The sequence below is a fragment of the Enterobacter sp. EGD-HP1 genome (assembly GCF_000733275.2).
In the GTDB taxonomy this organism is placed as follows: Bacteria; Pseudomonadota; Gammaproteobacteria; order Enterobacterales; family Enterobacteriaceae; genus Enterobacter.
Window position 1 is genome coordinate 227,092 of record NZ_AVOP01000001.1, and the last position, 56,347, is coordinate 283,438.

The following is a 56,347-nucleotide window of genomic DNA, read 5'->3' on the forward strand; positions in this document are numbered from 1 at the left end:
ATTTAAACCGCTCAGGTGTGCGTTAGTTCGTATTTTTTTACCGCCATTATGCGCTAACTTTATGATCTGGCAGACAACATGGGAGAGACAACATGTGGCAGGCTATCAGTCATCTTTTACGTGAGCAGCTGGGTGAAGGTGAAATTGAACTGCGTAACGAACTGCCAGGCGGTGAAATCCACGCCGCGTGGCATTTACGCTACGCAGGGCGCGATCTTTTCGTTAAGTGCGATGAGCGAGAGCTGCTCCCGATATTTACCGCCGAAGCCGATCAGCTGGAGCTGCTGTCGCGCAGTAAAACGGTGACGGTCCCGCAGGTTCTGGCCGTGGGGAGCGACCGCGACTACAGCTTCCTGGTGATGGACTATCTCCCTGCCCGGCCGCTGGATGCCCACAATGCGTTCATCCTCGGCCAACAGCTAGCGCGCCTGCATCAATGGAGCGACCAGCCGCAGTTTGGTCTCGACTTTGACAACGATCTCTCCACCACGCCGCAGCCCAATGCCTGGCAGCGTCGCTGGTCGACATTTTTTGCCGAGCAGCGCATTGGCTGGCAGCTTGAGCTGGCCGCCGAGAAAGGGCTGGAATTTGGCAATATTGATGCCATCGTCGAGCACGTTCAACAGCGTCTGGCATCCCACCAGCCTCAGGCGTCGCTGCTTCACGGCGATTTGTGGTCCAATAACTGCGCGCTGGGCCCCAACGGCCCGTACATCTTTGACCCGGCCTGCTACTGGGGTGACAGAGAGTGCGATCTTGCCATGCTGCCGCTTCATCCTGAGCAGCCGCCGCAGATATACGACGGATACCAGTCTGTTTCTCCCCTGCCGCCCGGTTTCCTCGACCGCCAGCCGGTGTATCAGCTTTATACGCTGATGAACCGTGCCATTCTTTTTGGCGGAGAACACCTTGTTAACGCGCAGCGGGCACTTGAGCGCATGCTTGCCGCCTGAGAAGAGAACGGGTGGCCTTGCCGCCACCCTAATCGTTTACAGAAAACCGAGCAGTGAGAAGAAGAAATATCCCGCCACAATGATGATGACGGGAAGGATATAGAGCGGGAAAATTTGCAGGAAAATGGTGTGACGCGGTACAACAATGCGGGATTCAATCTGCTCCCGACTCATTCCTTCCGGGCCTTTGGCCTGCTCCAGAATCAACTGATCCTCAACGCCTTCGCGTAAAAAGCGCGTCTGGCGACTCATTCTCGCGCCAGAGGCCTGCAGTGCCAGCGCGACAAAGATCAGGGCGTATATTACCCAAAAGCCGATATTCAGCTGTTGATGAAAATCCGGTGTGGGCGAGTTAAACCAGAAGACATTCAAAAATGGCGTATTAAAACGCATCATCTCAATCATGACATGAGCGAAATCAAGCATTACCGCATTGATACCCGGCTGTTTTTCGCTGTGATCGTACATAAATTTGAGTACAGAAATCAGCGTAGAAATGACGGCAGGAATAAAAATCACCCAGCCAGCAATACGTTTTAAGACCGCAATGCGTCCAGCTTGTTGATACGTCATCAGTTCCTCTTCATAAAGACGCGTTATTTGTGCCTAAGTCTACCTGCTGGCCATCAATTTCGCCCGATCTTTGAAAGCAATATGCTAAATTGCAGAGTGTGCTTAGCACGTATCGTCTGTCGAACACCCTGGAAAAGGAGACGTTGTGATGTCGACACCGCGCCAAATTCTTGCCGCAATTTTTGACATGGATGGATTACTGATCGATTCCGAACCGCTGTGGGATCGCGCCGAACTGGACGTTATGGCCAGTCTGGGCGTGGATATCAGCCGCCGTAATGAACTTCCCGATACGCTGGGCCTGCGCATCGATATGGTGGTTGACCTGTGGTTTGCCCAACAGCCGTGGGTAGGTCCCGATCGCGATGAGGTGACCGCACGCATTATCAGCCGCGCTATTTCTCTGGTGGAAGAAAGCAGGCCGCTGCTGCCCGGCGTACGGGAGGCCGTCGCGCTGTGTAAAGCCCAGGGGCTGAAGGTCGGACTGGCCTCGGCTTCGCCGCTGCATATGCTGGAAAAAGTGCTCACCATGTTTGAACTGCGCGACAGTTTCGACGCGCTGGCGTCCGCTGAAAAATTGCCTTACAGCAAACCGCACCCGCAGGTCTATCTGGACTGTGCCGCTAAGCTGGGTCTTGATCCACTTCACTGTGTGGCGCTGGAAGATTCCGTTAACGGTATGGTGGCGTCGAAGGCTGCGCGGATGCGCTCCATTGTGGTGCCCGCTGAAGAAGGCCGCCACGATCCCCGGTTTGCGCTTGCCGATGTGAAGCTTAATTCACTGGCAGAACTCACGGCGCATCATCTGCAGGGCGGCTAACGCTTCCCTGCGGTTTGTGACAAACAGTTACACCGTCACCTCTTCCGCCTACTGTATAAAAACCCTATACTGTATGAATTGACAGTTTCGTGGGTTTTATCATGACGGCGGAAGGCCACCTGCTTTTTTCAATTGCGTGCGCAGTATTTGCCAAAAACGCTGAACTCACTCCCGTGCTGGCGCAGGGGGACTGGTGGCATATTGTCCCTTCCGCCGTATTGACCTGTCTGCTGCCCGACATTGACCATCCCAAATCCTTCCTCGGGCAGCGCCTGAAGTGGGTGTCGAAACCCATCGCCCGCGCGTTCGGCCACCGGGGATTTACGCACAGCCTGCTGGCCGTGTTTGGCCTGCTGACGCTTTTCTATTTAAAGGTGCCCGAAAGCTGGATAGTCCCCGCCGATGCCATTCAGGGGATGGTGCTGGGCTATTTAAGCCATATTCTCGCCGATATGCTGACGCCTGCGGGCGTGCCGCTGCTGTGGCCCTGCCGCTGGCGTTTCCGTTTTCCCATCCTCGCACCGCAGAAAGGTAACCAGCTTGAGCGTGCACTGTGCATGGCGCTGTTTGCTTACGCGGTCTGGATGCCGCAAACCTTGCCCGAAAACAGTGCAGTCCGCTGGTCATCCCAGATGATTAATTCGCTGCAATTTCAGTTCAATCGCTTTATTCATCACCAGATTGAACAGTAAACCGACAAAATTATCTCATTTGTCATAACCCATTCCATTTGGATATAAGCGCTGCATCACACTTCTGCTAACCTTCCGCCAACAGGATCGGTAAAAACCGACCCAATAATAAATCAGGAGAACGGGGATGAATTTTCCACTCATCGCGAACGTCGTTGTGTTCGTTGTATTGCTATTGCTTCTCGCGCAGGCGCGCCACAAACGGTGGAGCCTGGCGAAAAAAGTGCTGGTTGGTCTGGCCATGGGTGTCGTATTTGGTCTGGCATTACAGGCGATTTATGGCTCCGAAAATCCAGTTCTGAAAGATTCGATTCAGTGGTTCAACATCGTCGGTAACGGCTATGTCCAGCTGCTGCAGATGATCGTTATGCCGCTGGTGTTCGCCTCTATTCTGAGCGCCGTTGCCCGCCTGCATAACGCAACCCAACTGGGAAAAATCAGTTTCCTGACCATTGGTACGCTGCTGTTCACCACGCTGATTGCCGCGCTGGTGGGTGTGCTGGTTACCAACCTGTTTGGCCTGACCGCAGAAGGTCTGGTTCAGGGTACGGCTGAAACGGCGCGTCTTACCGCGATTCAAACCAACTACGTGGGTAAAGTAGCTGACCTGACCGTGCCGCAGATGGTGCTCTCCTTCATTCCGAAGAACCCGTTTGCTGACCTGACCGGTGCGAGTCCAACCTCGATCATCAGCGTGGTTATTTTCGCCGCGTTCCTGGGCGTAGCGGCGCTGAAGCTGCTGAAAGACGACGCGCCAAAAGGCGAACGCGTGCTGACCGCGATTGACACCCTGCAAAGCTGGGTGATGAAGCTGGTACGTCTGGTGATGCAGCTCACCCCTTACGGCGTGCTGGCGCTGATGACCAAAGTGGTTGCCGGCTCTAACCTGCAGGACATCATTAAGCTGGGCAGCTTCGTTGTCGCCTCTTATCTCGGCCTGGGCATTATGTTCGTGGTACACGGCATCCTGCTGGGCGTGAACGGCGTCAGCCCGCTGAAATACTTCCGTAAAGTCTGGCCGGTACTGACCTTTGCCTTCACCAGCCGTTCCAGCGCCGCGTCTATTCCGCTGAACGTTGAAGCGCAAACCCGTCGCCTGGGCGTGCCTGAATCCATCGCCAGCTTCTCTGCCTCCTTTGGTGCCACCATTGGTCAGAACGGCTGCGCCGGCCTGTACCCGGCGATGCTGGCGGTGATGGTTGCCCCTACCGTTGGGATTAACCCGCTGGATCCGGTATGGATCGCCACGCTGGTTGGGATTGTTACCATAAGCTCCGCAGGCGTCGCTGGCGTTGGCGGTGGCGCAACCTTCGCCGCGCTGATTGTGCTGCCTGCGCTGGGCCTGCCCGTGACGCTGGTCGCCCTGCTGATCTCCGTTGAACCGCTGATCGACATGGGTCGTACCGCGCTGAACGTGAGCGGCTCTATGACCGCCGGTACGCTGACCAGCCAGTGGCTGAAGCAGACCGACAAAGCGATTCTGGAAAGTGAAGACGATGCCGAGCTGGCGCACCGTTAATCACGGTAGAAATAAAAAAACCGCCTGATGGCGGTTTTTTTATGGCTGTTATTCTTCAACCTCTTCATCCTGACGGATCTGCGTCGCCCACCGCTGCGCCGACTCCGGCACGGCAAACGTAGGCGAGCGGCGGAAATGTTCGCCGATCAGCACAAAGGCCACGTATTTTCCCCGCAGCTGCCATACATCGCGAAAACCCTCCACTTTCAGGGCATGGTCAGGCGGCGCGGGCTCAACGCGGGGCACATAGCTAATAACCTGGCGGTTTTGTTGACGAAGAGGTTTCATAAGCGACTGGTTCACTAAAGCAAATTCTTGAAGCAGGAAAATTCTATGATAGCCGATCCTGCTGCCTTCCGTCGCGCTCCGAGTGGGTGGGATGGCTCCTTTCGTTAATGACGGTATGTGAAAACTCTTAGTTCGCGAGCCATCTCACGACATTGTTCTATCCTTAATAGGGTTTTTAGCAATGGATAAAGGAGAAGCGTGCAATGTCGAACAAAGATAAAACTCATCAATCACCGATTCATGGCACTGAGGAATCTCAACCGGGTATGGACTCTCTCGCCCCCGCTGACGGCTCTCATCGCCCCTCCCCTGGCCCTTCCGCACCGGGCGAACAGCCTACCGCACCGGGAAGCGTCAAATCGCCGGACACAGGCAACGAGAAGCTGAAATCGCTTGAGCCGCACCGCAAAGGCGGCGAAGGTTTCGCGCTCACCACCAATCAGGGCGTGCGCATTGCTGACGATCAGAACTCCCTTCGCGCAGGCGCGCGCGGGCCAACCCTGCTGGAAGATTTTATCCTGCGGGAAAAAATCACCCATTTCGACCACGAACGGATACCGGAACGCATCGTCCACGCGCGCGGTTCCGCTGCGCACGGCTACTTCCAGCCTTACAAGAGTCTGAAAGCGCTCACCAAAGCGGACTTCCTCTCCGACCCGGATAAAATCACCCCGGTGTTTGTGCGTTTCTCCACCGTACAGGGCGGCGCGGGGTCGGCAGATACGGTTCGGGATATCCGCGGCTTTGCCACCAAGTTTTATACCGAAGAGGGTATTTTCGATCTGGTGGGCAATAACACTCCGGTGTTCTTCATTCAGGACGCGCATAAATTTCCTGACTTTGTCCATGCGGTAAAACCGGAGCCCCACTGGGCCATACCGCAGGGACAAAGTGCGCACGACACCTTCTGGGACTACGTCTCCCTGCAGCCTGAAACGCTACACAACGTGATGTGGGCGATGTCAGACCGCGGCATTCCGCGCAGCTATCGCACCATGGAGGGGTTTGGCATCCACACCTTCCGTCTGATCAACGCCGAGGGTAAAGCCACGTTTGTCCGTTTCCACTGGAAGCCGGTGGCGGGTAAAGCCTCGCTGGTATGGGACGAGGCGCAGAAGCTGACCGGACGCGATCCGGACTTCCATCGCCGCGAACTGTGGGAATCCATTGAAGCGGGCGACTTCCCGGAATACGAGCTGGGTCTGCAGCTCATACCGGAAGAAGACGAATTTAAGTACGATTTCGATCTTCTTGACCCGACGAAGCTGATCCCGGAAGAGCTGGTGCCGGTTCAGTTGGTGGGTAAAATGGTGCTCAACCGTAACCCGGATAACTTCTTTGCCGAAAACGAGCAGGTCGCGTTCCACCCGGGGCATATCGTGCCGGGACTGGACTTCACCAACGATCCGCTCTTGCAGGGACGTTTGTTCTCCTATACCGATACGCAGATCAGCCGTCTTGGCGGGCCGAACTTCCACGAAATTCCGATCAACCGCCCAACCTGTCCGTACCACAATTTCCAGCGCGACGGGATGCACCGTCAGGATATTGATACCAACCCGGCTAACTACGAGCCAAACTCCATCAACGATAACTGGCCGCGTGAAACGCCACCGGCGCCGAAACGCGGTGGATTCGAATCGTACCAGGAGCGTGTCGACGGCAACAAAATTCGCGAGCGCAGCCCGTCGTTCGGCGAGTACTACGCCCACCCTCGCCTGTTCTGGAACAGCCAGACGCCGATTGAGCAGCAGCACATTATCGGCGGCTTCAGCTTTGAGCTGAGCAAAGTGGTGCGTACCTACATCCGCGAGCGGGTGGTCGATCAGCTGGCGCGCATTGATATTCAGCTCGCCCAGAGCGTTGCGGATAACCTGGGTATTACGCTGACCGACGAGCAGCGCAACCTTGCCCCGCCGAAAGAGGTTAACGGCGTGAAGAAAGATCCGTCCCTGAGCCTGTATGCGGTGCCGGGTGGCTCGATTAAAGGCCGCGTGGTCGCCATCCTGCTGAACGACAACACCCGTGCCAGCGACGTGCTGGGGATTATGCAGGCGCTGAAAACCCAGGGCGTGCATGCGAAACTGCTTTATTCCCGCATGGGCGAAGTGACCGCCGATGATGGCTCCGTGCTGCCGGTGGCGGCGACCTTTGCAGGGGCGCCATCGCTGACGGTTGATGCGGTGATTGTGCCGTGCGGGGATATTGACAGCCTGCTGAACAACGGTGACGCGGTGTATTATCTGCTGGAAGCCTATAAGCACCTGAAACCGATCGCGCTGTCCGGCGACGCGCGACGGTTTAAGGCACAGCTGAAGGTGGCCGATCAGGGCGAGGACGGCATTGTCGAGGGCGACCACGTTGACGATGCCTTTATGACGAAGCTGTTTGATTTGCTCGCCGCGCACCGCGTCTGGTCGCGCAGCAGTAAGATTGACCAGATTCCGGCGTAAAAAAAGCCCGGTGGCGGCTTCGCCTTACCGGGCCTACAAGAGTTAGAAGGTCGTTCGTAGGCCGGGTAAGGCGAAGCCGCCACCCGGCAACTCTTACAGCTCCCTGAACGTCCCCAACCGATACCCACGCTCGGCAATCGCATACTTCAGCGACGCCGACGTCAGCACGTCCAGCTCCGCCAGGCGCGGCCAGCAGTAAGCGCTTTTCCGCACGGTGTTATCGACAAAAGCAGGATGCGCCATCACTTCTACCGACTTTTCACCCCGCGCGGCGGAATCATCAAGCACCTTCAGGAACAGCGCTTCGTCGATCTCATCGCCGTAGAATGCGCTGCTGAACCCCTCTGTTGTCGTCACGGCGCGCTCCGGTACCCCGCGCGCCTCACGATCCACGCGCATAGCCACGCCTTTGCGCTGCGCAAACTCAGCGACAATCGGAAAAATTGCCGGGATCATATGCACATGGTGATGGCTGTCGATATGCGTCGGCGCCTGACCAAACACATCGACGAAGCGGTTGAACTGACACGCCAGCTCGTGGGCAATCTCTTCAAGCGGCAGCGCGCCCTGCTCCGCCAGTTCCCAAATCCATTTGCCCAGCTGTCCGTCACGCGTCAGGCCCGGCATTGGCGAAAGCGGCATCCCGAGCGTCAGCACAAAATGCATGCCAACGCCCAGCTCCGGCACCTCGCGGCTCAGCTGCGCCGCGTGTTCAACCGCCTCACCATTCACCAGCGCCGTGGTAGAGGTCACAATCCCCCGGCGACAGGCTTCAATAATGCCGTAGTTCTGGCCTTTCGACAGGCCAAAATCATCAGCATTCACGATCAGCAGGTTTTCCATTGTGCGTCCTCTCAGTGGTGTTTGAACTTCAGCTTCTCGATTGTGGTGGCAAAGTTCGGCAACCATTTTTCATGCGCCAGGATCATCTCGCTGGCCAGCTGCTCCGCATCGCGGTCGGAATGCACCAGCGGGCTGAGGTTCAGCGCCAGAAGCACGTCATTGAGCTCGCCGCTCAGCGCCGCATTGCTTGCCGCCACTTCAAAGCCTTTGATGGTGTGGATCAGGCCCATAACCTTATCATCGAAGTGGGTGATGCGTGGATGCGGTTTAGCGCCCTCGCGTCCCAGGATGCAGGTCATCTCGACGGCCCAGTCCGCCGGGATATTGTCGATATGGCCGTGGTGCGGCACGTTAACGTAGTGTTCCGCCTGCTTGTCGTTGTAGATGGCGTTGATCACCTCGCACGCCGCATCGGAGTAGTAGGCCCCGCCGCGCTGCTCCAGCTCCTTCGGTTTGACGTTCAGGTTCGGATCTTTATACAAATCGAACAGCTGCTTCTCGACTTTCTGAACGATCTGCGCGCGCGCGCCGCCCTTATAGTACTCGCCCATTTCGATGGCCAGCATCTCTTTCTGCTTGAAGTAGTACAGCAGGTACGAGCAAGGCAGCAGGTTCAGCGAACGGATCAGCCCTTCGCTGAACGGCAGGTCAAAGATGTTTTTCACCGACGCCGCCGTCAGGCGACCGGAGGCCACGCCGTCGAGCAGTTCGGCGAAACGCGATTTTCCGTTCACGATCACGTCTTTAATGAACACCATGTGGTTCAGGCCGAACAGGTCGATAGAGAGATCGTCGCTGTCGCTCAGTTCCAGCACGTCGCGGATAAACATCTTCATACCGATCGGAATATTACAGACGCCGATAAAGCGTTTGAAACCGGTATGACGATAGACCGCCTCGGTCACCATCCCGGCCGGATTGGTGAAGTTAATCACCCACGCGTTCGGGCAGATTTCCTGTACGTCTTTGACGATGTCGAAAATCACCGGGATGGTACGCAGGCCTTTAAACAGACCGCCCGCGCCGTTGGTCTCCTGCCCGAGGTAGCCGTGGCTCAGCGGAATACGCTCGTCCAGCTCGCGCGCCTTCAGCTGGCCAACGCGCAGCTGGGTGGTCACGAAATCCGCATCTTTCAATGCCAGACGACGGTCCAGGGTTTTATGCACGGTCAGAGGCACGCCCGCTTTCTCCACCATGCGCTGGCACAGGTCGAAAATAATATTCAGCTTTTCCTGACCTTCCTCAACGTCCACCAGCCATAATTCGCTGACCGGTAATTCATGATAACGTTTCAGGAAACCTTCAAGTAATTCCGGGGTATAGCTGCTGCCGCCACCAATGGTTACGACTTTTAATTTCTTCTGCATAATATCTCCCTTAGCGTATCAGGTTAATCGCCTGCAAGGTATAGCGTACTCTTCCCGCTATTTGGGCAAGCCATTAAAGCAATATTTGTGGCGGATAATCCGCCGAAAGTTAATTAATTACCGTTAAATTCTTGCGGTAACTGTTCGGTGTAAATGACGTAAATTTCTTAAACGTTTTAATAAACAGGCTGGGACTGCTGTATCCTGACTCGTATGCAATATCGGTGACAGAATAGTTAGTAATTTCCAGCTGTTTTTTGGCAAAGTTAATGCGGATTTCATTAATAATTTGCACGGGTGTTTTACGATAATAGCGCTGCGTCGCGCGGGTCAGATATTCCTGGGATTTCCCCGACAGGGACACCATATTTTCCAGCGCATTTTCGCTGAACTGGCCTTTATCGTGCATCAGCTCAACGGTGCTGCGCAGCCACTGTGGAATATCATCCGTCACCTGCTGCTCTTCACGATGATGGCGCAGCCGGTTCATCACGTAGAAGGTCACCGTTTCAATAAACTCATCAAATTCATTGTCGCGGAAGTTAAGCGAGGCGATAACCGTTTCAATCCAGGTCATAAACTCGTTTTTGACCCGATAGACCTGGGAGGCCACAAAGCAGAACGGCACCAGAGGCAGATAGTGCTTCTCAAAGAAGCGTCTGCTGACGCCCACGTTCAGAATACGGGTGGCACCAAATTCGTAAAAGCTCTGGTGATAAGACCCCATCGGCAGGAAGACAAAATCCCCTCGCTCAAGCAGGACGCGCTTACCGTTGATCTCCTGGTAGTAGCGGCCGGTCAGAACAATCGTGAACTCGTAGTAGTCATGCTGGTGCAGACCGCTGGCGCTCTCCGTTTTGTTGTAGATAACCACGTGAAAATTTTTGCCGTTAAACAGCTGCTGTTCAAGTGCGGTTTTAATTTCCATCGTGCTGACCTCCTGCTACCCAAACTGACTTACTGCATCTTCTCGTGAAGCTCGATAAGCTCCGCCACCAGCTCACGCGCCAGCATCGAGGTCATCACGTGATCCTGCGCGTGGACCAGCACCAGGCTGACCTTCATCTTCCCTTCACCCTGATCGCTTTCAATCAGCTTTGTCTGTACCAGGTGCGCTTCGTTTAGGGCCGTGCGGGACTGTTCCATCATGGTTTTCGCGGCGGCGAAATCCCCCTGCTTGGCCTGCTTCAGCGCGGCATAGGCCAGGCTGCGGGCCTGCCCGGAGTTGATGATAAGCCCCATCACCACTTCTTCGAGATCGTTCTCGGCGGCTTCGTCTGCGACAATACTGTCCAAATCTAACATTTTTAAGCTCCTTGTGGCTGGCGCGGGCTTCCCCGCGCCGGTCAATCTTAGAATTTCAGTGAGAGGGCAATATCCTCTTCGCTCTCTTCTTCATCAATAATGGTGGCGGCTTTGTTGGCAATCGCCACGAACGGCATGTACAGCAGGGTGGCAATCCCGAGGTTGAATATCGCCAGCAGGAAGGCCGCGACGCTGCCGTTGGTGTTGAAGAAGGCGCCCAGACCCGCCGGCATGGTCCACGGTGCAATGTTGGTGACCGGTGGAATGATGCCCATGTAATACGCCGTCAGGGTAATGGCGGCCAGCAGCGGCTGAATCAGGATGAACGGAATGAACATTACCGGGTTCATGATGATTGGCAGACCGAACAGAATCGGTTCGTTAATCTGGAAGATGCCTGATGGCAGCGCCAGCTTCGCAACCTGACGGTAGTCAGCACGACGAGAGACAATAAAGACCGCGATGATCAGACCCAAGGTCGCCCCGGTACCGCCCAGGAAGATATAGGAGTCAAGCATCGGCTTCGCCCACACATGGAAGGTTTTACCCGCTGCCAGCGCCGCGTCAACGGAGCCGTACTGCTGGTAAAGCGCAACGTTTTCCAGTGCCCAGGGGGTCATAATCCCGCTGTCCAGCGCGGCCAGTGCCAGTGAACCATGCACGCCAAAGAACCACAGCAGAGAGGTGAAAATCACATACGCCCAACCGACCACGCCACCCATCGACGCCAGCGGCGTAGAGATAGAGTCCATGATGATCTGGTGGAAGTTTGTGCCCCAGTGGGAGAGCGCCCAGGCGATAATCCCCATGATGGAGAGAATAATAAAGCCTGGAATCAACGCGGAAAATGAACGAGATACGGAAGCCGGTACGCTATCCGGCAGGCGGATAACCCAGTTGCGACGGATAATAAAGGTGAACATTTCTGCCACCACCAGGCCGATAACAATACCGGAGATGATGTTGGCCCCACCCAGCCAGTTGGCGCCGACGGCATAGGCCTCACCCACGCTGTATGGCGTAACGGTCATGAAGGCGGCGACGGATAATAACCCGGCGGCCAGCGGATCTACTTTACGCTCTTCTGCCAGTGCCATTCCAATAAAGAAAGGCGCCATCAGCGACATAATCCCTAACGTACCGTTATAGACGTTGCCGCCAATGGCTTTAAAACCATTAAGGGTTTCAATTGTGGAAGCGTCTAACCTAATTCCTAATGAATAAAAGAAGGAACCTTCACCAAAGCTCAGAAAAACGTTGTTAATTAAAACGAACATGGCCCCGGCCAGCGTCAACGGCATTAATTTAATAAAGCCGTTTTTGATGGCGTTAACGTGAGGCTGCTTTCCTATTTTAACAGCAAAAGGAAGGAGTACCTTTTCAAGTGAAGCGATGACTTTACTCATAGGAAAATACCCTTAAATGCCGTAACGCATGTTACGGCGTATTGTGTGTGAAATAACTCTTTGACGGGAAAAATAAAAATTAATTAGCAGCTTTTTTAATGGCTGCCACAGCAGCTTTAAGAACACCTAAACCATCAATCTTGCCGTACAGCCCTGAGTCGATCACTTCGACCGGTTTATTGGGTAACAGTCGTTGAATTTCGGGCAACATATAGGCAATTTGCGGTCCCAGTAAAACAACATCGGCTGTCTGGCCTTTTTCACCCGCCAGCGTCTCTGGAAACGCTTCGATCACCACAGGGACTTCATACTTTTCAGCCTGCGCACGCATCTTTGATACCAGAAGCGACGTTGACATGCCCGCTGAGCAGAACAGGTAGATATGTTTCTTTTCCATCGTGATTTCCCTCTTGTATGACTACCTGCCATCGCGCTATCACTCGACTTGCTGTCCCGGCAGACAGGTAGCTTGCGTACTGTTGTTTATCGTTGGAGTGAGTATACGCAATGGTACAGACAGGGGATAATTCTGGATAGGCTCAAATTGTCTCTCATTGACCTGGCTTGTTGACTCCCTTCACATTTCGGGCAAATAATTCGCGCAAAGAAATAAGATTTTCTGATGCATAAAAAAACCGGCCCGTGGGCCGGTTTGTTAACATCCTCAGGCAAGCAGGGTTACTGCGCCTTAGGTGCCTGCGGATCGGTATCGTATTCAGCACAGGTCTGATAGCCGGAGTTGATCACATGACCGGTATCATCCAGGGCGACAAAGTAGGTTTCTGCCTTACCATCACGTTGACCCAGGATATAGGTCTGGCAGGTCCCCTTCGCATGAATCATGGTCACTTCAGAAGAAGGTTTACCGGCAATCGCAGCCACCTGCGAACGGGTCATGCCTTTTTTAACGTCTTTTACTACCGGCTGTGTAAACTGATCCTTGGTGCGATCGTAAGCCGTACACCCTGCCAGCATAGTCAGTACCGCCGCTGCGCTAAGAATTCCTGCTACGTTCTTGTTCATATTCCGTCCTCTTGTTTATCAGCGTGTTATCTAAGCATGGGATAAAAAGTACTATTGTTCAACTTTGTGGATTACGCCAGACGAATTTCGGAAAATTCTAATAAAACAACGATAACCTGCTAAAACGGCGCAAATTAGCGCACTCGAAACTGTGATCCTTGTCGTTTCTCGCCCAAAGGGTTAGTTTTAACAGCTAACACATTCTGTTTATGTACTGCATATGGAGGGCGTGATGGCTCTGCAACAAGAGATTATTCAGGCACTGGGCGCGAAGCCTACGGTAGATGCACATGAAGAGATCCGCCGCAGCGTGGATTTTTTAAAATCGTACTTAAAAAAGAACGCTTTCCTGAAATCCCTGGTGCTGGGCATCAGCGGCGGCCAGGACTCTACCCTGACCGGTAAACTCTGTCAGATGGCGATTTCAGAGCTTCGTGAAGAGACGGGCGATGAGACGCTGCAGTTTATCGCGGTGCGTCTTCCGTATGGCGTACAGGCGGACGAGCAGGATTGCCAGGATGCCATTGAGTTCATTCAGCCTGACCGCGTGCTGACCGTGAATATTAAGGGCTCGGTGCTGGCAAGCGAGCAGGCGCTTCGCGAAGCGGGCATTGAACTGAGCGATTTTGTGCGCGGCAACGAGAAAGCCCGCGAGCGCATGAAAGCGCAGTACAGCATTGCCGGAATGACCAAAGGCGTCGTCGTCGGCACCGACCATGCGGCAGAAGCGATCACCGGTTTCTTCACCAAATATGGCGACGGCGGCACCGACATTAACCCGATCTTCCGTCTCAACAAGCGTCAGGGTAAGCAGCTGCTGGCCGCGCTGGGCTGTCCTGAGCATCTGTATAAGAAAGCGCCGACAGCGGACCTTGAAGACGATCGCCCTTCCCTGCCGGATGAAGCGGCCCTTGGCGTCACCTATGACAACATTGATGATTATCTGGAAGGCAAAAAGCTGGATGAAGGTACCGCGAAAATCATCGAAGGCTGGTATCTGAAAACCGAGCACAAGCGCCACACGCCCATTACGGTGTTTGACGACTTCTGGAAGAAATAGCCAACATTTTTGCCCAGCGGCGCTTCGCTTGCAGGGCCTACGGTTTCGCGCTGTTGTAGGCCGGGTAAGCGCAGCGCCACCCGGCTCTTTTTTAACCAAACCGTCTCTGCTACACTGTATGCCTGAACAGTATATGGAGCAGTATGTGAGCAGGCGTCAATCCGCCCCTCGTCTTGAGTTTGAAGCGGCGGCTATCTACGAATATCCCGAACACCTTCGCCCCTGGCTTGAGGCGCTGCCTAAACAGCCGGGCGTGTACATCTTTCACGGCGAAAGCGACACCCTGCCGCTCTATATCGGCAAGAGCGTGAACATTCGCAGCCGGGTGTTATCCCATCTCCGTACGCCGGACGAGGCCGCCATGCTGCGCCAGTCGCGACGCATTACCTGGTTCCAGACGGCGGGAGAAATGGGCGCGCTGCTGCTGGAGGCGCGGTTGATAAAAGAACAACAGCCGCTGTTCAATAAACGCCTGCGCCGCAACCGTCAGCTCTGCTCCCTGCAGATCAACGATGGCAGGCCGCAGGTCGTCTACGCGCGCGACGTCGATTTTTCTCATGCCCCGAATCTCTATGGGCTGTTCGCCAATAAACGCGCCGCACTCCAGGCGCTGCAGACGCTGGCGGACGAGCGACAGCTTTGCTATAGCCTTTTGGGTCTGGAGGCAACCACCCGCGGACGCGCCTGTTTTCGATCCGCGCTGAAGCGCTGCGCCGGTGCCTGCTGCGGGAAAGAGAGCGTTGAGGCGCATCACGCCAGGCTCCTTAGCGGTCTGGCGGCCATCAGCGTGAACTGCTGGCCCTGGGAAAGCGCCGTTGCGCTAAAAGAAGTGGGCGAGGCCATGACCCAGTATCACATCGTCAACAACTGGCTCTGGCTGGGTGCTGTCGACGACATCAGCGACGCGGCTACCCTGCTGCGCACGCCCGCCGGATTTGACCACGATGGCTACAAAATTCTCTGTAAACCGGTCCTGGCCGGAAAGTTTGAGATCATAGTGCTCAATGACCCGGCAGCCACGTGATTTCGCTGAACAATAAGGTGCCCTGAGCCTCCAGCAGACGCAGCGTATGGGACCCCTCCTCCCAGCTGGCGCCCTGATCGGCCGTCAGCAGTTTATCCCCCAGCTGCCACGCCCCGCTCAGCACAAACACCACGCCCCCGCGCGAGCCAAAGGTGGTAAAGGTTCGGTCAGCAACGCGTACCTTCGCCTGGCAGCAGTCGCGCCGGGTCATGATGTTAAAGTCCATCGCCATCCGCCCATCACAAAGAAGCGCTTTCACCGGCAAATCGCCGGCAAAACTGTAGGGCTGGTGATGCTTCAGGGTATGGAAGAACGCCTGGCCAGCATCCAGCGTCACCTCTCCCCCTTCCAGCAGGGTAATCACCCGATCGACACCGGGAAACGAGGAGAATTCGCCGTTGCTGGCGATAGTCGCGATACTGGCACGCCAGTGAAAATCGCGCGTCGCGGGAGGGAAGCAGCAAATCTCACGCGTTTCGCCAGCACCATTGCGCCAGAGGCTGACCGGCATCTTACGGATATCAAAGAACTCCATCACCACTCCTGAATGGCACAACCCGTGCCAGGGCAAAGATATCGCTATCGTTGCTGTTTTGTTTGTTATCGTTGGGTATTCACAGAAACAGTATCGGCAGCAGAGCGGACAGGCCTTAGCGGAACGTTAATAAAAATTCTAACGCCATGACTCTGCAAACATTCTCTGAAGCGACTACAGGAGGATACCGCGCTGGCGGCGGCAGGCAAGAGGGCAGGAAAGAAAAACCGCCGGTCCTGTCCACAGCGGTTGCGCTTTTGTGGACAGGATCCCGGCGGTCTTAAGAGTGTGAACCGATTATTCGGTTGGTGCTGGCATTTTACCTTCCATCGCCGGACGTTCTGTCAGACGCTTCTCAAAATTCGCATTAAATTGTTTTTTCTGTTCCGGGGTCAGAATGTTGTAGATCTTGTTCTGGGTTTCCATGTGAGCCAGCATGCGGGCTTTGTGCTGCTCGGCCATTTTGTCGATCTGCGCTTCGGCTTTCGCCTTATCGAAGCTGTCGCTGGCGATGATGTCATGCATTGCACGACGCTCTTCAAGCGGAGGACGCTTCATCTGGTCGCGTTCGCCTTTTCTGATGTCGCGGATCTGCTGCTTCTGCACATCCGTCAGGTTGAGATCCTTAAACATCATCATCTCGTTGTGCATACCCGGACCTTTATGATGCATCATCATTTTGCCTTCAGCAGGCGCGGCAGTCGTAGTGGTCGCAGTATCTGCGGCGAACGCCATGCTGGTAGCGCCCAGAGCCAGGGTAGAAGCAACAAACAGTGCAGTAAACTTACGCATAATTTATTTCCTTTCTTTCAGTTATTCTTCGGCGCTATGCCGTGTTGACGAGATTAACTTTACGGGGTTTATCGTCAATTAGTCAGAGCAACGGTAAAACAATGAAAGTGTAAAAAACAAATTTTCGCCAAATGTGGAGGAAATAAGGATAAAGCGTGGAGAGTTGCAACCAAAAATATTCAATACGATGATTTTAAAGAAATTTAGCAGAAGTATAGCGAAGTGAAGATCAATAATAAAGCAATTCACCAGGAATATTCTGCAAAAAACGCGCAAGCGCTTTAATCGTTAAGAAAAGTTTTTTACTTCCCCCTCCCGGATGATGAGAGGGGAAAGGTTCAGGATATTTTTTCCAGCATCAGCCCGGCCCGCAGGCCAAACGCGACGGTGGGGTTAGGGAATAAAACATACTCGGTGGTTTTCTGCACCTCATAACGTTCCTCGCCATCCTCAGCCAGCAGCGCCCCTTTGCGGAACGGCGTGAAGTTCAGGGTGTGCGCGGCCATATGGAGCAGAAAGGCATCGCTGCGCCGCGTGATCTGCTGTACGACACGATACCGCTCGACGGGCTGATGCGCGTGCTCGGGAGCCGTTCCTCCCAGCAGCGCCCGAAGAGCAAGATGCGTAGGCGCAAAGCGGGTGAGATCGTTCTGGCCGAACGGCAGCGCTTTTCCCAGCTCCAGCGTGCAGGCCAGCGAGCCGAAACGTTCACAGGTGAAATGGGTAAACGTTCCGCCCGGCGACTGATGAAATACCAGCGCCTCCAGCCCGGCGTCACCCAGCCAGCTCAGGAAATCTTCATCCCAGGGCTGATTGCGCTGCGGCAGAACGCCGAAGCGGACGTGGTAAGACGCGCGGATTGCCGTATGCAGATCCAGATGCCAGCGCGCCGGTCCCGCAGCGGCAAAAAACGCGGTCACGGCGTTCTCCAGCCACTCTGCCCGCGCCGTTTCATCGCTCTGCGGAAACTGCGACCAGCGGCCGCCGAACATGCGGTTAATGTCGCTCACCAGATACCGTTTGTTTTGCGCCAGCGCGGGGGGATTGCCGAGCACCACCAGCACGCGGCACTTCAGGGCGATCTCATTGCGGTACAGCGCACGCAGCAGCAGATCAACAATCTCAACGGGTGCGGTTTCATTCCCGTGGATACCCGCTGAAAGCAGCAGCGAGAGATCGCTTTTTACGGTCGGCGTCAGCTCAAGCACCCCGCGCCCCAGCCACCGCCAGCGAAATGAGGGGCCGTCCCCCTCTTTCTGTTCCGGCGTCTCATCGGCCAGGGTCAGCGCCAGTAAATTTTCCATATCCACTCCTTTAGCGCTGGAACGGGTAAACCGATCCCAGCTGCAGGATTGTCGATAACGCGTCCAGCGCCTCGCGCCCTTCACGCAGAAGCTGCGGGTCAACCAGATCCGCCTGCGTCAGACGATCGCGATAGTAGCGATCGACCCAGTCATTCAGCCGCGTAAAGAGCGTATCGTTCATCATGACCGCCGGGTTTACCGCCTGCATTTCGTCCTGGGTCAGGACCACGCGCAGACGTAAACAGGCGGGACCACCGCCGTTAGCCATGCTTTCGCGCAGATCAAACACGCGCAGTTCGTCAATCGGGTTATCGGCCTTCACCAGCTCCGTCAGGTAGCGCCACACGCCTTGATGATCCCGGGACTCCTGCGGCAGGACCAGCATCATGCTGCCATCGTCACGGCTGAGCAGCTGGCTATTGAACAGATACGTTTCTACCGCGTCCTGCACACTCACCGCCTCCGTGGGCACCTGAATTGGCGTAAAGCCGCGCACGCGCTCATGCAGCGTGGCGAGCAGCTTCTCCTGATGGGCAAACGCCTGCTCGTGGCAGAACAGCACCTGACGGTTAGAGACGGCAATCACGTCGTTATGGAACACGCCCTGGTCAATCACATGCGGGTTTTGCTGGGCAAATACCACCTGGGAAGGATTAACCTGGTTCAGGCGAGCAACCGCCTGGCTGGCCGCCAGCGTCTGGCGGGCAGGATAACGGGTTGGCGCGGCGTGGCCCCCCTCTTCTCGCCCGTAGATAAACAGCTGCAGGCCCGGGTCGCCATAGTCGCCCCCCAGGCGGTTATGGTTGGCCGCGCCTTCATCGCCAAACATCGCCACCTGCGGCAGAGCCTGATGCACCTCAAAATGGGCGTCATGGTTGAAAATGGCGCGCAGCACGCGCTCGGTGGTTTCCGCTTCGGTGGCGCGGTGGAATTTATTGTGCAGGTTCGCCACCGTCAGATGGACTTTGCCATCCAGCGTGTCGGCTGACGGCGCGACGGTCGCGGCGTTTGCCACCCACATCGAAGAGGCGGAGCTTGCCGCAGAGAGCAGGTGCGGCGTCTGCGTACCCGCTTTTTCAACCACCAGCTCATCGCTGCCGGTGAAACCGAGCTGGCGTAACACCGCCACGTTCGGGCGTTCCTGCGGCGGAATAACCGCCTGCGGGAAACCGGCATCCGCCAGCGCCTTCATTTTTAGCAGCCCCTGCTTCGCCGCCAGCTTCGGGTTCGAGACCTGAAAACGGTGCTTCGTCGAGGCTTCATTACCAAAAGAGAGACCGGCATAGTGGTGCGTCAGCCCCACCAGCCCGTCAAAGTTAACCTCACGCGCTTTCATGACGATCCCCTCCGGTAAAATCCAGCCCCGGATTAAGCGTCTCCGGCAGCGTCAGCGCCGGGGTTTCCAGGCTCGCCATCGGCCACGCGCAGTAATCGGCGGCATACCACGCGCTGGCGCGATGGTTCCCCGACGCGCCCACGCCGCCGAACGGCGCGGTGCTCGCAGCCCCGGTCAGCGGTTTATTCCAGTTCACAATCCCGGCGCGCGCTTCCAGCAGCAGTTGTTCAAACTTCTCGCGATGCGGCGAAATCAGCCCGCTCGACAGGCCGTAGCGGGTGTTATTCGCCATCGCAATGGCCGCATCGAAATCATCGTAACGCCAGACGCACAGCAGCGGGCCAAAGACCTCTTCATCCGGCACGTTATTCGCGCCGCTCATCTCAATAATGCCCGGCGTCAGCAGCGAGGTACCCGGCTGAACCTGCTTCGGCTCCAGCAGGGTTTTCGCGCCGCGCGCGACGTGGTCCTGCCAGGCCTTCAGCACGTTAAGCGCGGCCTGCTCGGAAATCAGCCCGCCGATGAACGGCTGCGGGTCGGCATCCCACGCGGCAGGCACCAGACGCGCGCTCACTTCTACCAGTCGCTTCAGGAAGGCATCCCCCTGCGCGCCGCGCTTGACCAGCAGGCGGCGGGAGCAGGTGCAGCGCTGTCCGGCGGTAATAAAGGCGGACTGAATCGTCAGGTGCACCGCGGCGTCGATATCGTCAGGGTCTTCCACAATCAGCGGGTTGTTGCCGCCCATTTCCAGCGCCAGAATTTTCTCCGGCTGCCCTGCCAGCTGGCGGTGCAGCTGATAGCCCGTCCCGGCGCTGCCGGTGAACAGCAGGCCGTCGATATCGCTCAGCGCGCTCAGCGCCTGGCCGGTTTCCCGCCCGCCCTGCACCAGGTTCAGCACGCCCGGCGGCAGGCCGGCCTGCTCCCACAGCTTAACCACCGCCTCACCGGTTAATGGCGTCAGCTCGCTCGGTTTGAAGATGACGGTATTGCCCGCCAGCAGCGCAGGCACAATGTGTCCATTCGGCAGGTGTCCCGGGAAGTTATACGGGCCAAATACCGCCAGCACGCCGTGCGGACGGTGGCGCAGCGTGGCCGCGCCGTCCGGCATGTCGGTATGCTGTTCTCCAGTGCGCGCGTGGTACGCCTTGACCGAAATGGCGATTTTGTTGATCATCGCCGTCACTTCGGTTGTCGCTTCCCAGCGCGGTTTACTGGTTTCAGACGCGATGATGCGCGTCAGTTCGGCCTTGTTTGCTTCCAGCAGCCCGGCAAACTTTTCAACAATTTCCTGGCGCACGGCGAAAGGCTGTTTTGCCCATGCCGGAAACGCGCGGCGAGCGGCCAGACAGGCTTGTTCCACCTGCATGGCGCTGGCGTCATGCCCCTTCCAGAGCACCTCTTTTCCAACCGGATTGGTTTTTACGCGCTCTTCGCCTTCGCCCGTGACCCAGTCACCGTTAATCCATAATGTCATGCTGTTTTCTCCTCAGGGCAGAGACGCACCAGGCGAACCGTATCGCCGGCGTTACATTTCAGGGCATCCAGTTCTGCAGCCGTCAGCACCAGACGTTCACATTTCGGGTTGGTACGCACCAGCATGGCGCGGAAGTTGGCGTAATTTTCGTTCGACACCAGACAGGCGGGCCAGTCACCCGGCGCGGGCTGGCCTTCAGAGACCTCAACCAGACGGCTTTTACGGATCGCGCGCACGCGGTCGATATCGCACTCAAGCGTAGGTCCGCCGTCAAAGATGTCGACATAGTTGCGGTAGCGGAAGCCCTCTTTCTCCAGCACCGCGCGGGCGGGCGCGGTTTGCGGATGGACTTCGCCAATCACCGCCTGCGCTTCCGGGCTGAGGAAATGGGTATAGATAGGATGCTTCGGCATCAGTTCGGCGATAAAGGCTTTTTGGCCAGTGCCGCAGAGATAGTCCGCCCGGCTGAACTCCATCGAGAAGAAGCGCTCGCCCAGGCTCTCCCAGAACGGCGAGTAGCCGGTGTCGTCGATTACGCCGCGCATCTCGGCTACCACTTTTTCGTTAAATCGATCGCGGAAGGCGGCCATAAACATAAAGCGCGATTTGGAGAGCAGATAGCCGTTGCCCTCTTTGCGCCACGCCGGGTCGAGGAACAACGTGCAGAGCTCGCTGGCGCCCGTGTGGTCATTGCAGAGAAACAGCGTGGGCAGCGCGTTGTAGACGTTCAGCTCTTTCGAGGCGTGAACCATGGTGCCGACGCGGTAGTTATACCACGGATCGTTAAGCCCGACGGCCACTTCAATGGCGCAGATCCCGGCCACGGTCCCCGTGTCGGTGTCTTCCAGCACGAACACGTACCCCTGTTCGCTTTTTGGCAACGTCCCCTGCCAGGTTTGCAGGGCGCGCTCAATGCGCGCCGACAGCGTTTTTTCATCGGCAGGAAGCGAGGTCAGCCCGCCTCCGGTCTTACCGGCAAGCTGCATGAGCCCGGCGAGATCGCCGCGCTCAACGGGACGGATGACCATCATGATGACACCCCGGATTTCACTTTTTCACACGCCAGTGCAAAACGGTCCAGACCGGTTTGCACCTCTTCCTCGCTGACGATCAGCGCCGGCGCAAAACGCACCACGTTGGCACCGGCAATCAGCACCATCACGCCCACCTTTGCCGCTTCCTGTGAAATAAGTTTAGCTTTTCCGGCAAACTCAGCGGTGAGCTCGCAGCCGATTAACAGCCCCAGACCGCGAATTTCTTTAAACAGCCCCGTTTTGCCGTTGATGGCATTCAGGCGCTCGACAAACCAGTCGTGACGCTGCTTAACGCCTTTCAGCACCTCAGGCGTGTTAATGATGTCCAGAACCTGCCCGGCGACGGCGGTGGCCAACGGGTTGCCGCCGTAGGTGGTGCCATGGGTACCCACGGTCATTACGCTGGCGAATTTATCGGTGGTCAGCGTCGCCCCAATCGGGAAGCCGCCGCCCAGCGCTTTGGCGGTCGACAGCACGTCTGGCGTCACGCCGTAGTGCATATAGGCATACAGCTCGCCGGTGCGGCCCACGCCGGTCTGCACTTCGTCGAAAATCAGAACCGCGTTGTGGCGATCGCACAGCTCGCGCAGCCCCTGCAGGAAGGCTTTTTGCGCCGGAAGCACGCCACCCTCGCCCTGCATCGGCTCGACGATCACCGCGCAGGTGGTGTCGTTAATCAGCTCGCTGGCGGACTGCAGATCGTTATAGATGCCGTGGCGAATATCCGGCGGCAGCGGGGCGAAATCCTGCGAGTAGGAAGGCTGGCCGCCCGCGCTGACGGTAAAGAGCGTGCGCCCGTGGAAGGCATTTTTAAACGCAACGATGCCGCTCTTGTGGGTTCCAAATTTATCGTGCGCATATTTGCGCGCCAGCTTCAGCGCCGCTTCGTTGGCTTCTGCCCCCGAGTTACAGAAAAAGACTTTTTCGGCAAACGTCGCGTCGATCAGTTTTTTGGCCAGGCGCAGCGCTGGCTCGTTGGTAAAGCCGTTGCCGGTATGCCAGAACTTCGACGCCTGGTCATTCAGCGCCTGACGCAGCGCAGGGTGCGCATGACCCAGCGCGTTGACCGCAATCCCACCTGCAAAGTCGATATACTCTTTACCCTGCTGATCCCACAGGCGCGAGCCTTCCCCACGAACCGGAATAAAAGCCGCCGGAGCGTAAACCGGCATCATCCATTCATCGAAATTTTCACGCGTAATTGACAGAGACATAGCGACCTCATCCGGTAAATAAAAAGTTATTTGAATGTTAAATAATTGAGTGTTTGCACTGTGAATGTAGATTGCAGCCTTCGTGCCAGCCAGCGATAAAAATGCATAAACGGGTTGGGGTAACAGAATATCAACAAGTTACGATATGGAGTTATTCACTGTTAGTGCATAATAAGTGAATATTTTTACGACAAGCGGCGCTTTGCCGCATGAAAATCAGAAAGAGTATGCACAGGCCAAATATAATTCTGGAATTGTGATCGCTCGCGAAATTTATCGGTCATTTACGCCCTGTTTGAGGGCGAGGCGCGTCAGAATGGTGCAAATATTGCACCACCGGCATTATCTGTCGCAGTTATTGGCCGAACCCGGTAACAGTTGACGCAAATTCTGCTACCATCCATGCACTATTCACCTTGCACTGGCAGCGACTATGAAATTTGTCTCTTTTAATATCAACGGCCTGCGCGCCCGCCCCCATCAGCTTGAAGCCATTGTTGAGCAACATCAGCCAGATGTGATCGGCCTGCAGGAGACCAAGGTTCACGACGACATGTTCCCCCTCGAAGAGGTGGCGAAGCTCGGCTACAACGTCTTCTATCATGGGCAGAAAGGCCATTACGGCGTTGCGCTGTTGACCAAAGAGACGCCGGTTTCCGTGCGCCGCGGGTTTCCCGGCGATGACGAAGAAGCACAGCGCCGCATCATCATGGCGGAGCTACCTTCCCCACTGGGGAACATCACCGTGATTAATGGTTACTTTCCCCAGGGCGAAAGCCGCGACCATCCGACCAAATTCCCGGCTAAAGCCAGGTTTTATCAGGATCTGCAGGACTATCTGACCACCGAACTGAACAAAGACAATCCGGTGCTGATCATGGGTGATGTGAACATCAGCCCGACCGATCTGGATATCGGTATTGGCGAAGAGAACCGCAAACGCTGGCTGCGTACCGGCAAATGCTCCTTCCTGCCGGAAGAGCGCGAGTGGATGCAGCGCCTGCTGGACTGGGGCCTGGTGGATACCTTCCGTACCGCCAACCCGGACACGCAGGACCGCTTCTCGTGGTTTGACTATCGCTCAAAAGGCTTTGACGACAACCGTGGCCTGCGCATCGACCTGCTGCTGGCCAGCTCGCCGCTGGCAGAGCGCTGCATCGAAACCGGGATCGACTACGAGATCCGCAGCATGGAAAAACCGTCTGACCACGCGCCGGTGTGGGCTAAATTCAAGCTGTAATGACGCGTGAATATTCGAAAAATACTCTTCATGTGCGCCCTTCTGGGCGCATTTATTCTGACGTTTGTCATGCTTCCCCCAGGCACCCTCTCCCTGGAAGGGATTAAAACCCACCAGCAGGCATTACTCTCCCATGTTGACCACGCGCCGCTGCGAAGCGCGCTGATCTTTTTCGCGCTCTACGTGGCGGTCTCCGCCCTGTCGATCCCCGGCGCGGCGATCCTCACCCTGTTGGGCGGGGCGTTATTTCCCCTGTGGGAAGGCACCGTGCTGGTCTCGTTTGCCTCCACGCTCGGGGCCACGCTTGCGATGCTCGCCAGCCGTTATCTGCTACGCGACGGGGTCCAGCGGCGGTTTGCTCAGCAGATGAAAACGGTGAACGCCGGCATGGTGCAAGACGGCGCGGGCTATCTTTTTGCCCTGCGCCTGATGCCGCTGTTCCCGTTTTTCCTGGTGAATTTGCTGATGGGGCTAACCCGCATCGGAGTCTGCCGCTACTGGTGGGTCAGCCAGGTCGCCATGCTGCCCGCGACGGTGGTCTTTCTCAACGCCGGGCGCGAGCTGGGGAAAGTGGCGTCCCTGCGCGATATTTTGTCGCCGGCCATGCTATTCGCCTTTACACTACTGGGGTTATTGCCGCTGGCCACGCGCCGGCTGTTTTCCCGTTACCTCCCGTCTGTTAAAAAGTGAGGCATTATGCGCCGTGTGCGTTTTTGCGCGTTCCTGGCAGGTCTGCTGCTGACAGCCCCCCTCTGTGCCGCCGAAAGCTGGCACGCTATCCAACAGCAGGCCAAAGGCCAGACCGTCTGGTTTAACGCCTGGGGCGGCGATCCGGCGGTCAACCGCTACCTTGAGTGGGTCAGCGGTGAGATGCAAACGCACTACGCCATTACCCTAAAAATCGTCCCGCTGGCGGACGCCGCCGATGCGGTAAAACGTATTCAGACCGAAGCTGCCGCTGGGCGTAAGACCAAGGGCTCGGTTGACCTGCTGTGGGTCAACGGCGAAAACTTCCGCACGTTGAAAGAGGCGAACCTGCTGCAAACCGGATGGGCGAAGACGTTGCCAAACTGGCGCTATGTCGATACCCGTAAACCCGTCTCGGAAGATTTTGCTATTCCCACAGACGGGGCGGAATCGCCGTGGGGCGGCGCGCAGCTGACCTTTATCGCCCGCAAAGCCAGCATGCCGACGCCGCCGGTGGATCCACAGGCGCTGCTGGCGTACGCCCAGCAGCACCCGGGTAAGGTGAGCTATCCTCGCCCGCCCGATTTTACCGGCACGGCATTTCTTGAGCAGCTGCTGCTGACGCTTATGGCGCATCCAGAGGCGTTACAAAAAGCGCCAGATGCAACGTTTGCTCAGGTTACGGCGCCGCTCTGGACCTACCTCGACAAGCTGCACCCGCTGCTGTGGCGCGAAGGAAAAGACTTTCCCCCTACCCCTGCGCGGATGGATGCCCTGCTTGCCAGCGGCAGTCTGAACCTGTCGCTGACCTTTAACCCGGCCCATGCGCAGCAGAAAGTGGCAAGCGGCGAACTGCCTGCCGACAGCTACAGCTTTGGTTTCCATAGCGGGATGCTCGGCAACGTCCATTTTGTGGCGATCCCGGCCAACGCCAGCGCGAGCGCGGGTGCAAAAGTGGTCGCTAATTTCCTGCTGTCACCGCAGGCGCAAATCCGCAAGGCCGACCCGGCCATCTGGGGAGACCCGAGCGTGCTGGATGCGAAAACGCTGCCCGAAGGTGACGCGAAACAGCTGCGGGCCCATACGCCTCAGGGGCTGCCGCAGATGCTTGCAGAGCCGCAGTCCGCCTGGGTGAACGCGCTGGAGCAGGAATGGCTGCGTCGTTACGGCACCCGCTGAGCGGGCTAGTCCGGCTGGTGATGGCGGTGATTTATCTGCCGCTCCTGCCCGCCGGCGTCATGCTGTTCGCACCGGCGTTTTCTGTGACAAACTGGCAGCTTCTGCTGGACGATCCGCAGCTCCCTCAGGCGACCGTCGCCACGCTGGTTTCAACGCTCATCGCCACGCTGGGGGCGTTGCTGATTGCCCTTTTCCTCGTCCGTCTTTTGTGGCCCGGTCAACGCTGGCGACGCCTCTCTACCCGCCTGCCGTGGCTATTGGCGATCCCCCATGTGGCGTTTGCCACCAGCGCGTTACTGCTGTTTGCCGAGGGTGGTCTGCTTTATCAGCTCTGCACCGTCTGTTCGCCGCCGTTTGATCGCTACGGCGTCGGGCTGGGCCTGACGCTCGCGGTCAAAGAGAGCGCGTTCGTGCTGTGGGCCATTTACGCCGTACTGCCGGAAAAACGACTCGCGCAGCAGAAGATCGTCCTGCAAACCTTTGGCTACGGGCGTTATCAGACGCTCAGCTGGCTGATCCTCCCGGCGATCGCCCCTGTCCTCGGCGCGGTGATGCTGGCGGTGCTGGCATGGTCGCTATCGGTCGTGGAGGTGGCGATCGTTCTCGGACCCGGCAACCCGCCCACCCTGGCCGTGCTGGCCTTTCAGTGGCTAAGCCAGGGCGACGCCCAGCAGCAGGCAAAAGGGATGCTGCTGTGCCTGCTTCTCCTTATGCTGCTGGCCGCGCTTGCCGCCCTCGGGTATGGCCTCTGGAAGGCATGGCGTCGCACGATCCCGAACCTCGCGGGGACGCGCCCCCGGTCTCAGCGCACCGTGCCTGAGCGGGCATTCAGCGGGTTACTGCCCGCGTGCGGCATCCTGTGCACCGCGGTACTGCTGATGCTGGCGCGAGGGGGCGACGTGGGTCCCGTGGGTACCAGCCTCTCCTTCGGCCTGCTGTCGAGCCTGATCGCCCTCATCGTCATTTTTCTCTGGCTGGAATGGGGACCGCAGCGCGGCGCAGTGTGGGTGTGGCTGCCGCTCGCCCTTCCGGCGCTGCCGCTCGTCACCGGGCAATACTTTATTGCTTTGCGTCTGGGACTCGACGGGCACTATGCCGCCGTGCTCTGGAGCCATCTGCTGTGGGTGTTACCGTGGATGCTGCTGGTTCTGCAGCCCGCCTGGCGGCGAATCGATCCCCGGCTTATCCTTACCGCCAGAACGCTCGGCTGGCCACGGGCGAAAATATTCTTACTGCTGAAATGCCCCCTGCTGGTGCGTCCTGCGCTGCTGGCCTTTGCCACCGGCTTTTCCGTCAGCATGGCGCAATACATGCCGACGCTCTGGCTTGGCGCGGGGCGTTTCGCCACGCTGACCACCGAAACCGTCGCACTCAGCAGCGGGGGCAGCATCCCCGTTCTCGCTAGCCGGGCGCTGGGATTACTGCTGGTTACGGGGACGGTTTTCGGTATTGCCGCCCTGTTATCCCGGCTCGCAGGCCGCTACCGTCAAGGATTACGTTAATGCTGCAGGTAAAAGATCTCACCATCGAACCGCTTTTCCGCGAGGTCAGTTTTTGCGTTCCTCGCGGGGAGATCGTTACCCTGATGGGGCCGTCCGGCAGCGGCAAGTCGACCCTTTTTGCGTGGATGGTCGGCGCGCTGTCAGACGATTTTCGGGCGCAAGGCGAACTGTGGCTCGACGCGCGTCGCTGCGACGGCCTTCCCGTCGAATCCCGCGGGCTGGGCATCCTCTTTCAGGACGCGCTGCTGTTTGAACAGTTCAGCGTCGGGCAAAATTTGCTGCTGGCCTTGCCTGAGCGGATCGCAGGGCGCGCGCGTCGGGAAGCGGTCGAGCAGGCGCTGGATTCCGCCGGGCTGAGCGGTCATTACGCCAGCGATCCGGCCACCCTCTCCGGCGGGGAGCGTGCCCGGGTCAGCCTGCTGCGGGCCCTGCTCGCTGAGCCGCAGGCGCTGCTGCTGGATGAACCGTTCAGCCGCCTCGATAAAACGCTGCGCACGACGTTTCGGACATGGGTATTTGACGCCGTCCGCGCGCGCAATATCCCGGTGGTGCTGGTCACCCATGACGAAGATGATATTCCGCCCGGCGGCGAGCTGATTGAGATTTCTCGCTGGCAATAATGTGCTAACGCAATGTTTTCCGTTTCCGGAGAGACGACAATGCCCCCCTCTTTTACTGACGTCAGGTTATTCGATGAAACGTGTTTCTCAACTGACCGCGCTGGCCCTGCTCTGCGGCCTCGCGTCCTTTTCCTCTCTGGCGGCTGATATGCCCAACGCGATGACGCTGTCTCAGCTTCAGGCGCAGCACGGCACGCCTGTCGACACCCGCCCCAGCGCGTTTTACAACGGCTGGCCGCAGACGCTCAGCGGCCCCTCCGGGCATGAACCCGCCGCACTCAACCTGGCTGCCGCCTGGCTGGGCGCAATGAGCGACGAGCAGATTGCACTTTGGGCAAAACAGCATCAGCTTACGCCCGCGACGGCTATCGCCCTGTACGGCGACGAGAGCGATAACCTGGCGGTGAAATCCCGCCTGGGAAAAGCCGGATACCGCCACGTCTCGCTGCTCAGCGACGCCCTGCAGACGCCCGACCGCCTTCAGCGGCTGCCTCACTTTGAACAGCTGGTTTACCCGCAGTGGATCCACCGCCTCCAGCAGGGTAAACCCGTGACCGCCGCGCCGTCAGGCGACTGGAAAGTGATTGAGGCCGCCTGGGGCGCACCGAAGTTTTACCTGCTGAACCACATTCCCGGCGCGGGCTACATTGACACCAACGAGGTGGAAAGCGAGCCGCTGTGGAATAAAGTCTCCGACGACACGCTGAAAGCGATGCTGGCGAAGCACGGGATCCGTCACGATACCACCGTCATTTTGTATGGCCGTGACGTTTACGCCGCCGCGCGCGTGGCGCAGATTATGCTGTATGCGGGCGTGAAGGATGTGCGCATTCTCGACGGCGGCTGGAAGGCGTGGTCAGATGCAGGACTCCCGGTTGAACGCGGCACGCCCGGCAACGTGACGCCAGCCCCCGATTTCGGCGCGCCGATCCCCGGCCAGCCGCAGCTGATGGTCGATATGGAGCAGGCACGCGGGATGCTGCATCGTCAGGATGCTTCCCTGGTCAGCATTCGTTCGTGGCCGGAGTTCATCGGCGAAACCAGCGGCTACAGCTACATCAAGCCAAAAGGTGAAATAGCCGGTGCCCGCTGGGGTCATGCGGGCAGCGACGCGACCCATATGGAAGACTTCCATAACCCGGATGGCACCATGCGCAGCGCGGACGATATCACCGCCCAGTGGAAGCGCTGGAATATTCTGCCCGAACAACACGTCGCGTTTTACTGCGGCACCGGGTGGCGGGCGTCAGAAACCTTTATGTACGCCCGGGCGATGGGCTGGAAGAATGTCGCCGTCTATGACGGCGGCTGGTACGAATGGAGCAGTCACCCGCAGAACCCGGTCACCACCGGCGCGCGCGGGCCGGAAAGCGCGCTCTAACGATTGAGTGACTTCAGCGTCACATAGCCGCTCCAGATGCGCGTTGTGGTGGTCAGCCAGCACAGCGCGCCGAATACCCACGCGAAAAGCGCAAAGTGTGCAGGGAAGAGGCAGCACAGCACGAACAGCGCAATGGTCTCCGTCCCTTCCGTTAACCCACCGATGTAATAAAACGACTTGTGCGCATAGCCGGGGTTGTCGATGTTATGCTTCGCCGCCAGCGCCGCAAACGCCAGAAAGCTGCTGCCGGTCCCGATAAACGCAAACAGCAGCCAGGCCGCGGCCAGCGCATTCTCAGCGGGTGCTGCCAGCGCAAAGCCAAACGGCACCAGGGCGTAGAACAGAAAATCGAGCGCGATATCAAGAAATCCCCCCGCATCGGTCAGCCCTCTCCGGCGCGCCAGGCCGCCGTCCAGACCATCCAGCAGGCGGTTAAGCACGATGGCGACCAGCGCCGCCGGATACCAGCCGAGGGCCAGAAACGGCAGCGCCAGCACGCCGACGGCAAACCCGGTCAGGGTGACGCCGTCGGGCGTGATGCCCGGCTTATCCAGCACGGAAACCAGACGATTCAGCGCGGGCTTTACCCGCGGGTGCAGGTAACGATCAAGCATGGGGCGTCTCGTTAAACGTGGCGCACAGCCCCTGCGCGGGAATATCCAGCGCGGCGTTAAAGCGGGCGGAGAGGTTCTGAAAGGCAATGAGCGCCGTCATTTCGGTGATGGCCTCGTCCGTAAAGTGGCGCTTCAGCGCCGTTCTGATAGCCTCATCCGCCCGGGGCGGCGTGGCGGTTACCGCTTCGGCGTAGGCCAGCGCCGCCCGCTCTTGCTCGGTGAACAAGGTGGATTCCTGCCAGTCGCTCACGGCCTGCACCTTATCCAGCGCACCGCAGCGCTCGGCCAGCCGCAGGCTGTTGGCATCAATACAGAAAGCGCAGTGACAGAGCTGGGACACCCGCGTCATGAGCAGCGAACGCAGCGCGGGCGTCAGGCGCGCGCGACGGCGTTCCAGAAAGCCGACAAACAGCGCCACCAGCCAGAACAGACGCGGCATTCGCCCCCACCAGCGGGTGGGATTCAGCACCGCGCCAAAATGCTTTTTCTGCATGGCGGCTATCGGTTTTAGGCTGGCGGGAAGGGATTCGAGGGGGGCAACCCAGGCGGTGGACTCTTTCACCTGATTCTCCTGTTTACTGGACTCTGAGAAAGGGCACGATAATATGTCTTTTTTCGCTATCAATTATTGACGACCATGCTGAAAACACTCGATGTCGTTGCCGCCATCATCGAAAAAGACGGCAATATTTTACTGGCGCAGCGCCCTGCCCATGCCGACCAGCCGGGAATGTGGGAATTTGCAGGCGGTAAAGTCGAGGCCGGAGAAACCCAGCCAGAAGCGCTTATCCGCGAGCTGCGTGAAGAGTTGGGCATTGACGCCCTGCCGGGGCAATACGTGGCAAGCCACCAGCGGGAAGTCTCCCAGCGGTTGATTAACCTGCATGCCTGGCACGTTCCTGCTTTTCGCGGCGAGCTCACGGCGCACTACCACAGCGCGCTCGCGTGGTGTACGCCGGAAGAGGCATTTTGCTACGCCCTGGCGCCCGCGGATATTCCGCTGCTGGAAGCCTTTATTGTTTTACGCGACGCCAGACCAGCGGGTTCGTGCTGATGGCGCGCTCGTCGCGCTGGCACTGCAGCAGAATGCCGTCCGCTTTCACAACGGCCCCTTCCGAGTAGTTTTGATTCTGATAGATACAGCACTGATTGCAGGGCTGCACCGTTTGACTCTGGCCGCTGGAGCTAAACACTTCCGGCGGCACATTCACCTCCACGTCCGGGAGAATGGGGTTGGCCTGCACGCCTGCGGCAAAGATCGCACACAGCGCGGTGAGTAGATAACGTTTCATAGACACATCTTCCTGTAGTTCCTTGATAATGACTATAACGGTAAACCAGAGCGGAACCTTTAATTTATCTCTTCATCGCTTTTGGTTATGACGCCCGCGCTCTCATTAATTTCCCTTTCGGCATACATTTCTGCTTGCCTCACAAAGCGGTGCGGGTGGTATAGTCAAAAAAACAACACAAATCGCATAAGTAATACACATAAAATACGATAAGAGGTTCTTATATCTATGGATCAGACACGCTCTCTGGAAAGTTTCCTTGCCCATGTTCAGCAGCGCGACCCGCACCAAAGCGAGTTCGCGCAGGCCGTACGAGAAGTTATGACCACCCTGTGGCCTTTCCTTGAACAAAACCCGCGTTATCGCCAGATGTCGCTGCTTGAACGCCTTGTCGAGCCGGAGCGCGTGATCCAGTTCCGCGTGACCTGGGTTGACGATCGCAATCAGGTACAGGTTAACCGCGCGTGGCGCGTACAGTTTAACTCGGCCATTGGCCCGTTTAAGGGCGGCATGCGCTTCCACCCGTCCGTAAACCTGTCGATTCTGAAATTCCTCGGCTTCGAGCAGACCTTTAAAAACGCCCTCACCACGCTACCCATGGGCGGCGGAAAAGGCGGCAGCGATTTCGACCCGAAAGGCAAAAGCGAAGGCGAAGTGATGCGCTTCTGCCAGGCGCTAATGACCGAACTCTATCGCCATCTTGGTCCTGACACCGACGTGCCTGCCGGTGATATCGGCGTGGGTGGACGCGAAGTGGGCTTTATGGCCGGGATGATGAAAAAGCTCTCCAACAACAGCGCCTGCGTCTTTACCGGCAAGGGGCTGTCGTTTGGCGGGAGCCTGATCCGCCCGGAAGCGACCGGCTACGGTCTGGTTTACTTCACCGAGGCCATGCTCAAGCGTCACGGTCTGGGCTTCGAAGGTATGCGCGTCGCGGTGTCCGGCTCCGGTAACGTGGCGCAGTACGCGATTGAGAAAGCGATGCAGTTTGGCGCTCGCGTGGTGACCGCCTCTGACTCCAGCGGCACGGTGGTGGATGAAGCGGGCTTCACGGCAGAGAAACTGGCGCGCCTGTGTGAAATCAAAGCCAGCCGCGACGGTCGCGTGGCGGATTATGCCCGGGAGTTTGGCCTGACCTGCCTGGAAGGTAAACAGCCGTGGGGCGTGCCGGTGGATATCGCCCTGCCGTGCGCCACGCAGAACGAGCTGGATGTTGAAGCCGCGCGTACATTGATTAGCAACGGCGTAAAAGCGGTGGCCGAAGGGGCGAATATGCCGACCACCATCGACGCGACGGACCTGTTCCTGGAAGCGGGCGTGCTGTTTGCGCCGGGCAAGGCCGCGAACGCGGGCGGCGTGGCGACCTCCGGCCTCGAGATGGCGCAAAACGCCGCGCGTCTCGGCTGGAAGGCGGAGAAAGTGGATGCGCGCCTGCACCATATCATGCTGGATATTCACCATGCCTGCGTGGAGTACGGCGGCGAGGCATCGCAAACCAACTACGTGCGCGGGGCCAATATCGCCGGGTTCGTGAAGGTGGCGGATGCGATGATTGGGCAAGGTGTGATTTAAGCTTTCGCTGCATTCTCGCCCTTGTAGGCCCGGTAAGCGTTAGCGCCACCGGGCTTTTTTCAGGCCGCAGAGCTGCTTTCGCCGGGTGGCGGCTGCGCCTTACCCGGCCTACGGGTTATGAGGCTGCCGCGCTCTTTTTCTTCTTGAACGGTTTCTTCGCGCCGCCACCGGGTGCAACCATCCCTCGGAACGTTTTCACCGGCGTGCTGCGCGCCTGATCGATCAGCTGGTAAAGCGTCCCCACCAGCGGCTGCATAAAGTCCTGATAGCGACACTGCTTCTCGCTGATCTGCGTCAGCACCGATTCCCAGTGCGCGGTCATGTCCGGCCTGGCGGCCAGCTCCGGCAGAGAGTGGATTAGCGCCCGGCCAGGCTCCGTCGAGTGGATGTAGCGTCCCTTTTTCTCCAGGAAGCCGCGCTTAAAGAGCAGCTCGATGATCCCCGCACGGGTTGCTTCCGTACCGAGACCGTCGGTGGCGCGCAGGATCTTCTTCAGATCTTTATCCTGCACAAACCGGGCGATACCGGTCATCGCCGACAGCAGCGTCGCATCGGTGAAATGGCGCGGGGGCTGAGTCTGACGTTCAACCACTTCGCCCTTCTCGCACAGCAGTTCGTCATCTTTGGCGACCACCAGCAGCGGCGTGCCGTCGTTCTCTTCGTCGCGCTCTTTGTTGCCGAGCAGCGTGCGCCAGCCCGCTTCCGCAAGGAAACGCGCTTTGGCGACAAACTTACCTTTGGCAATCTCAAGCTCAATCACGCACTTGCGGAATACCGCGTCCGGGCAGAACTGCATCAGGTACTGACGGGCGATCAGGTTATAGACCTTCGCTTCGTTATCCGTCAGGTTGACGCTGCTGGCGCGCGCCGTCGGGATAATCGCGTGGTGGGCATCGACTTTTTTGTCGTCCCAGCAGCGGTTATGGGTGTCCGGATTCACCGCCGGCTGCGGGAGCAGATCCGGCGCGTGGACGCTGATGGCGTTCATCACCGAATGGCGTCCGGCAAAGTGCTCTTCCGGCAGATAGCGGCTGTCCGAACGCGGGTAGGTGATGAGCTTATGGGTTTCATAGAGCTTCTGGCAGATATCCAGCACGTTCTGCGCGCTGAGGCCAAAGCGCTTCGCGGCCTCAATCTGCAGGGCCGACAGCGAAAACGGCAGCGGCGCGGGTTCTGATTCCCGTTTATCGTTATAGCTGGTGACGATAGCCGGCTGACCGGTAATGCGGTTAACCACATGCTCAGCCAGCGGACGATGGAGCAGGCGCCCCTCTTCATCCTGGTACGATTCGCAGGCGTCGCTCGGCTGCCAGACGGCGGTAAAGCGTTCGTCTTTCGGCGTGACGATATGCGCTTTGACTTCGAAGAAATCTTTGGCGACGAAATTTTCGATCTCTTCGTCGCGACGCACCACCAGCCCCAGCACCGGCGTCTGCACGCGACCCACGGAGAGTACGCCCTGATAGCCCGCGTTGCGCCCGAGGATGGTATACGCGCGGGTCATATTGATGCCGTACAGCCAGTCCGCACGCGCTCGCGCCAGTGCGGAAACGCACAGCGGAATAAATTCGCTGTTGGCGCGCAGGCGCGAGATTGCCCGCTCGACGGCCTGCGGGTTGAGGTCGTTAATCAGGCAGCGCTGCACCTGCTGACGCTTTTCCGGCGCCAGCTCAAGATAGTCCAGCACCTCATCCACCAGCAGCTGCCCCTCCCTGTCCGGGTCACCCGCGTGCACGATTTCAGCGGCTTCATGCAGGAAGCGCTTGATCACGTTGAGCTGTTTGGTGACCGAAGGCCGGGGCTGCAGGCGCCATTTTTCCGGCACGATGGGCAGATCGTTTAAATTCCAGCGGGCGTAACGGCTGTCGTAGACGTCCGGCTGCGCCTGCTCAAGCAGGTGACCGATACACCAGGTGACCACCTGCCCGTTACCGCATTCGATAAAGCCGTCGCCTTTGCGATGCGGTTTAGGCAGCACGTCGGCAATGGCACGGGCCAGGCTCGGCTTTTCGGCAATAAACAACCGCATCGAATTAACGGATCTCAATCATCGGTCGGCCACCGCGCGCGGTCACCAGCTCGCCGATTGCCGTCAGGGTAATACCAAACTCGGCGGCGGTCGCCTGAACCTCGGCTTCGGACTCCGGCGTGACCGCCAGCAGCAGGCCGCCGGAAGTTTGCGGATCGCACAGCAGGTTGCGCCACTCCTCAGGCATTTCGCCCATCAGGTGACCGTAGCTGGCGAAGTTGCGCTGGGTACCGCCCGGGACCGCGCCCTGAGCAATATACTCCTCCACGCCCGGCAGCTTCGGCACGTCCTGATACCAGACCTGCGCCTGTACGCCCGCGCCCTGACACACTTCAGAGAGGTGCCCCAGCAGACCAAAACCGGTGACGTCGGTCATCGCCTTCACGCCGTCGATATTGGCGAATGCCGCACCGGCGAGGTTCATCTGGCACATCACTTCCGTTGCCAGACCTTTGTGCTCCGGTTTCAGCAGGGATTTTTTCTCGGCGGTCGTCAGCACGCCAATGCCCAGCGGCTTGGTGAGGAACAGTTTGCAGCCCGCCTGCGCGGTGCTGTTGCGCTTCACGCGTTCGGTCGGCACTACGCCGGTGACGGCCAGGCCGAAGATCGGTTCGGGCGCATCAATAGAGTGACCGCCGGCCAGGGCAATTCCCGCCTGCTGGCAGGCAAAACGACCGCCATCAATCACTTCACGGGCTACTTCCGGCGGGATGGTGTTGATCGGCCAGCCCAGAATGGCAATCGCCATGATCGGCTTACCGCCCATCGCGAAGATATCGCTGATGGCGTTCGTCGCGGCAATGCGACCGAAGTCGAACGGGTTGTCGACAATCGGCATAAAGAAGTCAGTGGTGCTGATAATGCTGGTGCCGTTACCTAAGTCATAAACTGCAGCATCGTCACGCGTTTCGTTGCCGACAAGCAGGTTCGGGTCGACAAACTTCACCTGTTCACTGTGCAGGATGGTCTCCAGCACTTTCGGGGAAATTTTACAACCGCAACCGGCTCCGTGGCTGTACTGCGTTAAACGAATGGTTTGCTCGCTCATGGACGTCTCCTGTCATCTCAATCGCGCTATGGTAGCGCTCATTCCATAAAGAGGTAAGTATGACTGTCTGAATTCTGCGGCAGATGCTCAGAATCCAGACAGTTTAGCGCGGGTTATCAGAAACGGCTGACGAAAGGCGTGGTGTCCGGCACGCTGATGGTGCTGGAGGCTTTAAGCTGCGGGGTACCGAGGTAGAGGAAACCGACGATTTTGTCATGCTCGCCGCAGCCAAAACCGTCACGAACCGCCGGGCTTTCGGTCAGCGCACCGGTGCGCCAGATACCGTTAAACCCCTGCGCGACGGCGGCCATTTGCATCGCCATCACCGCACAGCCTGCGGACATCTCCTGTTCCCAGACCGGCACCTTATGGTCAGCCTGGCATTTCGCCACAACGGTGACGATCATCGGGGCGCGGAACGGGGCATTACGCGCCTTGTCGATACCTTTCTCATCCTGCCCGGCGGCAACCGCGCCCTTCTCCAGCAGCTGGCTGAAACGATCGCGGCCTTCGCCTTCAATTACAAAGAAGTGCCACGGCTGCAGCGTACCATGATCGGGGACACGCATGCCGGCACGCAGAATGTTCTCCAGCTGCTCGCCTGCCGGGGCAGGTTCGGCCAGACGGGAAGCGCTACGGCGGTTAACAAGCAGTTCGAGTGCGTCCATTGGTTAACTCCTTTCTTGAAATTTACTCACAAAATTAACACGACGGCAGATTTTGTTACAGCCTGGCAGGCGATTCCTGCTGACAAGTGGCGGTTGGGTCATTACGATAACCCAACATTACCGTCCAGTGGCGACGGAAACAGTCATTTTCTGGTTAGGGAGAATACATGCGAACCCTTTGGCGAATCATTGCCGGTTTCTTTAAATGGACGTGGAGACTGCTCAACTTCGTCCGCAACCTGGTGATGAACATCTTCTTCATCTTCCTGGTTCTGGTTTGCGCGGGCATCTGGATGCATATCAGCAATGCGAATCAGGCGCAGCATTCAACGCGCGGCGCGCTATTACTCGATATCACCGGCGTTATCGTTGATAAGCCGTCCACCAGCAGTCGCCTGAGCGTGATTGGTCGCCAGCTGTTTGGCGCAACCTCAGATCGTCTGCAGGAAAACTCCCTGTTCGATATCGTCGATACCATCCGCCAGGCCAAAGACGACCGGAACATCACCGGGATCGTGCTGGATCTGAAAGATTTTGCCGGCGGCGATCAGCCTTCCATGCAGTACATCGGTAAAGCGCTGCGCGAATTCCGCGACAGCGGCAAGCCGGTAATTGCCGTGGGCGACAGCTACAGCCAGGGGCAATATTATCTGGCGAGCTTCGCCAATAAAATCTGGCTCTCCCCGCAGGGCACGGTCGATCTGCACGGCTTTGCCACCAACGGCCTGTACTACAAATCGCTGCTCGACAAGCTGAAGGTCACCACCCACGTCTTCCGCGTCGGCACGTACAAATCCGCCGTGGAGCCGTTTATCCGCGACGATATGTCCCCTGCCGCCCGTGAAGCGGACAGCCGCTGGATTGGCGAGCTGTGGCAGAACTATCTGGGCACCGTTGCCGCTAACCGCCAGATTACGCCTGAGCAGGCGTTCCCCGGCGCGCAGGGCGTGCTGGAAGGCCTGCGTAAGGTTGACGGTGATACCGCGAAATATGCGCTGGATAACAAACTGGTGGATGCCCTGGGCACCAGCGCCGAGATTGAAAAATCGCTGAGCAAACAGTTTGGCTGGAGCAAAGAGGACAAAAATTACAGCGCCATCAGCATGTATGATTACTCGACGAAAAAGCCGGATGACAGCGGTGACAGCGTCGCGGTGGTGTTTGCCAACGGCGCCATCATGGACGGCCAGGAGACGCCGGGGAACGTGGGCGGCGATACTACCGCGTCACAAATCCGCGATGCTCGCCTGGATCCGAAAGTGAAAGCGATTGTCCTTCGGGTGAACAGCCCTGGCGGCAGCGTGAGCGCTTCTGAAGTGATCCGCGCTGAACTGGCCGCGGCGCGCGCCGCCGGCAAGCCGGTCGTCGTCTCCATGGGCGGAATGGCCGCCTCCGGGGGTTACTGGATCTCAACGCCAGCCAACTACATTGTGGCTAACCCAAGCACGCTGACCGGCTCGATTGGCATCTTCGGGGTGATCAACACCGTGGAGAACAGCCTGGATTCTCTGGGCGTGCATACCGATGGCGTGGCCACCTCTCCGCTGGCGGATGTGTCGGTGACCAAATCCCTGCCGCCGGAAGTCTCTGAGATGATGCAGCTCAGCATTGAGAACGGCTATAAACGCTTTATCACCCTGGTAGCGGACTCGCGTAAAAAGACGCCTGAGCAGATCGACCAGATCGCGCAGGGCCACGTCTGGACCGGCCAGGATGCGAAGAGCAACGGTCTGGTCGACAGTCTGGGCGACTTCGATGACGCGGTGAAGAAAGCCGCCGAGCTGGCGAAACTCAAGCAGTGGCATATCGAGTATTATCAGGACGAGCCGTCGTTCTTCGATATGGTCATGGACAGCATGTCCGGCTCGGTACGCGCCATGTTGCCGGAGGCGATGCAGGCTTACCTGCCTGCGCCGGTCGCCACGGCAGCGAAAGCGATGAAGGCGGAAAGCGATAAGCTCGCGGCCTTTAACGATCCACAGAGTCGTTACGCGTTTTGCCTGACCTGCGCTAACGTCCGTTAAAAACCGTCCCCTCTTCCCGCGAAGAGGGGATTTTTTTCTTTTGAAGAACAAGAACTCACTACCATGCAGAAGAAATCGATTTATGTAGCCTACACTGGCGGTACCATCGGTATGCAGCGCTCTGAAAACGGCTATATCCCTGTCTCCGGCCACCTGCAGCGTCAGCTTGCGCTGATGCCAGAATTCCACCGTCCGGAAATGCCTGACTTCACCATCCACGAATACGAGCCGCTGATGGACTCCTCCGACATGACGCCGGAAGACTGGCAGCACATCGCGGATGACATTAAAGCCCATTACGACCAGTACGACGGCTTCGTGATCCTGCACGGCACCGACACCATGGCGTTTACCGCCTCGGCGCTCTCCTTCATGCTGGAGAACCTGAGCAAGCCGGTTATCGTCACCGGGTCGCAAATCCCGCTGGCGGAGCTGCGCTCGGACGGGCAGATCAACCTGCTGAACTCCCTGTACGTGGCGGCGAATTACCCGATTAACGAAGTGTCGCTGTTCTTCAACAACCGTCTGTATCGCGGCAACCGCACCACCAAAGCCCATGCCGACGGTTTTGACGCCTTCGCCTCCCCTAACCTGCAGCCGCTGCTGGAGGCCGGGATTCATATCCGTCGTCTGGGCACGCCGCCTGCGCCGAACACCGCCGGCGAGCTGATTGTGCATCCGATTACTCCGCAACCGATTGGCGTGGTCACTATCTACCCGGGTATCTCTGCCGACGTGGTGCGTAACTTCCTGCGCCAGCCGGTGAAAGCGCTGATTCTGCGCTCCTATGGCGTCGGCAACGCGCCGCAGAACGGCGAATTCCTGAAAGAGCTTCAGGAAGCCAGCGAGCGCGGAATTGTGGTCGTGAACCTGACCCAGTGTATGTCCGGAAAGGTCAACATGGGCGGCTATGCCACCGGCAACGCGCTGGCGCATGCGGGGGTTATCAGCGGCTTCGATATGACCGTTGAGGCAACGCTGACTAAACTTCACTATTTACTGAGTCAGGATCTGGACATTCAGTCCATTCGCAGCGCGATGATGCAAAACCTGCGCGGCGAGCTGACCCCGGACGAATAAGGAGTGCCCATGAAGCAACGCGCCCTGCTACTGGTCGATTTGCAAAATGATTTCTGCGCGGGCGGTGCGCTGGCCGTCGCCGAAGGTGACAGCACCGTTGACGTGGCAAACACCCTGATTGAGTGGTGCAAAGCCCGCGGCGAAGCGGTCGTCGCAAGCCAGGACTGGCACCCGGCGAACCACGGCAGCTTTGCCAGCCAGCACGACGTCGAGCCCTTCACTCAGGGGGAGCTCGACGGACTGGCGCAAACCTTCTGGCCGGATCACTGCGTACAGCAGACGGAAGGCGCGGCGCTGCATCCGCTCCTGAATCAGAAAGCCATCGACGCGGTGTTCCATAAAGGTGAAAACCCGGCTATCGACAGCTATAGCGCGTTTTTTGATAACGGGCATCGCCAGAAAACGGCGCTGGACGCGTGGTTACGTCATCACGAAATCACGGAGCTGATCGTGCTGGGCCTGGCGACGGACTACTGCGTGAAGTTTACCGTGCTGGACGCGCTCCAGTTAGGTTATACCGTCAGCGTCATCACCGACGGCTGCCGCGGGGTGAACATTCACCCGCAGGACAGCGCTCAGGCGTTTATGGATATGGCTGCGGAAGGCGCGACGCTGTATACGCTTGAAGACTGGCTGGAGACGCAGGCGTAAGCCTTTTTAGCCGGGTGGCGCTTACGCTTACCCGGCCTACCTTTCCCCGTAGGCCGGGTAAGGCGCAGCCGCCACCCAGCAAAACAACCCACTCCGTTCTCCCATAAAGTGAACTCCCTCGCATCCTCAGCGAAGCGGCAATGCTATTCTCTTTAGGCTGTTTTTTCGCCACGCCTTTTCCGTGGCGTGGTTAATTTTATTAAGTCAAAGAGGAACTTGTATGAAACGTTTGCCCTTGCTGGCAGCATTACCCCTGCTTTGCGCGTCAGTTGCCTCCGCCAGTACCCTGATGTCCGTGGGCTACTTTAACGGGGGTGGCGATGTCACCGCCGGACCGGGTGGCGATATCAATAAACTGGACGTTCGCCAGATCACCCACCTGAACTACTCGTTTGGTCTGGTCTATAACGACGAAAAAGACGAAACCAACGCTGCGCTAAAAGATCCGGCGAAACTGCATCAGATCTGGCTATCGCCAAAAGTCGCCGCCGATCTGGCCCTCATCCCGACCCTGCGTAAACAAAACCCAAACCTCAAAGTGCTGCTTTCCGTTGGCGGCTGGGGCGCGCGTGGCTTCTCTGGCGCAGCGGCAACCAAAGAGACGCGCGCGGTGTTTATCCGCTCCGCGCAGGAGATAGTCGACAAATACGGTCTGGACGGGATCGATCTCGACTGGGAGTATCCGGTCAACGGCGCCTGGGGGCTGGTCGCAAGCCAGCCCGCCGACCGGGATAACTTTACCGCCCTGCTGAAAGAGATGCGCGACGCGTTCGGGCATAAAAAGCTGGTGACCATTGCGGTAGGCGCGAATGCGGAAAGTCCAAAAAGCTGGGTGGATATCAAAGCCATCGCGCCCCTGCTCGACTACATCAACCTGATGACCTACGACATGGCGTACGGCACGCAGTACTTCAATGCCAACCTGTATGACTCCAGCGCCTGGCCGACGGTGGCCGCTGCGGACAAATACAGCGTGGATTTTGTGGTGAACAACTATCTGGCCGCCGGGCTGAAGCCGCAGCAGATGAACCTCGGGATTGGTTTCTATGGCCGCGTGCCGAAACGTGCCGTGGAGCCGGGCATTGACTGGACGAAACCGGATGCGCAAAAAAATCCGGTTACCCAGCCCTACTTCGGGCCTCAGGAGATCGGGTTGTTCAAGTCACTCGGCTATGACCTGACCAAAGATACCTACGTGAAGTACAACGATATCGTGAAGAAGCTGTTGAACGATCCGCAGAAGCGCTTTACCGAGCACTGGGACGACCAGGCGAAAGTGCCGTGGCTCTCGGTGAAGGGTGCAGATGGCAACGCGCTGTTTGCGATTTCGTATGAGAACCCGCGTTCCGTTGCCATCAAAGCGGACTACATCAAAGAGAAAGGTCTCGCCGGGGCGATGTTCTGGGAGTATGGGGCTGATGACAACAATCAGTTAGCGAAGCAGCTGGCGGCGTCGCTCGGGATCCCACACTAAGGTGTAGCGTGCCGGGTGGCGCTAACGCTTACCCGGCCTACAGGGAAAGCATTATTTGAAAGTCGCAATCGGCTTCGGCGTGATGCCGAAGTCTTCTTTCAACTCGCGCTTGCTCTTCATGACCATCTGGCCTTTAGTGTCGATGGTCATGTGCTGCGCGTCGGTGTTATTGCGCGCCTGCCACAGCATCACCAGCTGCAGGCTGTTCTCTTTTTGCTCCGGGGTCAACGCGACGCCATCGGGCCATTTTCCCAGCTCTACGGCGGTCACCAGACGCTGATAAATCTCCGGTGTCATACCGCTAATCATGTCTTCAATATTCACAATCCCGCCCTTTCAAAGGAATAATTTGCTGAATCGTTTTTTCAACCCTTAATCTGGTCGCCGTTTTCGTCGTCAGTGAAGCTCATTGAGGCTGAATTCACGCAGAAACGCTCACCCGTAGGCTGAGGGCCATCCGGGAAGACATGCCCAAGGTGCGCATCGCAGTTGCCGCAGCGAATTTCCCTGCGCACCATGCCGTGCGACGAGTCGGTCAGGTAGCGGATGGCCTCATCGCTCACCGGCTCGTAAAAGCTCGGCCAGCCGCAGCCCGAATCAAATTTCGTTTGTGAATTGAACAGAGGGGCATCACAGACCAGACAGTGGTAGACGCCGTCTCGCTTGTTGTGCAGTAAACGCCCGGTGAACGGCGGTTCCGTCCCGTGATTTTGCGTCACGTAAAACTGCATTTCTGTGAGGTTTTTTTTCAAATCGTCAGGGTTACGTTGGTTCGACATATGCTTACATCTCGCTGTAGAAACAGACATCTTTTACCCCGCATTCTAACAAAACATTAACACCCTTGCGTGCACTTTTGATCTAAACTTATGTGTCGCGAAAAGGCGGTCAGGCAATTGTGATCATTCTCACATTTTTATCCTGCGAGGACTTTAAAATCCCGGGCGCAGCCCCCATGTGGTTGCAAGCTCAAAGGGAAAGTGAGGCGAGTCAGTCGCACAAACGTTAGTCACAGGATTGATTTGTCGCAATGATTGACACGATTCCGCTTGACGCTGCGTAAGGTTTTTGTAATTTTACAGGCAACCTTTTATTCACTAACAAATAGCTGGTGGAATATATGACTATCAAAGTAGGTATCAACGGTTTTGGCCGTATCGGCCGTATTGTTTTCCGTGCTGCTCAGAAACGTTCTGACATCGAAATCGTTGGTATCAACGATCTCCTGGACGCTGAATACATGGCGTACATGCTGAAGTACGACTCAACTCACGGTCGTTTCGACGGCACCGTTGAAGTGAAAGACGGCCACCTGGTTGTTAATGGCAAAACCATCCGCGTTACTGCTGAAAAAGACCCAGCTAACCTGAAATGGAACGAAATCGGTGTTGACGTTGTTGCTGAAGCAACCGGTATCTTCCTGACCGACGAAACTGCACGTAAACACATCACTGCGGGTGCGAAGAAAGTTGTTCTGACTGGTCCTTCCAAAGACAACACCCCAATGTTCGTTCGTGGTGCAAACTTCGAAACTTACGCTGGCCAGGATATCGTGTCTAACGCATCCTGCACCACCAACTGCCTGGCACCGCTGGCTAAAGTTATCAACGACAACTTCGGCATCATCGAAGGTCTGATGACTACCGTTCACGCGACCACCGCTACTCAGAAAACCGTTGATGGCCCGTCTCACAAAGACTGGCGCGGCGGCCGTGGCGCGGCTCAGAACATCATCCCATCCTCTACCGGTGCTGCTAAAGCTGTAGGTAAAGTACTGCCAGAACTGAATGGCAAACTGACTGGTATGGCGTTCCGCGTTCCAACGCCTAACGTATCCGTTGTTGACCTGACCGTTCGTCTGGAAAAAGCTGCTTCTTATGAAGAAATTAAGAAAGCAATCAAAGCTGCTTCCGAAGGCGCAATGAAAGGCGTTCTGGGCTACACCGAAGACGACGTTGTATCTACCGATTTCAACGGCGAAGTGTGCACTTCCGTGTTCGATGCTAAAGCTGGTATCGCACTGAACGACAACTTCGTGAAACTGGTATCCTGGTACGACAACGAAACCGGCTACTCTAATAAAGTACTGGACCTGATCGCTCACATCTCCAAATAAGTTGAGATGAGTGTTTGATCCAAAAAGGCGACTTCGGTCGCCTTTTTTATTTACTCAACTAACTGTATTTATTGCATTTATTATCCTCATGGTCCACATTGTGTCCACGTATAATGATTTTACATCCGCCCTCCTCCTTTCTTACCACTCATAACCCATAATTTGGCAGCACAATCCATACGTCCCTTTTTTCTGAGTTAAGCAAATTTTTGCAAAGTCAAAAGATACTTGATCAAGATGCCAGCCCCGCCGTGTAAGGCTTTGCCTCGTTACCGTTCAAAAACACCAGGCAACCACTGCTCACATTTGATCGTGGCGGAAAGTAAAACGATCCTTTTAAAAACATCATGTTAACCAATCGGTTAGGCGTTGGCAGGTCGGCAATTTTTGCAAAACGCTGCAAATCCTTGCGCGGTGTGCAAACGCCAGCAGACCGCAGAACCCCAGCAGCGGCGCGGGCTGGCTGGCTGCTTTGCGCAAAAATTCTTTTGCAAAATTTTTATGATCCAAATACCGCAGGCGGGTGCGGTGTAGCGCCGTTTCCGTCTCGGATCCGCTTCCGTCTGCGTTCTGTCGCTCTGTCTCCGGGGCGTGGTTAAACGAACGCAAAAAAGGCCGAACGGTGACGGCCTTATGTTCTGCGCTTGCTGTGGGGCGTTCTGTGGCGTCTGGTGACGTGATGGTTTTCGCCTGCGTTTGTCAGGCAATAAGGGGGCTGTATTTTGCTTTCAAAGCGTTGGTTTTTTCGGCGGTTCCGGTGAACTGCGATGCCTGCCCGCTGGCTCCCGTGTTGGGGTGCGTATGGGTCGCACATATCTGCGCCAGTTCGCGGACAACGTCCAGGGTGTCGGTCAGCAACGTCAGGACGTTGGTTTCTTCGCTGCCCAGCTTAACGGAAGCCCCGATCAACTGCTGCGCTGCGGCAACGCTTTTTTTAATGCCTGCGATTTTCTCGTTAAGCGCTCCGCCAATAGTGACGTCGGCATTACCCTGGATGTTGTCTTCCAGCTTGCCGCCGACGTCGCGTTTTACGTTCTGGCCAACACTGACAGAATTGTCCTTGCTGCAGGTCACCGTCAGGTTGCCAGACGTGCCGACGCTGTAATCTCCCTCGCTTACATGCATAACCGCACCGGCCAGAAGTGTGGCCGTTCCCAGCACGGTTGTTTTATCCGTGGCCTGGACTGTTGTTTCACGGGCAACCAGCTTTCGCTTTTCATCATCTGCGGTCACTTCCCGCGTCATGGATATTTCGCTTATCGTCTGGTCGGTCTGGCGCACCCAGTCACCGGCGACGGTAACGCGCTGCGATACACCATCGCGCTGTTGCTGTAGCTGTTCGCCAGGCTTAACCGCTGGCAGGTTATGCCCCTGCGGCATGATCTGACGAATAAACGGCTTATCCTGTCGGCCCTCCACAAAACCAATTTCAACCAGCGTGCCAGGCGGCGGAAACTGAAACATTCCCGATTCACTCCCGGCCATTGGAACCGGCAGCGGCACGGCGGAATAAACCGGCGTGTTGGCCGCCGCGTTGCCGTCTTCATCCAGCAGTTGCAGATCCACAGCGTAACGGGGCCGGAATGGGTCCGCGATGTTACCCCCGGAAACGTCTTCGCTTGGCGCTTCAACCCTGGCGAGTTTTGGCAAATGCAGCCCGGAAGCCAGTTCCGGGTAGACGCTTTCTATCTGGCGCTGAATCGGTGATTTTTGCAGTGGCTTGCCGGTTGCCTTATTGCGTGGCATCCAGGTGATGGTCATATCGTCATTGTTAAGCTGAACCTGGCTTAAGCGCTGGCCGTTGACCTCAATACCGGGGCGCAGGCTCTGGATCATCGGCACAACCATTGAATTACCGGCTGCGGATGCCTGGCTAAATTCGTGTGGGATCTCCACAGGTTTACCGGCAAAAAGGCTATGCTCTGCTGCGCCGGTAAAAACGGCCCCGTCCGGCAACTGATACCAGACATAATCTTTAATTGAGAAAGCCCGCCCCAGGCTGGCTAATAGCTGATAGCCGGTTCCGCTGTGGGTAAAGTGCGGGATAGGTTTATCCGCATAAGCCGCACCGGCAGGCGGTGCGACGGTTAACCCGCTTTGCTCCGTTAACCAGTCAGTGATCTGGCGTAACGTTGGGTGCTGGAACGAACACGGCCACAGCTTATCGAACACCCCGACAAGCTCACGCACGAACAACCGGCAGGCGCCATTATCAGCAGGCTGCGACCGCTCAACATAACCGGTGAACCAGCGCAGGACCAGCCCGTCATAACCCACATCGACCCGAACCAATTTGCCGGTGTAATCCATTTCAGTGCTGGCCGTGATGAATCCACGCCCGCAGGCGTTTTGCTCAAGCACGATATTACAGTCCACCATGTGGACCGGGTCACTGGACAGGAAAAGGCGTTTAATTGGTTTCATGCTTTACCCCAGCGCATCATTAACGGGTTTCAGGACTTTTTCTTCAAACCAGCTCATTTTGTCGGCTGGTTCGTCTGCCGCTGCGCCACCTTTACCCCCCGCGCCTGTTTGCTTCGTGCTGGCGGTTGCGTTGCCTTTTCGTGCCTGGCGTTTTTCCGGCACGCTGTTTTTTTCCCGCAGCGTGAAACTGACCTGCCAGGCGAGGCGGTCTTCCTGGGGAACGGCATCAATCTGACCGGTAAAGGTGGCTTCGCGGAAGTTGATTGCGGTTGCCGTGGCATTGGCGACGCGATAAGTCTTTAAGGCTCCGCTGGCCTCTGTAGCGGATGCCAACTGGAAAAGGCGCTGTAAAACTGCCTCGTCGTCAAATGTCACCAGGCCCGACACGCGCAATTCTTTGGCTTTGATGCCCTGTTCGGAATTGGTCGTGCTCGATGTCTGGCCTGACTGGTCTTTTTCCTGAAACTGCATTGAAGGGGAAACCAGCATGTTTTGCATCGCGATCCCTTCACCATTAAGCGCGAGTAGTGCGGTCTGGCTCATTTATCATCTTCCCCAAATCTGCAAGCGAATCACCGATAAACATCATTGCCGCTGTATGCACGGCGGTTGCCTGCGGTATGTCTTTTAGTAATTCAATAGCCGCCATTCTGTGATTGCCGGTATAACTGAATGACCAGGCTTTCGCGCGGGCCCCTTTCAGGTCTTCAAGAGACTGGCTAACCGAAGAAAGCAGGCCAGCACGCGCCTGGACGAATTCAGCAATTTGTTTTTTCAGCCCTTCGGTTGTCGTGCTGACAGCGGCAGCTAGCTGCGCGGCGGCAACCCGCTGCGCGTTCACCGCAAGGCGGTTTGTCGCGACGGACAGCGGCGCGGCGACCGGCAGCGAACTGGATTTCGACGGCAGTTGCATTTTAACCGTGCTCAGTTCGGCCGCCGCAGCCGCCATGCGGCTAACCTGGGTAAATGCGGGCGCAGGAAATACCATGGCAAGCCCGTTGAGGGCTTTCATAAAACCATCATGGGTATTTTCGGCAATCATCATCACGATAATGTCACCGCTCCCGCTGCTGGTTGCCAGCTTCCCCGCCAGATAGCCCAGGGCATTAGCCGGACTCAGATACCCCCCTGAATCTGCCGACTGACCCAGACCATAAACCCACGGATGCGCCGGAATGATTGAGCAACTCAACCCCGCCATATCGTCGGCAATTTTGATAACTGAATCACGCCACATCTTCGGGAAGCTCCGGCCATTCAATATCCGGCGCTTTGCTGATATCAACGCGATTCAGCAGTACCCGGTATTTTTTCCACCCATGCAATGATGAAACTTCAGCATCAGTAGCCTCACCAATATCAACGGCATCTTGCAGAGGGGCGATAATAGAGGATGTATCTGCCATAAGCTGTTGCTTCATGGCCTCGGCCTGAGCGATAAACTCATCCTGTGTATATATTCTCGGAATTATTTCCCCATCCCGGTACATCCACGTTTGAGATTCATCAACACCCGCAGGCACATTATCTTTTTTAACTTCTGCTACAGCACAGTTTACCGGATTTAAAAAGGTTGCGTCTTCTGACAGCATGACAATGACATCATTTTCATCAAACGCAATTTTTAATGTATCTTTGTCAAAGAGGTATTGCGCTTCATGCCATAGCTCCCCATTAGGATCACGAAGAAAAATAATATCCATTCCGGTATTTTCCCTGATAATTTCCGCATCCTTTTCAAGCTGAATGTTATCTGGTTTGTAAATTTTAAAAATACCAGTTGTCTTCATGATGCCACTCCTGCGTTATACCAAGTCCCATTAAGGTTGTATTGTGCGTAACGGTATTTTACCGCCGTGAAGTTAGTCTTTTGCTGAACGCTCACAACAACCGCGCCGTTTGGGGCGTTTGCAAAAAGGTTATCATTATTCCCATTATCAGCCTGAGAAATTGCACCAAGCCTCCAACCCTGAATAAATCGTGCATTCGATTCTGCTTTTGTGTAAGCCTCCCCAGCAGGGGTGTAGTTGCCTTTTGGCTGGAATGTGCTATCTGCTAATGTTTTTGTGTAAAAGCGCCCGTCGAAATTCACATAAGTTGATGGAATTACCTGACCTGCAATATTGACATTTTTTCCGTTTGTGGCGTTGATATTTATCGAGCCGTCGCTCTTCAGATTAATATTGTTATTTCCGGCCTTATAATTATTGAAAACGACATCAGCATTATTTGTTGAGCCTGCTCCTACATACCAGTGATTTACATTAGCCGAATCAACAGAAATTAAGTAACTGGCATAACCCGCAGTTTTGGGCTTTAACCTGATAGCCTCACCATCAAAGTTTACGATAAGCCTACCTGTCATCGTGTCGCCGGTTTTGTCAACTGCTCCAACCTGTTCTGGTGCTGGCGGATTCGCGGTATCAAATACCTGTTGCCAGTTACCCCATACCCCATTGGCTTTAGAACGGTGATACATCGGGGCATTTGCCATGCCTGCACGATATCCGATTTGCTGGCCTGCGTTGGCGTCATACTGGAATTGATGAATATTTGAAGGCGCACCCGCAACCGGCCCATGAATCCCCTGGGCATTCATTCGGAAAGTACAGTTAAAGTCAGGGATGTTGGCATCGGTAAAGCTCACCCCGGAAACCGCACCTAACCCCATCCACCCAACCGTAGGGATGCGCCCCTGGGTCGCGTCCTTCTCTGACGTTACTACGTCGGCCTCCGCAGCGGTTCCAAGCGATTTTTTCACTTTCTGCAAATCGTCATTGACCGCTTTTACCGCTTTTGGCGTCGCGGCCCTAGACTCTGAATCACTGCCGGTTTCGCTACTTAATTGTGTAAAACCTTTTTCTGATGTAGTCGCATCGGGGTGATTACGTGATTTTTCATGCTTTGCCAGGGCGTCGCTGGCGGCCTGTTCATCCAGCGTGCCTTTTGGTCGCAGGTCCGTAATATTACCGCTGGCGTCAATGCTCGCCAGGACAAAGACGTGATGCTGGACGCCGCTTTCGGCATAGTCCGCCAGGCTGGCCGCAACGGTGATTTTACTCTTGACCTTCCATTCGCTGGTCAGCGTGCCAGACCATGCAACATCCAGCCAGACTTTAACCGGCGTCGTTGATACGGTGATGTTCTGGTTTGCGGCCAGCACTGAGCGCAACCCGGCGACATAGCCCACGCCCTGGGTAACGAAATACTGTGACCCGTTTTTTGATACCAGGTAACCCGCACCAAAGAACGCCGCAGCGCCATAAAGATCGATATTCTCCAGTCGTTGGCGTTCGTCCATTGCCGCCAGTCGTGCGGTAAAGTCAATCTGCCATGTTTCTGCTGGCGTGGTGATATTGGTTGCCGACTCAGCCCCGCTATACTCCATGAGCATGGAACGAACCAGGACGTTACCCTGTTGCCCGCTGGCGTTCTTAATTTTACTTTGGATCGGGGCGTGAATAATCATCGCCAGCGTGCCGGTCGCTTTGTTCGCCAGCCCGATCCAGTTGAAATTAAAGTCGCCGACGTCCGCGCCCAGAGTGACGGAATACACAACGGAATCCGCATTAACCACACCTGATTTGCTCACCGCCTGCCGATGGACAATTTTATCGGCAGGTGGTAACCCCTCTGTATTCTCAACCGGCTTTGTCACATCCAGATCGGGAATATAGGCAAAAATAAATTCATCCAGATTGACCGGCTGATTATCAATTGCCTGCTGGGCTTTCCATTCGGTAAACGCTTTTGTAATGACTGTCTGAGCCATAATTCCTTTACTCCAACCTTGCGCTATATGTCGCGCTTAACTCGTTTTGCACATCGCCCAGGGTCGCAGGCCAGCAAACATAATCACCCTGATACCAGCCAGCATTGATATGCAGCGGCAGGGCGGTGATCACTTCAAACTGATAACGGCGGCAGGTTCGACCGTATTTTCGGATAATCTCCAGCAGGAGATCGCTGTTATCCGCTATCTGACTGTCAGTGACGCGGACGGTAATCACGTCCCAGTCCATCCCCTCCTGGCGTTCCAGTAGTTCGACATACCCGATCCCCAGCCGCTCAAAAATGGCGATAAACCCCGCCACCTCGCCAGCCTGCTGCGCATTGATAAAGGCGTAGCTGACACGTTTGCGAAACAGGCTTAACGGTTCACCTTTAAAGCGGGTGATGTCACGTTCCCATGCGATCAGGTTTAATACTGGCTCGACGCAGGTCAGCGGGTCGAATTGCCTCAACGGCCAGGTTATCCACTCGTAAACCTGCAACCAGAATTTCACACAGGCGCGCAGCAGCCGCGCGGGGTCGCCACGGTCCATCCATGACGGCAGCTTCAACCCGGCCAGCAGTCTGGCAAACTCAGTCATTGAGGATCTCCACTGTTAAGGAAGCCAGGCGCGGGACCGATAATTCGCTGACAATATCTGTCAGTGAAAAACTCAGTGAATCTATGACCGGGAATGCTTTGTGAATCTCCCGGCCCAGGTTCGAAAAGGAATAACGCGAATAAGGCCACGTCTTTTTAACGTCGTAATTGGCGTTTTCCCTAAATGCGCACCGGATCAAATCTGAAACCCCGCTTTCTAACAGGCTCAGTTCTTCCGGCTCCATATTTTCTTTGCTTTCCACATAGACCTTTACCGCCAGCGCGTGGGTCGTTTCCGGCATCGCGAAACACTGCAAATCATCGCCGTGGCCGTGGTGGCCCTGGGAGTTAACGTAATCGTTAACCGCATCAATAAAGGGCTGCGACGTTTCCCCGCTATCCAGTAGCAGGTAGGCATTTGCGGTTCCCGGTCCGCGCGGGGCGTCATGCAAAAAGAAGATGCGATCAATGCTCAATCCCACAACACCCGCAATCATGCTGCGGTATATGGCATCGGTGTGGTAATTGCCCACCAGGTTGAACTGGTTGCGCGTTCTGTCGCGTAACTCGTCGTCGCTTTCCTCGTCTGCGCCTGGTGTGATCAACCAGTCTTCCTCATTCACTGCGCTGGCGATACCTGCAACGGCCACGGGCAAAATACGAAAATATCCCGGCGCAAGGTTGTAACCGCTGCCGGTGTCGGTCGCGGTAACGGGAACCAGACCGCTTTCAAGACCCGCCCCCAGTGTCGCGTCTTCGTTGACGGCCAGCACATAGATCACGCCGTTAATACGCTCCGTCTGAATCAACGTACCGGCAGGCACGATCACAACGTCCGAAGGATTTGTTTTGTAAAAGCGGATCACCCCTGCGGCAGCGCTTGCCGGTTTCGGGGTGATGTTCACCGCCCAGGCGAGCAAGCGCAGCATTGCACCCGTGGCGGTTGCCACAAACATGTTTCGCAGGACGACATTGATTAGCGCAGCCTGCAACCACAGCACGGGTGTGGTGACTATTTTCGAAATCAGACGCCAGAACGGTGACATGCGGGAAGTATTGGTAATAAATCCTTCCGCCTTTACCGTCTCTTTAAACACGGCTGTGATTTCCGCTTCCGTCGTTGGCATCCCGCTGTCACTCAGGACTTTTTCGAAATCAACTTCCGGTTTCTCAGTCATAATTCACCTCCGTGCCAACACTGCCGAAATCGTAGGTTTCGGCGGTGACATACAGCCGCGTGATGCTTTCCTCTGTGATCACAATCGTGCCAGGGACCAGACGTTCGTCACTTTCAACCAGCAGCGAAAGCTGGGTCAGCGCGTCGCCGCGCATGGTCGGGCTTCGTTCACCGATCAACCGCGTGGTGATGCCGCTTTCCAGAATACTGTGGATGATGTCCTGGGCTATGCTGTCGCGGTTATTGCACCGCTGCGGCTCGTTGCCACTGTCCAGCGTGAAATCGCCGTCGGTGATCAAAAGGTCGATGTATAACGGTTCGGTACTCATCCGGCGTTAAGCTCCTGCCATTCGGCCAACTGGGCCGGGGTGATTCCATTCGGGGCGTTGATATAGGTGTCGCCCCACGTCTTGCGGCTATCCACAACGGTTTTACTGTCTGTTTTAACCTGCCCCATCAGGCCGCCGCGCGGGATGTCTGCATTGACCGTGTTACCCGTCAGCAAGGACGGGCCGTTTAGCTTCGGTGGACTTGCAGCACCATCAGGAATAACAGCGGGGGCCGGAACCGTCGCCCCGGCTGGCGGCGAAACCGACTTGAGATCGATATTGACGCCGGGGATTTTGTTTAGCTTTTCCGCAATCCAGTTATAGGTGGATGCAAACGAACTTTTAAGGACATCAAAAAGCTTGCTGAATACACCGCCGATGGTGTCCGCGAATCCTTCAAACGTGGCGAGGGGTGAAAGACCGGCGAAGAACGCAACCACAGAATCCCAGCCGTCAGTGATGGATTTCCAGACGTCAGAAAAGACCTGGCCCACCTGACCGGCAACATCCATCACCCATGCAAAAGCCTCGGTATTCATTACCGCCGCTTTCAGCTCCTCCCAGTGATTCACGACATACCAGACACCCAGCGCCAGCAATGCCAGGGCGGCGATAATCAGGGTGATCGGACTGGTCAGCAGTTGCATGGCCACACCGGCAAACATGGTCGCCACGCCATAAATGCGCATGGCAACCGCACCGGCTTTTAACACGACATTCCAGGCAGCCAGCGCTACACGACAAACGCCGGTCCACAGGGCTAACAGCCTTGACTGGATCCACAGCGCGGCCAGCCCGATGCGGGTTGTCAGCAATGACGGGCGCAGCAAGTTAAGGGTCCATAACAGGGCTTTCCATGCTCCGCCCAGCACTTTGGCGATAGCGCTCAGGCCCACCATCGTGAACCCAAAAATGCCCATTACAATATTGGTTGCCGCACCCGCCAGCCCGAAGGACAACACGCCCAGGGTGATATAACCCAGCCAGCGGGCGATGTTGGGGAACATCTCCAGCCAGCGGGCAAATTTTGCCCCCACGTCGGCGACACGGTTCATCATCGGCGTAAGGATAGGGATCAGCGTATTACCCAGCGCGACGCGCATCGCGTAAAACGTCGCGACGATCCGTTCCCACGGCTTCGCCATACGTTCGGCCATTTCCTGGGCGCGTTTCATGCCGTCATTGCGCCCCAGTTCTGTGATGCTGCGATTTAAATCATTCTGCTGGCCGTACAGTTTTTTAATGACATCAGCACCGCCGCCGAAGGCCGCGTCCAGCGCCTGCTGGGCTTTGACGTTCCCTTCAATGCTGGCCCCGTATTTGTCCTGCAACTTTTGCAGGATGTCGCCCATTGGCAGCATTTTGCCGGTGGCATCAACAAAACTCATACCCAGCTTTTCAGCCGCTGCCGGTGCGCTTCGCAAAAACTGCTCGTAAATGCCGCTGGATTCCGTGCCCAGGGTGCGCGAAAGCGTACCCAGCACCGCGAACTGTTCATCCATGCTGACGCCGAAGTCAGCACCGGCGTTTTTGGTGCCCTCGATAAGCTCCTGCATGGTCTGCATTTTCACGCCGAAGTTTTGCACCATGTAGGCCGTTTTACCGGCCAGTTCTTCGGCAAATTTCACATGCCCCAGGCTGGACAGTTCCGCGTTGAAACGGGATGCCATCGCGCCGATATATTCGCCCGCTTCCTCGCCGCTGGCTTTTACGCCTGCCGCCAGGGTGTTGGCCGCCACTGTCACGCGTGGCAGATCTGCATCGCTCAGGCCGGACATTGCGCCTTTCATCGCATAGCTGGAATTCACCACATCAACCGCGCTTTTACCGTAGCGCATGCTGAATTTCAGGGCTTCGCTGGACAGCCTTTTCAGCGTGTCTTCTGCCACGCCTTTGGCGCCCACTTCGGAAAGCGCCGCATTCATTTCATACGCGGGGCCCACCACGCCCGCGATGGACTGGGCAACACCCCAGACAGCCGCCGCACCGATGCCGATCTTTGCAAAAGACGCCTGCGATTCTTCGGCAAAGCCAGTCAGCGAAGACTGGGCCGTTTTTAGTGGCCGCGTCAGCTTATCAATCAGGCTCAGCGTAAAATCCAGGTGACTCATATCAGCTTCCGTTTAGTGCAATGGCGATACCTTCCGCCGTTTTATTCGCCCTGGTTTTGGCGAAATACTCGTCCAGCCACAGGGCGCGGGCGATGCTTTCTTCGTCGTCAGGTTCATGCGGGAGGTAGTAGCGACGAAGGGCAAGATATTGCTCCAGCCCGTTCGTGCGAATGGCCGCCACCCGCGCCGCTAGTTTTTTACTTCGATCTCAAGCTTCGGCGAGTAAATCTCATTAACCTTCTCGACGATCTGCATTTCACAGCCTGGGTAATCTTCCATCAGCTTGTTTAATGCCTCTTTGGATTCGGCATCAACAATGCGGCCCAGATAGGTGACCATCGGCGCAACCTTGTTGGTCATGGTCATTTCGTTAATCAGGTTGTTGTAAGCGGTTTTGTTTGGCTCAAAGCTCAGGCTGACGCCCGCAACGGCCAGGGCAATTTTTTTAGAATCAGACTTGCTCATTTTGTTAAATCCTTACGTTGTCGAATGATGCCCACCAGGGCGTTATGTCGCGCGGCGCAATCGGTGTATATCTGCCGATAGGCAGTTAACGCCGCGTCAAAGTCGTTACCGGTTGGGCCCGCCAGTCTGGGCAGATTCACCGGGCAAAGCGTTAGCTGGTTTTCCTGATAATGCTCGCTCGGCGCGATCTGCACTTTCGTTGAACAACCGGACGTAATCATCAGAAGCGCAAACGTTGCTAAATACCGGCTTGATGATTTCGGTGCGAATTTCCCGTTCCGTGTGGATCTCATTACCTTTTAGCTCCGCGATTTTTGCTTCCAGCGCTTCACCGGACTGCCGCGTCACTTCTGCGACAATCAGGCGGGTTTGCTCTGCCGATTCGTTGGCGGCCAGCTTTAGCTTTGCGTCGTGCCAGTCGTGCGCCTGCCACCCTGCTGACATGGCAGCAATCAGGACCAGCAGCAACCCCAGCAAATTACGCATCAGCGCACCCCGTTATGCTCAAGGGAAAAATGATTGCCGTCCGGCTTACTGAAACGGCCACCCCATGAACCGCCGATGGATTCCCAGTATTCGCCCAGCGGGCGATAGGCGGCGCTGTCGGTCTGGTACACCCCATTGATAAACAGGTTGAAATCCACGGCCAGGCGCTGGGTATGCAGGCTGTTTGCAATGCCGCTGCCTTTTTTGGCATTTAGCGCGGCCTGCTCAGGCGTGCGGTACGCCTCGCCAAACGTCAGGCGGTAGCCTTTTTCCTCCGCGAAGTGGATCAGATTTGCGATCATCACGGTGAAAAGCTGTTGTTTTTCACTCAGTTTCATGGCGTTTGCTTCCCCATCGTTTAATCCAGTATTCCGCGAGGCGCTTTAAAACGGCCTCGATAAAGGCGCTCCCCAGGATGCCCAGGGCGCAGGCAATGCCCACGACAACCAGTTCCGGCATATCGGGAAATTTCAGCAGCGGGATTGCGGCAAGCGGGGACACCGCAGCCCCCAGAATCATTCGACCCGCCAACTGGCGAACTGTAATCGGGTCGTTACTGACCATCAGTTGCCCCAGTCCGATCACGGCCCCGATCAGCAGCAGCTTTGCCAGCAGTGATGTTTCTCCATTTGGCATCTTGTTAACCTTTCAGATCGCGGGTGTCGCGGGCTGACAGGTACGGAACGCCGTCAATCGCCACAAAGTCGGGGCTGGTCACCATGAATTTAATTTTCTTCGTGGTTTTGCTGGCCTCGTTTGGGTTGATGTTGACGATGTCAGACAGCGCGGGA

59 protein-coding genes (1 of these 59 cut by a window edge) are annotated in these 56,347 nt (G+C 56.8%); 20 read left to right on the top strand and 39 right to left on the bottom strand.

Annotation, left to right across the window (positions count from 1 at the left end):
* The first annotated feature begins 92 nt into the window (after positions 1-92).
* Entirely contained in the window at positions 93-953 is an 861-nt protein-coding gene (locus tag N037_RS01090; RefSeq protein WP_032638337.1) for a fructosamine kinase family protein, read from the top strand.
* 36 nt (positions 954-989) lie between these two features.
* Here the strand turns inward: N037_RS01090 and N037_RS01095 are convergent, their stop codons facing one another.
* Positions 990-1,526, bottom strand: a complete 537-nt coding sequence (locus N037_RS01095; protein WP_023311291.1) for a YniB family protein — start codon at positions 1,524-1,526, stop codon at positions 990-992.
* A gap of 148 nt (positions 1,527-1,674) precedes the next feature.
* Between N037_RS01095 and hxpB the strand changes: the two genes are divergently transcribed.
* The 3 genes from hxpB to N037_RS01110 all read left to right on the top strand — a co-directional run bounded on the left by hxpB (position 1,675) and on the right by N037_RS01110 (position 4,557).
* Positions 1,675-2,346, top strand: a complete 672-nt coding sequence (hxpB, locus tag N037_RS01100; RefSeq protein ID WP_032638338.1) for a hexitol phosphatase HxpB — start codon at positions 1,675-1,677, stop codon at positions 2,344-2,346.
* A 101-nt stretch (positions 2,347-2,447) separates the two neighbouring features.
* Positions 2,448-3,038 (top strand): metal-dependent hydrolase, encoded by a 591-nt coding sequence (locus N037_RS01105; RefSeq protein WP_023335366.1) that lies wholly within the window; start codon positions 2,448-2,450, stop codon positions 3,036-3,038.
* A gap of 127 nt (positions 3,039-3,165) precedes the next feature.
* On the top strand, positions 3,166-4,557 hold the full coding sequence (locus N037_RS01110) for an L-cystine transporter (RefSeq protein ID WP_032638339.1): 1,392 nt from the start codon (positions 3,166-3,168) through the stop codon (positions 4,555-4,557).
* A gap of 48 nt (positions 4,558-4,605) precedes the next feature.
* On the opposite strand, the gene cedA is transcribed toward N037_RS01110, so the two are convergent.
* Positions 4,606-4,860 carry a cell division activator CedA gene (gene cedA / locus N037_RS01115; protein ID WP_071787458.1) on the bottom strand — a complete coding sequence of 85 codons (255 nt, stop codon included), beginning with the start codon at positions 4,858-4,860 and terminating at the stop codon, positions 4,606-4,608.
* A 188-nt stretch (positions 4,861-5,048) separates the two neighbouring features.
* On the opposite strand from cedA, the gene katE reads away from it, so the two are divergent.
* Positions 5,049-7,298 carry a catalase HPII gene (katE, locus tag N037_RS01120; protein ID WP_032638341.1) on the top strand — a complete coding sequence of 750 codons (2,250 nt, stop codon included), beginning with the start codon at positions 5,049-5,051 and terminating at the stop codon, positions 7,296-7,298.
* Between the two features lie 93 nt (positions 7,299-7,391).
* Here katE and chbG read toward each other — a convergent pair whose 3' ends face one another.
* From chbG to osmE, 7 genes are all read right to left on the bottom strand, one after another.
* Positions 7,392-8,141, bottom strand: a complete 750-nt coding sequence (gene chbG, locus N037_RS01125) for a chitin disaccharide deacetylase (protein ID WP_032638342.1) — start codon at positions 8,139-8,141, stop codon at positions 7,392-7,394.
* A gap of 11 nt (positions 8,142-8,152) precedes the next feature.
* Positions 8,153-9,508: a 6-phospho-beta-glucosidase gene (locus N037_RS01130; RefSeq protein WP_032638343.1), complete on the bottom strand. Its 1,356-nt coding sequence runs from the start codon at positions 9,506-9,508 to the stop codon at positions 8,153-8,155.
* 109 nt (positions 9,509-9,617) lie between these two features.
* The gene (chbR, locus tag N037_RS01135; protein ID WP_023335360.1) at positions 9,618-10,436 is read right to left on the bottom strand and encodes a transcriptional regulator ChbR; all 819 of its coding nucleotides are present in this window, start codon (positions 10,434-10,436) and stop codon (positions 9,618-9,620) included.
* A 29-nt stretch (positions 10,437-10,465) separates the two neighbouring features.
* Positions 10,466-10,813 carry a PTS N,N'-diacetylchitobiose transporter subunit IIA gene (chbA, locus tag N037_RS01140; RefSeq protein WP_032638344.1) on the bottom strand — a complete coding sequence of 116 codons (348 nt, stop codon included), beginning with the start codon at positions 10,811-10,813 and terminating at the stop codon, positions 10,466-10,468.
* Between the two features lie 47 nt (positions 10,814-10,860).
* Positions 10,861-12,219: a PTS N,N'-diacetylchitobiose transporter subunit IIC gene (chbC, locus tag N037_RS01145; RefSeq protein WP_023311283.1), complete on the bottom strand. Its 1,359-nt coding sequence runs from the start codon at positions 12,217-12,219 to the stop codon at positions 10,861-10,863.
* A gap of 79 nt (positions 12,220-12,298) precedes the next feature.
* A complete protein-coding gene (gene chbB, locus N037_RS01150; RefSeq protein WP_008500676.1) occupies positions 12,299-12,616 on the bottom strand; it encodes a PTS N,N'-diacetylchitobiose transporter subunit IIB in 318 nt (105 codons plus the stop codon).
* Between the two features lie 281 nt (positions 12,617-12,897).
* Positions 12,898-13,242 carry an osmotically-inducible lipoprotein OsmE gene (osmE, locus tag N037_RS01155; RefSeq protein ID WP_010430142.1) on the bottom strand — a complete coding sequence of 115 codons (345 nt, stop codon included), beginning with the start codon at positions 13,240-13,242 and terminating at the stop codon, positions 12,898-12,900.
* Positions 13,243-13,474: 232 nt separating this feature from the next.
* On the opposite strand from osmE, the gene nadE reads away from it, so the two are divergent.
* Together nadE and cho are read left to right on the top strand one after the other, a co-directional pair.
* Positions 13,475-14,302, top strand: a complete 828-nt coding sequence (gene nadE, locus N037_RS01160) for an ammonia-dependent NAD(+) synthetase (RefSeq protein WP_032638345.1) — start codon at positions 13,475-13,477, stop codon at positions 14,300-14,302.
* 133 nt (positions 14,303-14,435) lie between these two features.
* The gene (gene cho, locus N037_RS01165) at positions 14,436-15,326 is read left to right on the top strand and encodes an excinuclease Cho (RefSeq protein WP_181012994.1); all 891 of its coding nucleotides are present in this window, start codon (positions 14,436-14,438) and stop codon (positions 15,324-15,326) included.
* On the opposite strand, the gene ves is transcribed toward cho, so the two are convergent.
* The 7 genes from ves to astC form a co-directional block, all read right to left on the bottom strand.
* The gene (gene ves / locus N037_RS01170; protein WP_023335356.1) at positions 15,304-15,861 is read right to left on the bottom strand and encodes an environmental stress-induced protein Ves; all 558 of its coding nucleotides are present in this window, start codon (positions 15,859-15,861) and stop codon (positions 15,304-15,306) included. The two genes, cho and ves, sit on opposite strands and share 23 nt — an antisense overlap.
* Before the next feature lie 297 nt (positions 15,862-16,158).
* Positions 16,159-16,653, bottom strand: coding sequence for an ATP-independent periplasmic protein-refolding chaperone Spy (gene spy / locus N037_RS01175; RefSeq protein ID WP_032638350.1), 495 nt, complete (start codon positions 16,651-16,653; stop codon positions 16,159-16,161).
* Positions 16,654-16,991: 338 nt separating this feature from the next.
* Positions 16,992-17,957, bottom strand: a complete 966-nt coding sequence (gene astE, locus N037_RS01180) for a succinylglutamate desuccinylase (protein WP_032638352.1) — start codon at positions 17,955-17,957, stop codon at positions 16,992-16,994.
* Between the two features lie 10 nt (positions 17,958-17,967).
* Positions 17,968-19,293: an N-succinylarginine dihydrolase gene (gene astB / locus N037_RS01185; RefSeq protein WP_032638354.1), complete on the bottom strand. Its 1,326-nt coding sequence runs from the start codon at positions 19,291-19,293 to the stop codon at positions 17,968-17,970.
* Positions 19,280-20,767, bottom strand: coding sequence for a succinylglutamate-semialdehyde dehydrogenase (astD, locus tag N037_RS01190; protein ID WP_032638356.1), 1,488 nt, complete (start codon positions 20,765-20,767; stop codon positions 19,280-19,282). The genes astB and astD overlap by 14 nt, the downstream gene beginning before the upstream one ends.
* Entirely contained in the window at positions 20,764-21,798 is a 1,035-nt protein-coding gene (astA, locus tag N037_RS01195; protein WP_023311275.1) for an arginine N-succinyltransferase, read from the bottom strand. Before astA ends, astD begins: the two co-directional genes overlap by 4 nt.
* Complete coding sequence (gene astC / locus N037_RS01200; RefSeq protein WP_032638358.1) at positions 21,795-23,015, bottom strand: succinylornithine/acetylornithine transaminase; 1,221 nt, start codon at positions 23,013-23,015, stop codon at positions 21,795-21,797. The genes astA and astC overlap by 4 nt, the downstream gene beginning before the upstream one ends.
* Before the next feature lie 433 nt (positions 23,016-23,448).
* Here astC and xthA point away from each other — a divergent pair, with 433 nt between their 5' ends.
* The 6 genes from xthA to N037_RS01230 all read left to right on the top strand — a co-directional run bounded on the left by xthA (position 23,449) and on the right by N037_RS01230 (position 29,624).
* Positions 23,449-24,255, top strand: coding sequence for an exodeoxyribonuclease III (gene xthA, locus N037_RS01205; RefSeq protein ID WP_023335349.1), 807 nt, complete (start codon positions 23,449-23,451; stop codon positions 24,253-24,255).
* A 6-nt stretch (positions 24,256-24,261) separates the two neighbouring features.
* Entirely contained in the window at positions 24,262-24,945 is a 684-nt protein-coding gene (locus tag N037_RS01210; protein WP_032638361.1) for a TVP38/TMEM64 family protein, read from the top strand.
* A gap of 15 nt (positions 24,946-24,960) precedes the next feature.
* Positions 24,961-26,121, top strand: coding sequence for an ABC transporter substrate-binding protein (locus tag N037_RS01215; RefSeq protein ID WP_420254941.1), 1,161 nt, complete (start codon positions 24,961-24,963; stop codon positions 26,119-26,121).
* A complete protein-coding gene (locus N037_RS01220) occupies positions 26,094-27,623 on the top strand; it encodes a thiamine ABC transporter permease (protein ID WP_032638366.1) in 1,530 nt (509 codons plus the stop codon). The genes N037_RS01215 and N037_RS01220 overlap by 28 nt, the downstream gene beginning before the upstream one ends.
* Complete coding sequence (locus N037_RS01225; protein WP_032638368.1) at positions 27,623-28,243, top strand: ATP-binding cassette domain-containing protein; 621 nt, start codon at positions 27,623-27,625, stop codon at positions 28,241-28,243. The genes N037_RS01220 and N037_RS01225 overlap by 1 nt, the downstream gene beginning before the upstream one ends.
* A 73-nt stretch (positions 28,244-28,316) precedes the next feature.
* Positions 28,317-29,624 (top strand): sulfurtransferase, encoded by a 1,308-nt coding sequence (locus N037_RS01230; RefSeq protein WP_032638370.1) that lies wholly within the window; start codon positions 28,317-28,319, stop codon positions 29,622-29,624.
* Here N037_RS01230 and N037_RS01235 read toward each other — a convergent pair.
* The gene (locus tag N037_RS01235; protein WP_032638372.1) at positions 29,621-30,238 is read right to left on the bottom strand and encodes a CDP-alcohol phosphatidyltransferase family protein; all 618 of its coding nucleotides are present in this window, start codon (positions 30,236-30,238) and stop codon (positions 29,621-29,623) included. The genes N037_RS01230 and N037_RS01235 overlap by 4 nt on opposite strands.
* Positions 30,231-30,800, bottom strand: a complete 570-nt coding sequence (locus tag N037_RS01240) for a carboxymuconolactone decarboxylase family protein (protein ID WP_032638374.1) — start codon at positions 30,798-30,800, stop codon at positions 30,231-30,233. The genes N037_RS01235 and N037_RS01240 overlap by 8 nt, the downstream gene beginning before the upstream one ends.
* Before the next feature lie 75 nt (positions 30,801-30,875).
* Here N037_RS01240 and N037_RS01245 point away from each other — a divergent pair, with 75 nt between their 5' ends.
* A complete protein-coding gene (locus N037_RS01245) occupies positions 30,876-31,292 on the top strand; it encodes a pyrimidine (deoxy)nucleoside triphosphate diphosphatase (protein WP_023335341.1) in 417 nt (138 codons plus the stop codon).
* On the opposite strand, the gene N037_RS01250 is transcribed toward N037_RS01245, so the two are convergent.
* Complete coding sequence (locus tag N037_RS01250) at positions 31,252-31,530, bottom strand: DUF1496 domain-containing protein (RefSeq protein WP_032638377.1); 279 nt, start codon at positions 31,528-31,530, stop codon at positions 31,252-31,254. The genes N037_RS01245 and N037_RS01250 overlap by 41 nt on opposite strands.
* A gap of 228 nt (positions 31,531-31,758) precedes the next feature.
* Between N037_RS01250 and gdhA the strand changes: the two genes are divergently transcribed.
* Entirely contained in the window at positions 31,759-33,102 is a 1,344-nt protein-coding gene (gene gdhA / locus N037_RS01255; protein WP_032638379.1) for an NADP-specific glutamate dehydrogenase, read from the top strand.
* 115 nt (positions 33,103-33,217) lie between these two features.
* Here gdhA and N037_RS01260 read toward each other — a convergent pair whose 3' ends face one another.
* The 3 genes from N037_RS01260 to N037_RS01270 form a co-directional block, all read right to left on the bottom strand.
* Positions 33,218-35,131, bottom strand: a complete 1,914-nt coding sequence (locus N037_RS01260) for a DNA topoisomerase III (RefSeq protein ID WP_032638381.1) — start codon at positions 35,129-35,131, stop codon at positions 33,218-33,220.
* Positions 35,132-35,135: 4 nt separating this feature from the next.
* Positions 35,136-36,179 (bottom strand): selenide, water dikinase SelD, encoded by a 1,044-nt coding sequence (gene selD / locus N037_RS01265; protein WP_032638383.1) that lies wholly within the window; start codon positions 36,177-36,179, stop codon positions 35,136-35,138.
* Positions 36,180-36,295: 116 nt separating this feature from the next.
* Positions 36,296-36,847 (bottom strand): NAD(P)H nitroreductase, encoded by a 552-nt coding sequence (locus tag N037_RS01270; RefSeq protein WP_032638385.1) that lies wholly within the window; start codon positions 36,845-36,847, stop codon positions 36,296-36,298.
* 167 nt (positions 36,848-37,014) lie between these two features.
* Between N037_RS01270 and sppA the strand changes: the two genes are divergently transcribed.
* The 4 genes from sppA (at position 37,015) to N037_RS01290 (ending at position 42,076) form a co-directional block, all read left to right on the top strand.
* Positions 37,015-38,871 carry a signal peptide peptidase SppA gene (gene sppA, locus N037_RS01275; RefSeq protein ID WP_023335336.1) on the top strand — a complete coding sequence of 619 codons (1,857 nt, stop codon included), beginning with the start codon at positions 37,015-37,017 and terminating at the stop codon, positions 38,869-38,871.
* Positions 38,872-38,934: 63 nt separating this feature from the next.
* A complete protein-coding gene (ansA, locus tag N037_RS01280; protein WP_008500705.1) occupies positions 38,935-39,951 on the top strand; it encodes an asparaginase in 1,017 nt (338 codons plus the stop codon).
* Between the two features lie 9 nt (positions 39,952-39,960).
* Positions 39,961-40,602: a bifunctional nicotinamidase/pyrazinamidase gene (gene pncA, locus N037_RS01285; protein ID WP_032638386.1), complete on the top strand. Its 642-nt coding sequence runs from the start codon at positions 39,961-39,963 to the stop codon at positions 40,600-40,602.
* Between the two features lie 220 nt (positions 40,603-40,822).
* The gene (locus N037_RS01290) at positions 40,823-42,076 is read left to right on the top strand and encodes a glycoside hydrolase family 18 protein (protein WP_032638388.1); all 1,254 of its coding nucleotides are present in this window, start codon (positions 40,823-40,825) and stop codon (positions 42,074-42,076) included.
* Positions 42,077-42,127: 51 nt separating this feature from the next.
* Here N037_RS01290 and N037_RS01295 read toward each other — a convergent pair whose 3' ends face one another.
* Positions 42,128-42,400 carry a YeaC family protein gene (locus tag N037_RS01295; RefSeq protein WP_023335333.1) on the bottom strand — a complete coding sequence of 91 codons (273 nt, stop codon included), beginning with the start codon at positions 42,398-42,400 and terminating at the stop codon, positions 42,128-42,130.
* A 41-nt stretch (positions 42,401-42,441) separates the two neighbouring features.
* Positions 42,442-42,855 (bottom strand): peptide-methionine (R)-S-oxide reductase MsrB, encoded by a 414-nt coding sequence (msrB, locus tag N037_RS01300; protein WP_032638390.1) that lies wholly within the window; start codon positions 42,853-42,855, stop codon positions 42,442-42,444.
* Between the two features lie 341 nt (positions 42,856-43,196).
* Between msrB and gapA the strand changes: the two genes are divergently transcribed.
* Positions 43,197-44,192 (top strand): glyceraldehyde-3-phosphate dehydrogenase, encoded by a 996-nt coding sequence (gene gapA / locus N037_RS01305; RefSeq protein ID WP_014831506.1) that lies wholly within the window; start codon positions 43,197-43,199, stop codon positions 44,190-44,192.
* Positions 44,193-44,891: 699 nt separating this feature from the next.
* Here gapA and N037_RS01310 read toward each other — a convergent pair.
* From N037_RS01310 to N037_RS01380, 15 genes are all read right to left on the bottom strand, one after another.
* Positions 44,892-46,616 (bottom strand): hypothetical protein, encoded by a 1,725-nt coding sequence (locus N037_RS01310; RefSeq protein ID WP_032638391.1) that lies wholly within the window; start codon positions 46,614-46,616, stop codon positions 44,892-44,894.
* A gap of 3 nt (positions 46,617-46,619) precedes the next feature.
* Positions 46,620-47,159 carry a baseplate complex protein gene (locus N037_RS01315; protein WP_032638393.1) on the bottom strand — a complete coding sequence of 180 codons (540 nt, stop codon included), beginning with the start codon at positions 47,157-47,159 and terminating at the stop codon, positions 46,620-46,622.
* Positions 47,131-47,853 carry a hypothetical protein gene (locus N037_RS01320; RefSeq protein ID WP_032638395.1) on the bottom strand — a complete coding sequence of 241 codons (723 nt, stop codon included), beginning with the start codon at positions 47,851-47,853 and terminating at the stop codon, positions 47,131-47,133. Before N037_RS01320 ends, N037_RS01315 begins: the two co-directional genes overlap by 29 nt.
* Positions 47,843-48,406: a tail fiber assembly protein gene (locus tag N037_RS01325; protein WP_032638397.1), complete on the bottom strand. Its 564-nt coding sequence runs from the start codon at positions 48,404-48,406 to the stop codon at positions 47,843-47,845. The genes N037_RS01320 and N037_RS01325 overlap by 11 nt, the downstream gene beginning before the upstream one ends.
* Entirely contained in the window at positions 48,403-50,388 is a 1,986-nt protein-coding gene (locus N037_RS24530; RefSeq protein ID WP_082440876.1) for a phage tail-collar fiber domain-containing protein, read from the bottom strand. The genes N037_RS01325 and N037_RS24530 overlap by 4 nt, the downstream gene beginning before the upstream one ends.
* A gap of 7 nt (positions 50,389-50,395) precedes the next feature.
* A complete protein-coding gene (locus tag N037_RS01335) occupies positions 50,396-50,989 on the bottom strand; it encodes a phage tail protein (RefSeq protein ID WP_032638399.1) in 594 nt (197 codons plus the stop codon).
* Positions 50,982-52,166 (bottom strand): baseplate J/gp47 family protein, encoded by a 1,185-nt coding sequence (locus N037_RS01340; RefSeq protein ID WP_032638401.1) that lies wholly within the window; start codon positions 52,164-52,166, stop codon positions 50,982-50,984. The genes N037_RS01335 and N037_RS01340 overlap by 8 nt, the downstream gene beginning before the upstream one ends.
* Entirely contained in the window at positions 52,159-52,494 is a 336-nt protein-coding gene (locus tag N037_RS01345) for a DUF2590 family protein (protein WP_032638403.1), read from the bottom strand. The genes N037_RS01340 and N037_RS01345 overlap by 8 nt, the downstream gene beginning before the upstream one ends.
* Positions 52,491-54,605 carry a phage tail tape measure protein gene (locus N037_RS01350; RefSeq protein ID WP_032638405.1) on the bottom strand — a complete coding sequence of 705 codons (2,115 nt, stop codon included), beginning with the start codon at positions 54,603-54,605 and terminating at the stop codon, positions 52,491-52,493. The genes N037_RS01345 and N037_RS01350 overlap by 4 nt, the downstream gene beginning before the upstream one ends.
* 1 nt (position 54,606) lies before the next feature.
* The gene (locus N037_RS01355; RefSeq protein ID WP_032638407.1) at positions 54,607-54,786 is read right to left on the bottom strand and encodes a DUF6890 family protein; all 180 of its coding nucleotides are present in this window, start codon (positions 54,784-54,786) and stop codon (positions 54,607-54,609) included.
* An 8-nt stretch (positions 54,787-54,794) separates the two neighbouring features.
* On the bottom strand, positions 54,795-55,070 hold the full coding sequence (locus N037_RS01360) for a putative phage tail assembly chaperone (RefSeq protein ID WP_032638410.1): 276 nt from the start codon (positions 55,068-55,070) through the stop codon (positions 54,795-54,797).
* A gap of 105 nt (positions 55,071-55,175) precedes the next feature.
* A complete protein-coding gene (locus tag N037_RS01365) occupies positions 55,176-55,556 on the bottom strand; it encodes a hypothetical protein (protein WP_032638414.1) in 381 nt (126 codons plus the stop codon).
* On the bottom strand, positions 55,556-55,894 hold the full coding sequence (locus N037_RS01370; RefSeq protein ID WP_032638415.1) for a M15 family metallopeptidase: 339 nt from the start codon (positions 55,892-55,894) through the stop codon (positions 55,556-55,558). Before N037_RS01370 ends, N037_RS01365 begins: the two co-directional genes overlap by 1 nt.
* On the bottom strand, positions 55,881-56,192 hold the full coding sequence (locus tag N037_RS01375; protein WP_032638417.1) for a holin: 312 nt from the start codon (positions 56,190-56,192) through the stop codon (positions 55,881-55,883). The genes N037_RS01370 and N037_RS01375 overlap by 14 nt, the downstream gene beginning before the upstream one ends.
* A 4-nt stretch (positions 56,193-56,196) precedes the next feature.
* Positions 56,197-56,347, bottom strand: partial view of a phage protein gene (locus tag N037_RS01380; RefSeq protein WP_032638419.1) — the final stretch only. 308 nt of this gene lie beyond the right edge of the window; the window shows 151 of its 459 coding nt (coding positions 309-459); its start codon lies off the right edge, out of view; its stop codon occupies positions 56,197-56,199.

Bases quoted from the DNA above. Each gene is read 5' to 3' on its own strand.
- N037_RS01090 (WP_032638337.1), top strand. From the start codon at position 93: ATGTGGCAGGCTATCAGTCATCTTTTACGTGAGCAGCTGGGTGAAGGT.
- N037_RS01095 (WP_023311291.1), bottom strand. From the start codon at position 1,526: ATGACGTATCAACAAGCTGGACGCATTGCGGTCTTAAAACGTATTGCT.
- hxpB (WP_032638338.1), top strand. From the start codon at position 1,675: ATGTCGACACCGCGCCAAATTCTTGCCGCAATTTTTGACATGGATGGA.
- N037_RS01105 (WP_023335366.1), top strand. From the start codon at position 2,448: ATGACGGCGGAAGGCCACCTGCTTTTTTCAATTGCGTGCGCAGTATTT.
- N037_RS01110 (WP_032638339.1), top strand. From the start codon at position 3,166: ATGAATTTTCCACTCATCGCGAACGTCGTTGTGTTCGTTGTATTGCTA.
- katE (WP_032638341.1), top strand. From the start codon at position 5,049: ATGTCGAACAAAGATAAAACTCATCAATCACCGATTCATGGCACTGAG.
- chbG (WP_032638342.1), bottom strand. From the start codon at position 8,141: ATGGAAAACCTGCTGATCGTGAATGCTGATGATTTTGGCCTGTCGAAA.
- N037_RS01130 (WP_032638343.1), bottom strand. From the start codon at position 9,508: ATGCAGAAGAAATTAAAAGTCGTAACCATTGGTGGCGGCAGCAGCTAT.
- chbR (WP_023335360.1), bottom strand. From the start codon at position 10,436: ATGGAAATTAAAACCGCACTTGAACAGCAGCTGTTTAACGGCAAAAAT.
- chbA (WP_032638344.1), bottom strand. From the start codon at position 10,813: ATGTTAGATTTGGACAGTATTGTCGCAGACGAAGCCGCCGAGAACGAT.
- chbC (WP_023311283.1), bottom strand. From the start codon at position 12,219: ATGAGTAAAGTCATCGCTTCACTTGAAAAGGTACTCCTTCCTTTTGCT.
- chbB (WP_008500676.1), bottom strand. From the start codon at position 12,616: ATGGAAAAGAAACATATCTACCTGTTCTGCTCAGCGGGCATGTCAACG.
- osmE (WP_010430142.1), bottom strand. From the start codon at position 13,242: ATGAACAAGAACGTAGCAGGAATTCTTAGCGCAGCGGCGGTACTGACT.
- nadE (WP_032638345.1), top strand. From the start codon at position 13,475: ATGGCTCTGCAACAAGAGATTATTCAGGCACTGGGCGCGAAGCCTACG.
- cho (WP_181012994.1), top strand. From the start codon at position 14,436: ATGGAGCAGTATGTGAGCAGGCGTCAATCCGCCCCTCGTCTTGAGTTT.
- ves (WP_023335356.1), bottom strand. From the start codon at position 15,861: ATGGAGTTCTTTGATATCCGTAAGATGCCGGTCAGCCTCTGGCGCAAT.
- spy (WP_032638350.1), bottom strand. From the start codon at position 16,653: ATGCGTAAGTTTACTGCACTGTTTGTTGCTTCTACCCTGGCTCTGGGC.
- astE (WP_032638352.1), bottom strand. From the start codon at position 17,957: ATGGAAAATTTACTGGCGCTGACCCTGGCCGATGAGACGCCGGAACAG.
- astB (WP_032638354.1), bottom strand. From the start codon at position 19,293: ATGAAAGCGCGTGAGGTTAACTTTGACGGGCTGGTGGGGCTGACGCAC.
- astD (WP_032638356.1), bottom strand. From the start codon at position 20,767: ATGACATTATGGATTAACGGTGACTGGGTCACGGGCGAAGGCGAAGAG.
- astA (WP_023311275.1), bottom strand. From the start codon at position 21,798: ATGATGGTCATCCGTCCCGTTGAGCGCGGCGATCTCGCCGGGCTCATG.
- astC (WP_032638358.1), bottom strand. From the start codon at position 23,015: ATGTCTCTGTCAATTACGCGTGAAAATTTCGATGAATGGATGATGCCG.
- xthA (WP_023335349.1), top strand. From the start codon at position 23,449: ATGAAATTTGTCTCTTTTAATATCAACGGCCTGCGCGCCCGCCCCCAT.
- N037_RS01220 (WP_032638366.1), top strand. From the start codon at position 26,094: ATGGCTGCGTCGTTACGGCACCCGCTGAGCGGGCTAGTCCGGCTGGTG.
- N037_RS01225 (WP_032638368.1), top strand. From the start codon at position 27,623: ATGCTGCAGGTAAAAGATCTCACCATCGAACCGCTTTTCCGCGAGGTC.
- N037_RS01230 (WP_032638370.1), top strand. From the start codon at position 28,317: ATGAAACGTGTTTCTCAACTGACCGCGCTGGCCCTGCTCTGCGGCCTC.
- N037_RS01235 (WP_032638372.1), bottom strand. From the start codon at position 30,238: ATGCTTGATCGTTACCTGCACCCGCGGGTAAAGCCCGCGCTGAATCGT.
- N037_RS01245 (WP_023335341.1), top strand. From the start codon at position 30,876: ATGCTGAAAACACTCGATGTCGTTGCCGCCATCATCGAAAAAGACGGC.
- N037_RS01250 (WP_032638377.1), bottom strand. From the start codon at position 31,530: ATGAAACGTTATCTACTCACCGCGCTGTGTGCGATCTTTGCCGCAGGC.
- gdhA (WP_032638379.1), top strand. From the start codon at position 31,759: ATGGATCAGACACGCTCTCTGGAAAGTTTCCTTGCCCATGTTCAGCAG.
- N037_RS01260 (WP_032638381.1), bottom strand. From the start codon at position 35,131: ATGCGGTTGTTTATTGCCGAAAAGCCGAGCCTGGCCCGTGCCATTGCC.
- selD (WP_032638383.1), bottom strand. From the start codon at position 36,179: ATGAGCGAGCAAACCATTCGTTTAACGCAGTACAGCCACGGAGCCGGT.
- N037_RS01270 (WP_032638385.1), bottom strand. From the start codon at position 36,847: ATGGACGCACTCGAACTGCTTGTTAACCGCCGTAGCGCTTCCCGTCTG.
- sppA (WP_023335336.1), top strand. From the start codon at position 37,015: ATGCGAACCCTTTGGCGAATCATTGCCGGTTTCTTTAAATGGACGTGG.
- ansA (WP_008500705.1), top strand. From the start codon at position 38,935: ATGCAGAAGAAATCGATTTATGTAGCCTACACTGGCGGTACCATCGGT.
- pncA (WP_032638386.1), top strand. From the start codon at position 39,961: ATGAAGCAACGCGCCCTGCTACTGGTCGATTTGCAAAATGATTTCTGC.
- N037_RS01290 (WP_032638388.1), top strand. From the start codon at position 40,823: ATGAAACGTTTGCCCTTGCTGGCAGCATTACCCCTGCTTTGCGCGTCA.
- msrB (WP_032638390.1), bottom strand. From the start codon at position 42,855: ATGTCGAACCAACGTAACCCTGACGATTTGAAAAAAAACCTCACAGAA.
- gapA (WP_014831506.1), top strand. From the start codon at position 43,197: ATGACTATCAAAGTAGGTATCAACGGTTTTGGCCGTATCGGCCGTATT.
- N037_RS01310 (WP_032638391.1), bottom strand. From the start codon at position 46,616: ATGAAACCAATTAAACGCCTTTTCCTGTCCAGTGACCCGGTCCACATG.
- N037_RS01315 (WP_032638393.1), bottom strand. From the start codon at position 47,159: ATGAGCCAGACCGCACTACTCGCGCTTAATGGTGAAGGGATCGCGATG.
- N037_RS01320 (WP_032638395.1), bottom strand. From the start codon at position 47,853: ATGTGGCGTGATTCAGTTATCAAAATTGCCGACGATATGGCGGGGTTG.
- N037_RS01325 (WP_032638397.1), bottom strand. From the start codon at position 48,406: ATGAAGACAACTGGTATTTTTAAAATTTACAAACCAGATAACATTCAG.
- N037_RS24530 (WP_082440876.1), bottom strand. From the start codon at position 50,388: ATGGCTCAGACAGTCATTACAAAAGCGTTTACCGAATGGAAAGCCCAG.
- N037_RS01335 (WP_032638399.1), bottom strand. From the start codon at position 50,989: ATGACTGAGTTTGCCAGACTGCTGGCCGGGTTGAAGCTGCCGTCATGG.
- N037_RS01340 (WP_032638401.1), bottom strand. From the start codon at position 52,166: ATGACTGAGAAACCGGAAGTTGATTTCGAAAAAGTCCTGAGTGACAGC.
- N037_RS01345 (WP_032638403.1), bottom strand. From the start codon at position 52,494: ATGAGTACCGAACCGTTATACATCGACCTTTTGATCACCGACGGCGAT.
- N037_RS01350 (WP_032638405.1), bottom strand. From the start codon at position 54,605: ATGAGTCACCTGGATTTTACGCTGAGCCTGATTGATAAGCTGACGCGG.
- N037_RS01360 (WP_032638410.1), bottom strand. From the start codon at position 55,070: ATGAGCAAGTCTGATTCTAAAAAAATTGCCCTGGCCGTTGCGGGCGTC.
- N037_RS01365 (WP_032638414.1), bottom strand. From the start codon at position 55,556: ATGCGTAATTTGCTGGGGTTGCTGCTGGTCCTGATTGCTGCCATGTCA.
- N037_RS01370 (WP_032638415.1), bottom strand. From the start codon at position 55,894: ATGAAACTGAGTGAAAAACAACAGCTTTTCACCGTGATGATCGCAAAT.
- N037_RS01375 (WP_032638417.1), bottom strand. From the start codon at position 56,192: ATGCCAAATGGAGAAACATCACTGCTGGCAAAGCTGCTGCTGATCGGG.